The organism is Glaciecola sp. MF2-115, assembly GCF_047250385.1.
Taxonomy (GTDB): domain Bacteria; phylum Pseudomonadota; class Gammaproteobacteria; order Enterobacterales; family Alteromonadaceae; genus Glaciecola.
Genome location: NZ_JBLBVM010000044.1, coordinates 1 through 57,671, shown reverse-complemented (window position 1 = coordinate 57,671; position 57,671 = coordinate 1). Strand labels below are relative to the sequence as shown.

Below are 57,671 nucleotides of genomic sequence, written 5' to 3'. Positions count from 1 at the left end.
TCGATGTAATCTAGGCGGTTTATGATACCGCGTAAGTCACCAACGCCATCGCCGTTTGAATCTTGAAAACTGCGCGGGTAAATCTGATAAACGATCCCTTCTTTCCACCATTCACGCTTTATATTCTTTAATTTCATATTTCTAAACCTCCTGCCCTTGACTGATGCGAGTGTCTTCTTCGGTGTTTATTCTGAGTGCCAAAGCTGCACCAACAAGGAATAGCAAGCCACAAAGAGCGAGTGCATTGCGTGGGTCACCACCTAAGACAGATTCATAAATTAAACCAATACTGAGCATCTCCAATATTTGCGGAAGACAAATCATGGCGTTTAGCAAACCCATGTATATTCCAATTCGCATTACAGGAGCGACATTTGCACACATGATGAAAGGAACGGTGATAACACCCGCCCAACCGATACCCACAAGTACCATACAAGCTAGCGTCATGTATAAGTCACTTGTTAATTGCATTGACAAAAAGCCGAGTCCGCCAATCAATAGGCAAAAAGCGTAAACCTTGCTATCACCAAACTTATGAATTGTCTTAGCGATGAAAAAGGACACTACAAGAGTTGTAATTTGCATAACAGCAAAAGCTTTACCGCCTTGCGCGGTTCCAACTGCAAAGCCTGCTGCATCGGGTGTCGGTGCGTTATAAACGTGATGGGCGATTGAAAGAGAGAGATATTGCCACATTAATGGCAAACCGAACCATGTGACTAACTTCACCCACCATAAAGTACGTAAGGATTTAGGCATGTCCTTCAAAGCTATCCACAAATCGCTTACTACGTGGGTCAGTACTTTCCCTTTATTCTCTGCTTTGAATTCGTCGATATTTTCCGGCGGATATTCTTGCACCTTATTAAAGGACCAAAGTGCTGTTACGATGATAACGACGACACCAATGACAAACGAATATTTTACGATATCTGGAATTTGATTGCCGTCAGTCACTGCCGATACACCAAATGCAATCATAATGACGGGCATTAAACTCGCTAGTATTTGACCACCAGAAATCATGAAGGTCTGCAACGCAAAAGCAAATGGGCGTTGCTTGCGATTTACCATATCACCCACCATCGCTCGGTAAGGTTCCATCGCGGTATTCATTGCTGCATCGAGTATCCAAAATAAGCCAACAACCATCCAAAGTTCGGGCACATATGGCATGAACATGACGGCGACACTGCCGATTAAAGCCCCCCACAAGAAGAAAGGTTTACGACGGCCAAAGCTGGTCCAGGTGCGATCACTAATTGCACCAATTAAAGGTTGAATAAGTAAACCAGTTACCGGGCCCGCAAGCCATAGCATTGGTAATTCATGTTCGGCAGCACCGTGATAAGAAAATATGGGACTTAAGTTTGCTTGCTGCAAACCAAACCCATATTGGATGCCGAAGAAGCCAAAACACATATTCCATACTTGCCAGAATTCTAAAGTAGGTTTTTGTTTATTATTCATTTTTATTTCCATAAAAGGTGTAAACGGTAAATTCGTTTACATATTTAAAGTCTACGTACTAAGCTTAAGCTTTCATAAATTCAAACCGCGATAAGCAATAGGGATCATTAAAAGCCATGCGCTTGTCAAATTTCTGCTATCAGCTTAACAATACTTGTAAATGAAATGTAAGTATTAATGAAATTAATGCAAATTGAAAGAAAAACTTAAACGCTTAAGTTGTAAACCCCTAAGTAAGTCTGTGCAGGTTTATTGGTATTGCGTAGTCAATAATCGGCTGCGTCATAAGCCTAAAGTAAACAAACTTCAAGTTTGTCCTTATATTTTATGTTCGACAAGGCCTAAGATGTTTGCAAGGTATCAATTGAACGGTGTTGGCGAGTCCTTGTTTTTGCTAGAAAAACTTGGGTTTAAGCTCTACTGCAAACACTAAAACCTTCTTAGTGAAAGTATTGATAAACGCAATTTTAAATCGATTAAGTTCGCTTTAATGCTGAGGATTGAATCATTCTGAAAAACATGGCCTCTGTCGTAAAGGCCTTGTTATTATTTGATTGCGTTAGCTTTCTGACTTTCATACAGCTTGCCAAACACAATTAATTTAGAATAATTTCAGTGGCTTTTACAATAAATTAACTATAACGATTAAGAAAAGCTTTTAATTTGTAAATTTGATGTTAATATGAGGGTCGATGTAGTAACTGAAACAGAACACGATGCAATTATTTGCAAATAGAAATTGAAAGATTCGAGCAAATAATTTGTCACAGATTTTTTTGAATACGTATGCAGTTATTGGCTTTCATCGTAATTTATCAGTATTGTAAATTGTTAATTTTTCGTTAATGCTTTTCTGCTAAAAGAGAAAAACAATCGATTTGTTTAACATATCGAAAACACACAAAAGGGTACACACATGGACACAAGAAAAAGCTTTAAGCCAGCCTTGCTATCGTTAGCAGTTGCAGCGGCCATGACTTCAGGTCATGTAATGGCACAACAGGAAGAGTCAGCAAAAACTGATGATTCGATGGTTGAGGTCATTGCAGTAACAGGTATTCGCGGCTCACTAATGAGAGCACAAGCAGTCAAACAAGAATCAACATCTATCGTTGAAGCTATTTCAGCGGAAGATATTGGTAAACTACCAGACTCTTCAATTGCGGAATCTTTGGCTCGCCTTCCTGGCTTAGCTGGTGAACGCGTCGGCGGACGTACATCAGGAATTTCTGTTCGTGGTTTTAAAGAAGATTTCGTTGGTACTTCATTAAATGGAAGAGAATTAATCGGTATCGGTGATAACCGTGGTATCGAGTACGATTTGTATCCTTCGGAAATTATGACTGGTGCAACCATTCATAAATCATCTAATGCAACGCTTATTACTCAAGGTTTAGGTGGTACTGTTGATTTGCAAACAGTTCGCCCACTAGCTGCATCAGAAACACTTACGGTTACGGGTGTTTACGAAGCTCACCAAGCGCCAGCTGATAACCCTGACTTTGATGATAAAGGCTACCGTTATTCATTATCATTTGTTGAGAAGTTCGCAGACGATACGATTGGTCTAGCAGTTGCAATTGCACATACAACAACGCCAAACAACCAGCGTAAATATGGTGTTTGGGGTTACAACACTAATGACGCAGGTCAAATCACTCCTGCTGGTCTTGATACTAACGCTCAGTCAACTGAATTGAAGCGTGACACTGTATCAGCGGTGCTTCAGTATCAGCCAAATGATCGTTTAAACATTATTGCAGATTACCTACAAATTGATTTCGAAGATTCAGGCGTACTTCGCGGTGTGATTGAACCTTTCGCAGTAGGTACTGTTAGCGGTTCAGGCGTGAATACGACTGGTACGCAAATTGAAGCAAACCCTGTTTTACGTACCGATCCACTTAACAAAGACGGTGAATTAACTGCCTTTGGTGTCAACGTAGAATATTACCTAACGGATGACTGGAAAGTTGAAGTTGATTTATCTCGTTCAGAATCAAATAAGTTTGAACAGCGCGCTGAATCTTATGCAGGTTTAGGACGTTCTGGTTCGTTAACGAATGCTGACTTTGGTACTCGTAACTTTGAAATGTCTTCAGAAGGCGTATTCTTTACTGGTTCAAACGGCCTAGGTGCATTCTCTAATCCAGACGAATTACAATTAACTGGCCCACAAGTATGGGGTGGTGGTCTTGCTAACCTATCTGATTTATTCGAAACATCTGTTTTAAAAGCGAATGGCGAACCATTCTCCTACTTAAACGCACAAGACGGTTTCAATAACTTCTTCACTATTGAAGAAGAGCTAACTCAGCTTAAATTTGAAGTGGAAGGTTTAATTGACGACAGTATCGTAACAAAAGTAACTGCTGGTCTTCATTACTCAGACCGTTACAAAGATAAAGAAAACAACGGCTTTTTTGCTACAGCAAATGTTTTCCCAGGTAGCCAGTCTGTCTCTGAATCAGGTGTTCCGATTGCGGGCTTAACTGACCTTACGTGGGCTGGTTTAGGTTATGTGGTTGCATATGACAGCAACGCTCCTTACGAAAATGGTTATTACACGCAAAACAATGGTGGCTTCCTTGAGCCAGACCGTTTTGGTGATACTTATGTTGTTGAAGAAGAAGTGACGACTATTTACGCTAAAGCTGACTTCGAATATGAATTAGGTGATATCGTACTATTCGGTAATGTTGGTGCGCAGTATGTAGATACTGATCAAACATCTGACGGTACGCTAGGTGTCATCGGTTCTAACTTCCGTGTTTGTGATACGGATAGTAACTCTGTTATCGACGAATCTTGTTCTATTACTGACGGCGCAAGCTACTCGCACTTCTTACCAAGCTTAAGTATTAATGCTGAAGTTGTGGAAAATCAATTTGTTCGTTTCGGCGCATCAAAAACGATTTCTCGCGCTCGTTTAGATCAAATGAAAGCTTCTGGTTTTGTTAAGTTCGATTTGAATGACCAATTCATTACTATTCCAAACACACGTGCTGATGTTGAACAGTATGGTACGCCTTGGTCTAAGTCAGCGGGTAACGCTAAATTACGTCCATTAGAATCTAACAACTTTGACCTTTCATTCGAAAGCTACTTTGAAGATGAGGGTTATGTTGCGATTTCTTTGTTCTACAAAGATCTAGTAAACCTTACAAGACAGTCTAACCCACTTATTGATTTCACTAATGATGAAACGAATAATGGCGCGAACTACTTTGTACCAGGTTTCCATGACCGTACTTTGGATGTTGATTTCACAAACTCAGCTACGGGCGAATTCTTCCCTGCAGGTACATTTGTAACACCACCTGATTTTGGTTATTTCTCATTCTTTGAAGATGGTTTAGAAGGTTCTGTACAAGGTGCTGAGTTAACAGCTAACCTGCCTCTAGGTATGTTTGCTGATGAGCTTGAAGGTTTTGGTGTTGTGGCTTCTGCTACATTTATCGATGCTGAAGTTGATGACGGTTCTTCAATTCCTGGTCAGTCTGACGAAATCTACTCATTAGTGACTTACTACGAAAATGAAGGCTTTGAAGTACGTATCGCAATGACTGACCGTTCAGGTTTCACTACTTACGAACGCGCAGGTTCTAACAAAATAGGCGAAGCTGACCGTGACGGTACTCAAGTTGTGGATGCTCAAATTTCTTATGACTTTGAAAATTCAAACATTGAAGCATTACAAGGTTTAAGAATTTCATTGCAAGGTACTAACTTGCTAGATGATGCTGACCAAGTATCGCGTGACGGAAACGGAATTGTGACTACACGTCGTGAATTCGGTCCTTCATACATGCTTAACTTCAACTATTCTTTTTATTAATAGTTAGGTAATCTTTAAAAAACCTCTAATCATTTGATTAGGGGTTTTTTTTAATCAAAAATTTGTCATTTTTACACTCAAAAATTGCGGTAAGGATGGTATATTGAACCAAAACAATTGAGGCAAATTAATGCAGCAGGCTATCAAAAAAGTAGTCATTGCCGGTGGTGGCACAGCAGGCTGGATGACAGCATCTTTACTCAGAAAAGTGCTAGGTAAGCAGGTTGAAGTCGAATTAGTTGAATCTGAAGATATTGGCATAATCGGTGTGGGCGAAGCTACCATTCCGCCGATACAAACCTTCAATCAATTTTTAGGAATTGATGAAAAAGAGTTTCTACGTGAAACCAACGGAACAATTAAACTTGCGATTAAATTTGAAAATTGGCGCGTAAAAGGTGAAAGTTATTTTCACACATTCGGTGCACCCGGTGCGAACCTAGGTTTTTGCAACTTCCAACATTACTTGATGAGAGCTCATCAAAATGGCATGAAGAAATCATTGTGGGATTTTGACCTCAATTATTTATGCTGCAGGGGTGGTGTTTTCAACAAAATTAGCACGCAAAATCCGATGTTTGACATTCCTTACGCTTACCATTTTGATTCTGCGTTATATGGAAAGTATTTGCGAAAGCTCTCAGAAAGTGCTGGCGTGAAACGTACCGAAGGTATCATTGAACACATAAAACAGTGTGAAAAAACAGGCAACATTCTTGGTTTGCAGCTAAAAAACGGTATTCAAATTGAAGGCGATTTGTTTGTTGACTGCACCGGCAGTAGAGCCTTGTTAACGCAAAAAACACTGGGTGTTGAATATGAAGACTGGTCACATTGGTTACCTGCAGATTCAGCTTTAGCCGTACAAACTGATCGCTTTGATAGCACCTTGCCATATACCCGCAGTATTGCACACGACAACGGTTGGCAGTGGCGCATTCCTCTTACTAATCGCAATGGCAATGGGATCGTATACTCATCTAATTATACGGACGATGAGCAAGCACACGATCGCCTAGTCAATAATTTGGATTCTAAAGCCGTTAACGATGTGAGAAAAATATCCTTCAAAACGGGAAGAACAAAACAGCAGTGGCATAAAAACGTTATTGCCATTGGTTTGTCGAGTGGATTTTTAGAGCCTTTGGAGTCAACGAGTATTCACTTAATTCAATCAGCGGTTGTTAGATTGTTAAAGCTGTTTCCTCACAATGGGATTACTCAGTCGGTTATTGATTTGTACAATCAAGAATCTCAAGTTGAATACGAGACAGTGAGAGACTTCATAATTTTGCACTATCACGTTAATGAACGTACTGACTCTGATTTTTGGATCGACATGCGTGAAATGGCTATTCCTGAGCGCTTACAAAATAAAATTGATGTGTTTGCAGCTGTGGGCAATATGTTTAATGATCAGCATGATATTTTCCGTGATGCTTCATGGTTACAAGTGATGCTTGGTCAAGGTATCAATCCGCAAGATTACCACCCAGCTGCAAACGTTCCTTCATTAGAACAGTTAAATGAAACTCTTGATAAAATTGCAGAAGCAAAACAGCAGCCATTGTCGAAAATGCTGCCTCATGATGAATTTTTGAAACATTACTTGGGTGCTTAAGGGATGACGCAAGCCAGCAAAAAAATTAAGAAAATAGTGATAGCCGGAGGAGGCACCGCCGGTTGGATGGCCGCTAGCTTGATGCATCATCGTTGGGCGAGAAAAGGTATTCAGGTTTACTTAGTCGAGTCTCCCGCAATTGGCATTATTGGCGTTGGTGAAGGGTCGACTCCAACACTTAAACGCTTCTTTCAAGATCTAAATATTTCTGAGAGTGAGTGGATGCCAGAGTGCAATGCTACTTACAAAGTGAATATCGAGTTTAGTGGCTGGAGCCCGCATTCAGGCATCAATAGTTATAGTCATCCATTTATTTCACAAGTTGATGTTTTTTCTGAAAAGCACTTTTACATGAACTGTTTAACGCGTCGTCATGGCCTGGATGTGAATACTCGACCAGATGAATTTTTGCTAAATGGTTGGTTAGCAAAACAAGGAAAAAGCCCCATAGCACCCTCTAATTTCCCCTTTGAAGTGGAGTATGGTTATCACTTTGACTCTGCTTTGTTGGGTCACTTTCTTGCGAAACGAGCAGTAAAACTTGGGGTTAAGCATGTTCAAGCTAAGATAGAAAACGTCAATCTACATTCTGAACGTGGAGATATAGATAGTTTGTTGTTAGACAGCGGTGAAATACTCGATGCCGATTTTTTCGTTGACTCTACAGGATTTAATTCATTACTCATGCAAAAGGCATTGAATGTGGGTTTTACGCCCTTCAGCAGCAATCTCTTTAATGATGCCGCAGTGGCGATGCCAAGCGAGTCGATTTCCCCCATGTCACCTCAAACAAAATCTACTGCGCTATCAAATGGCTGGGCATGGCAAATACCACTGACTCATAGAACTGGGAATGGCTACGTTTATTCGTCAAAATACATCGATAAAGAACAAGCAGAATTTGAACTACGTTCTCATTTGGGGCTACTGGACAGTGATGTAGAAGCAAGACATCTAAAAATGAATGTCGGGCAAATAGACAAGCACTGGCACAAGAACTGTTTAGCGATAGGCTTATCACAAGGTTTCATTGAGCCCCTAGAGGCAACGGCGCTACACTTAACGCAAATCTCGATTGAAATGTTCATGGATAGCTTTGAGGAAGGTCAGTTTGGCAGTCAAGGACAAGCACTGTTTAATAAAGAGATGAATGAACGATATGAGCGAGTTCGGGACTATATTGTGGCGCATTATAAATTAAATACGCGCAACGACTCCTCTTATTGGGTAGATAATAGAGAGAATATGAAACTGTCCGAGTCATTACTACAATTATTGACAGTGTGGTACGAAAAAGGCGACTTGCCTCAAGAAATCTATCGTCAAGGTCTGCAAAACCACTTTGGTGTTACATCATGGCATTGCTTGTTAGCAGGTTACGGCGCATTCCCTCGTATCGCTATAAATCAGCCTGGTATCGGCGATAAGTATAAAGAGTTTGAGTTGGAAACTTTTTTTCAGGGCTGCTTATTGAATTTTGATGATAATTGAGTGACATCTACTTACGTCACATTTGCGCAGGCAAATATTTCCCTCAACATGCTCTACAACTGTGCTCACAGTCTAATAAGCGATGAAGATTTATGCTTTTGCAACTATGACGGATCATAAGCAAGAATCTCCAAGATTCCCGCTTTTCAAAGGGAACGCATGCCCATAGTTAACTTTAAAAAAAAGTTAGGTTTTTAAACGATTCACTGTTCAAATCTTGTTTTAGTAAGTAAGCCTTTACTAGCTTGATGATCTCATCTTTCTCATAGGGTTTACCCATAAACGAATCGAATCCAGCATTTTTGTATTTTTCTATATCTTCTGCGAATACGTTTGCAGTAAGGGCAATAATGGGTGTCTCAGGAGACAATTTTTTGATCGCAATACATGCTTGCATACCGTCTAATACTGGCATTTGAATATCTAGCAATATCAGATCAAAGCTCGTTTCAGTTGCACTATCGATTGCCTTCTGGCCATTGTCAACAATCACAATTTGAGCACCCACGTCCGCAAGTATTGTTTCAATTATGATTTGATTTATTTCGTTATCTTCCGCGACTAAAATAGAAAATTTGGATAAATCGGCGGTCGTTTCAACTAACTCAATATCTGAAGATGCACTATCATCCACAGGCTCTAAAGGTAGAAAAATTTCAAAAGTAGTGCCATGATTTAATTCGCTTTTTACTTCAATTGTTCCTCCCATCAGATCTATTAATGACTTAGATATGGCCATTCCCAAGCCAGAGCCTCCGAATTTCCGGGTAATACTCTTATCTGCCTGCTCGAAGCGATTAAACAAAACTTCCAAACCGGATTTTTCCATCCCAATACCGGTATCAATAACACTAAATTTTAATCCTCGAGAGTTGTTCTCTTCGGCAATGATCGTGACGCTACCCTGTTCAGTGAATTTGATTGCGTTAGATATTAAATTAGTGAGTATTTGTTTTATTCTTAAATCATCACCAACCCATGATGTGTGTTGTAAGTGATTTTCTAAATTTAATTGTATGCCTTTTGACTCGGCGCTGTGATCAAATTCTTGATGCAAAGCGCTCAGCAGTTCATCGAGTCGAAATGAATGGGTCGATAAATGTATTTTGCCTGCTTCTACTCTTGAAATATCTAAAATATCGTTAACGAGAAGTGATAGGGACTTCATCGAACGCAGCGCAATGTTTACTATTGAGGCCAGTTCAGCATTTAAGGTTTTACCCTCTAAAATTTGCAGTGCGCCTTGCACGCCGTTCAATGGAGTACGTATTTCGTGGCTCATATTGGCTAGGAATTGTGATTTTGCCAATGTGGCTTGCTCGGCTTTTACTTTCTCTTCTTTGATTATCTGTTCATAAGCTAGTTGTTCTGTTAAATCATAAGCGATACCTAAATAACCAATAATATTTTGATGCTCATCATACAAACCGCTTACGCTTAATTTAACTCTGATATGTTTTCCGTAACGATGAACATAGGTCCAAGTACTTTCTTCTTTACCAAATAAATTGGCTTTGTATGTAAATACGCCAAAACCCGGTTCAATTTTCTCATGCATTTCTTTTGATAACTCTTCTGCACGCTTTACCATTTCATCATCAACATGAAATTTCCTTGGTGTTTCCTTGCCAATCAAATCGCTAGCTTTGTAACCAAGAAGGTTTTCTGCTGCAGGGTTGAACATTGTTATCAGCCCATCTACATCTGTGGCGATAATGGCGTAAGTAGAACTTTGTAATATCGCCTTTTGAAAACTGGCTGACTTTTCTATTTCTGTAGTACGAGATTTTACCAATGATTCGAGTCGTCGATTGGTTTCAGTAAGAGCTTGTTCTTTTGCAATAGCAAGTTCTGCAACATGTATTTTAGAGTCGAATCTTTTGAGGATGACGAGCAGGATTGTGAAAAGTGTTATCGCCACTAAAAAAGTCAGAATAATAAACTTCAAAAAAGTGCCAAAAGGAGGCTGCTTAATACTGTTTACAAACGCAGGGCTTGTATGAGCCTCAAAGCGCCAGCTTTTTCCAAATACCGGCACATCAATATGATAATTGTATGAACCCGTTTGCCGTCTTATTTCTTCAGATTGATAGAAAAGTGAGTCGCCTGCTGCAGTTCGATTAGAAATGGAAAGAATTAAGTTGTCATCGATTGTATCTATCGAGTCAATGACTTCATCTATGACGATAGGTGCATATGACCAACCCCAAGTGTTCTCTAGAGTTGGTGCCACGGTCTCACTCTCTGAATAGGCAAGTAATATTAAAAAGCCTTGTTTTATGCTTTGATCAGCCTGTACAAGAGTGATGGGGGACGTAATCGTGATTTCACTTCTTGATGCAGATTCAATTGCTGCCGCTCGTCTCGACTGTTCAGAGCCAATATTTAAGCCAATCGCGGACGCGTTTTTACTTTCAGGCAGGATGTCACGAATAATAAATAATCTTTCAGGTTCTTCGTTGAGGTGTTTAACATTAAAAGCACTATCAGGCCGCATCTCCCTATTTTTTGCTATAAACGAATCGAGTTCATCAGCATCGATGTTTTGAATGACGCCAAAACCATGTACGCCAGGGAATTCAGTTTGAAAATCGCGACTTCTTGCAAATGATTGCATTACTTGATAATCGAAATTTTCTTTGCCTACTGTGCTAATGAGGGAGTCTATGCTTCGCAGGCCGTAGGAATAAAACGTTAGGCGTTCAGTTACTTTTAATTCAAATTTCTCAACCGCAGCTTTCAAAGCTAAATCGACTTTTTTACTGTCTTCAGACCGCTGAGTAATTTCAGCATTGATACTTAAGCCTAAACCAATTAACAGAATGATAGCTGGCAATATAAATAATCGCTTAGCAATACTCTTATTTGCATTAGAAGTAATGGACTGCCTAATCATGGGTTATCTTCCAAAGATTATCTTATTAACTTTAATTTGTGCGATACGTACGATATCACCTATGGCAATCATTTGGGACTTGTTTTGAGTCCGAATTATTGCGGGCAACTATTACGAATGACTAATCTTGTCGCTAATTTAAGATGCTGCGTCTCGGCATCATCTTTGATTGAATCTAATAGCATTCTTGCAGCCACACGCCCTTTCTCAATACTTTGTTGGCAAATAGTTGTAATGCCCGGTTCGCTTCTAGAGGCTTCAGGAATATCATCAAATCCCGTAATTTGAACATCTTCAGGAACGCGCAAGCCAAGCGACTTTGCCACCTTAACTGCGGACAATGCAATAATATCACTCATACACAATAAGACGCTTGGTCGGTCTGAGGTCATAAGTGCTTCGCGTGCTGCAATTTCTGCATAGTGATGGTTATTGATTGGAATATTCCACACTTTCTCTGCCGTAATCTCTACATTATGTGAAGAAGCAGCTTCGAGATAGCCGTTTAATCTAAGTTGCGAAAGTTGACGAAGTGGATTGTTAAAATCATCTTCTGTGAGACGGCAAACGCGAGGTATTTCGATGAGTTTTAAACCTAAAATAGAAGTATTGAGTGAATCGTCGTCTTCTTGAAGCTTTTGTTTGCTGATGGAGTTAGTGAAGGCGTGCTCAGCGATAGCATAAGCCCCAGATTGATTATCAATATTGACCGAACTGAAGTTACTAGCTTGATAATCAACTATTACGATAGGTTTGCCAATTCTTTGGATTTGCTCCATGGTTTTTGTAGGAATTGTGCCGTAAACAATCAAACCGTCCGGCAATGATTCTGCGCTGCTTTGTTCCGCTGTATGCACGTCGCTAGATAGTAAAAGCATTTGTTTTTGATTTTCCACGAGCACTTCAGCTATACCCTGCAGCAACTGACTCGCTACAGGATCTGAGAAGGAGTAACTGAGTGAGTCAGAAAGCATGACTCCGATAATGCCTGAGGCGCCCATTCTGAGTGAACGAGCTGCTAAATTAGGGCCGTGGTACCCGAGTTTAGCCGATTCCGTCATGATCCGTTCACGTAATTTTTCTGATAGTTGGTCAGGTCGATTAAATGCGTTTGAAACTGTTGCTATAGAGACACCTAAGTGCTTCGCCACTTCAGTTAAATTCAATTTCTTCTTCATTTATTAGGTTGCTTATATAGATTATTAGCATTTGGGCGCTAGTCTAAATCATTGCTAGCGCATAGTCGCTTAAAATTTTAATGGGAACTTAAATTAAGACTAAAAACCTTAAAGCTTTCATAAAAAATTTAAGTATGGATTGCTTAAAAGCTTAGTTTACATTTTGCCGTTTTGACGAAAGGCGCTATTTCACACAAATAGCGCCTTTCAAGTTGCTGCTGTCTATGCGACAGCAAGGGACACAACCTAGTTACTCAATTAGCAAGGCTAACGCGCCTAAAAGGCCAGAGTGCAAACCTAAGCCTGGGGGAGTGATTATTTGCTTCAGGCCTTGCTTGTAGGGAAATACGATATAGTTTTTTAAAGATTGCTCAGCATAGTCGATCGTTTTTTCTAGAAGACCAGTTTTGGCCATAACACCACCGCCAAGTACGATACTTTGTGGACTAAATGACACCATCAAGTTGTGACAAAAGTTGCCGAGTACTTTTGCTTCGATGTCCCAAGCAGGATGATCATCGCCGAGTTCAGGCCCAGGTTGCTGCCAAATTTCGGACATAGCTTTTCCTGAAGCAAGCCCTTCAACGCAGTTACCATGGAAAGGACACACCCCTTTAATTTCTGGAACGCCAGATATCAACATGTGCCCGAGTTCCGGATGCACCAGACCTTTCAAAGTCTGCCCGTTAATAACCACACCACCGCCAACGCCAGTGCCAACGGTCACATAAATGTTAACGTTCGTGCTCTGACTTGCGCCCCACTTGTATTCGGCTAGCGCAGCGGCATTCACATCGGTATCGATAGCTACAGAGCATGACAATGCGTTTTCTAATTGTGTTTTTATATCTACATTCGACCATTTGGGTTTCGGTGTTGAGGTAATTGAACCGAAGCTGGCGGAATTTGAATTTAAATCTAAAGGGCCGAAACAGGCTAAACCGAGTTGTGAGAAATCAAAACCGGCTTTGCGTTGTTGTTCGAAGTACTTAACAACCTGGGAAATGGTCTCTTCAGGCGTAGTTGTTGCGAACCGCTCTTCATTGATGATCTGACGATTCTCATTCGCAATGGCGCAGTTAAATTTTGTGCCGCCTGCTTCTATTAAGGCATAGTACTTCATCCAATATGACTCCTTAATCTTACTAACTAGAATACTTTTAGAATGCTGTATGGTTTACGTTTAGTGAATTTTATTGGATGATCTTTCAATCAAGTTATAAAAGCTAAAACGATTAAGTTGAAAAGTATCACGTTCATATTTTAATGTAAATACCTTGTTAAATTTACTTGATAATCTGCATTCAAAGCATTATATTTGGACTTTATACAAAAACTTAAACGTTTAACTTGTTTTAAGTGTGTTGAACTTGAATGGCGAAAATACGTGGGTTCTTTTTGATGGATATAAGCTACGAAAGCAGTAAGACCTTAAACCGGTTGCTTCAGACTACTGATCTGACGCATATGTCGAAGACAGACTATGCGACATTTACTGAGCGTTTGGGAAATAACTTCCCCGATCTTTTTGAGTTGCTACACGCAGTTTATGGAACGCAATATGATTTCCATTTCCACCTTCAACAACTCATCATCATTCTATCAAAAGGTCTTTCTGATCGTAAAGCGGCACTGAAAAAGAAAGACAAGCAACGGCTCAAAAATCCTAGGTGGTATTCCGATGAAAATATGCTTGGAATGGCGTGTTACGTCGATTTGTTTGCAGGCGACTTGCAAGCACTTCAAGAAAAAATACCTTACTTAGAATCACTTGGTGTTACTTACATTCATTTAATGCCTCTATATAAATCGCCAGAAGGTGACAGTGATGGTGGTTATGCTGTTTCCGATTATCGAGCAGTTAACCCAAAGTTAGGTAACATGAAAGATTTAAGGGCCTTAGCTTCAGCCCTTTCTGCTAAGGGAATAAATCTTGTGCTTGATTTTGTTTTCAACCACACCTCAGATGAGCATCAGTGGGCTGAATATGCAAAAAGCGGCGACAAGGAATTCCAAAATTACTATTGGATGTTCGACAACAAAGATATTCCTAATCAATACGAACAAAATTTAAGAGAGATATTTCCACAAGTCCGTCGTGGTAACTTTACTTTCAACAACGATGCTCAAAAATGGGTTTGGACAACTTTTAATAGTTTCCAGTGGGACCTCAACTACTCAAACCCTGCGGTTTTTAATGCCATTACTGATGAAATGCTATTTTTAGCCAACGTAGGTTGTGATGCTTTACGTTTAGATGCTTTGGCATTTATCTGGAAAGAAATGGGAACTAATTGTGAAAATCAACCCAAAGCACATGCGCTAATACAAGCTTTCAATCGTTGTTTGAAAATAGTCTCTCCATCTGTTGTGTTTAAGTCGGAAGCCATTGTCCACCCTGACGAAGTACTCAAATATATTGATAAAGACGAGTGTGAACTTTCTTACAATCCATTGCTCATGGCCTTAATTTGGAACAGCCTAGCTACTCGTAAAACGAAGTTACTTACTCGTTCCATGCAGAAAAGTTTTAGTATCCCTAGCGAATGTGAATGGGTGAATTACGCTCGCTGCCACGACGACATTGGTTGGACCTTCGATGATGATGTTGCGTCAAGCTTAGGCATCAATAGTCATGATCATCGTCATTTCTTAAATCAATTTTACACAGGTCGATTTGAAGGAAGTTTTGCTAAAGGCGTCGCTTTCGCTGAAAACCCTGTGACCGGAGATTGCCGAGTTTGCGGTTCTTTAGCTTCGCTTGCGGGGCTTGAAAAAGCCTTGGAAGAAAATGATCATCAGCTTATCGACAATGCAATAAAGCGTATCTTACTCATTCACTCGATTATTTTAAGTATTGGTGGCGTGCCATTGCTCTACTCAGGTGACGAGTTGGGACTATTAAACGACTACAGTTATGAATCAGTAAAAAGTCAGGCGCATGACGGCAGATGGGTGCATCGAATAGGGATTGATGACAAAGACATCATACTTAGTGAGGATCCTTCTAGTCATTTCTACAAGATCTCATCTGGTTTAGCGCATATGATAAACCTTAGAAAGCAGTACCCGGTTTTTGGAGAGGCTCTCACTGAGATTATAGAGCTAGGGAATGAACATGTTTTTGCATATAAAAGAATATTGGCAGGACATGCTAATAAGCCGGATAGTCGACTTTTCGTAGTATGTAATTTTAGTGAAGAAAAACAGAGCATCGACACAAGTCGCTTTTTTCACACTACATGCACCGATTTAATATCTAACGAAACAATTCAATCAGGCACTAAGCAAATGTTGCTCAAACCTTATCAGGTGTTGTGGTTGCTCAGGAATTGAATTAGCAATGAAGTGGTATAACTAACATAAGTGCCTAACGTAGCTTAATTTATTACGTTCTCCCTCATACATTTATTCCAAAGCGATGTTTCTACATTATTAGGAGAACTCTTCGCGATTGGTTGCACAAACTCAAGTTCAATCTTTGCAGCTTCACCTGATAATTTTAAACGCTCAATTGAGGCTTGAAGCTTTTTAACTAGGCTGTCATCTACGGAAGGGTGCAAGGCTAAATGATTTCCAAGTAAATAACTCGTATCAATTGCAGCAACGGGAACGACATCGTCTAATGTGAGATTTGCAATAGCCAATCGCACTTTGATGCCAGTGGCAGAATCGATGATGAGGTCGACTCTTCCGGCTGCGAACGGGCGCATATTACTGCCCTTTCCTTTATAGCGTTTCAAGTTTTTACCTTCAACAAAGCCTAGCTCATCCAAAGTTTCCTTATATGCAGTAGTCGCATCGGCACCTCCTCCCAATACGTAATTTTTCGCAGATTCTAAGTTCGGAATGTGGATATCGGTTCGACTAGCGAGTTTGAAAATACAGTTTTGACTCATGATAAATGGGCCGACCCAGCTGAACCACTTTTCTCTTTCTGGTATTCTGGCAGTGGAGACAAGTCCTGTATTGGGCCCATTTCTTGCCATGCGCATTGCTCTATTCCAAGGCAAAATTTGAAATTCACATTCAATGCCAACTTCCTCGCAAGCTGCTTGCACTAATTTAATATTGATGCCGGTTATTTTGCCATCTTGCGAGAAATTATAGGGGGGGAACTCCTCGGTATAGATTACCAAGGACTGCTCATTTGCATATAAGCAAAATGGAAATAGAAATAAACACAACGCTCGTAACAACAAACTTTCGCCCTCGTTTTAAATGCGAAGTTCAGTAGCTCTGCACTTCATAAGATCTGCGCGTTCTTAGCTTTGCACATTCTTAGCTCTGCAGGATGCTACGTTGAATTATAGTCGGCAAATGTAGCACGGGCAAGAAACGTGGGCAACGTTGCTAATAGAACTTACGGTTTGAACACACCAATGACACTCTCGGTGCTTCTTGTTACTGCGGTGACGGTCGCGTCTGTTTGCGTATCGGTATAATCACATTTTACACATGCGAGCTTCTCGACATTATTTTCAAAAAATAACATCAGTGAATCTTGGTTTTTACATTGTGGGCAAACTGCGCCAGCGATAAATCTTTTACGGTTTTTGTTACTCATAACCCTAACTAGTTTTAATGTGTTTGGCTCATTATACGCGCATGACTTAAGAACAGGACAAAAATTTATTTCATTCCTATTATCGGTAAAAACTCAAGCTTGCTAATTCGGCGACTTTATTGTGCTTTTGACCCAGACTGTTGAGTGTTATCCTATGCCAAGAAGCCTTCCTGCAAAACTCGTTAAGAAGCCAATACTAAACAATGATTCAAATACAAAATTTGTCGCTGCAACGCGGCGTAAAAGAACTGATCAAACAAGCCAATATTGAGATCTATCCCGGTCATAAAGTAGGGGTCATTGGTGCTAATGGTTGCGGTAAGTCAACGCTGTTTGGTTTGCTGCGCGGCGAGTTGCAAGCAGATATGGGAGATTGTTTAGTACCAAAAGGCTGGCATATTGTGTCAGTGGCACAAGAAACTCCCGGAACCGAACGATGTGCCATTGATTATGCTATTGACGGCGATACAAGGCTGCGACAATTACAAGCCGAACTGGAGGACGCTGAGCAAGCCCATGATGGCGATAAAATAGGACATCTGCACGATTTACTTGCGCAAATTGGCGCCTACGATGTAGAAGCTAGAGCTGCAACAATTCTCTCTGGCTTAGGCTTTAAGAACGAACAACTTAGTTTACCCGTGAGTAGCTTTTCCGGTGGTTGGAGAATGCGCTTAAACTTAGCTCAAGCACTGTTGTGTGATTCCGACTTGTTACTGCTTGATGAGCCAACTAACCACCTTGATTTAGACGCAGTAATTTGGCTGGAAAGTTGGATACAGCGCTATAAAGGCACTCTACTACTAATTTCTCATGACAAATCGTTCATTGATGCCTGCGTAAATAACATTGTGAGTTTTGAGCAGCAAAATTTAGTGAGTTATTCTGGCAACTACTCCAGTTATGAACGTCAACGTGCTGAACGAATGCGTTTGCAAGCAAGCGAATATGAAAAGCAAGAGCGCAAAAAAGCCCATTTGAATTCCTTCATCACGCGATTTAAGGCAAAAGCGAGTAAGGCGAAACAAGCTCAAAGCCGCGTTAAACAACTTGAAAAAATGCAGGATATTTTGCCGGTTCATCAGGCGTCTGCATTTCAGTTTTCTTTTAAACCGCCTGAAAAGCTACCGAACCCTTTAGTTCGTATGGATGAAGTGCAGGTGGGGTACGCCGATACCATCATTTTGAAGCAAGTTAAAATGAATCTTGTGCCTGGCAGCCGAATTGGTTTGTTAGGCAAAAATGGTGCGGGTAAGTCTACTTTCATTAAGTTACTTGCCGAGGAGCTAACGCCTTTGCGCGGTGAATATGCCACTTCGGCTGGGCTGACAATTGGTTATTTCGCCCAGCACCAAGTGGAGCTATTGCATTTACAAAGCTCGGCCTTCGATCATATTTTCAGATTAGATAAAACCCAAACTGAACAACAAATTCGAGATTATTTGGGCGGGTTCGGTTTTCATGGTGATGAAGCTTTAAAACCAGTCGCACCAATGTCTGGTGGTGAAAAGGCAAGGTTAGTGCTGGCATTAGTCGTGTTCCAAAAACCTAATTTGTTACTGCTGGATGAACCGACTAACCACTTAGACATGGAAATGCGCCATGCTTTAACTTTTGCCTTGCAAGCCTTCGAAGGCGCGATGGTATTAGTTTCGCATGACCGTTTTTTACTCTCTTCAGTGTGTGATGAGTTTTACTTAGTCGATGCCGGAGGCGTAAACGCTTTTGATGGCGATCTTGATGATTATAAAAAATGGCTGTTTAGCAGTGCGAGCAATAAATCCTCTGATGATCCTGGTACTAATTCAGAAAGTGTTACTTCTGCACAAAAGCCTGGTAGTGATATTGATAAGAAAGCGCGCAAACGAATGGAAGCTGAATTTCGCCAATCAACTAAGCAATTTCGCGATATCGTTAGTAAAGAAGAAAAGCGTATGGAAAGGTGCAATGAGCAACTCGCGAAGCTCGAAAGCGAATTAAGTGATACAACATTGTACGAAGCAGAGAACAAAAAAAGGCTAACTGAAGTACTAAATAGTCAAGCAAGTTATAAAGCAGAGTTAGAAGAAGCTGAAATGTTATGGCTGGATGCGCAGGAACAATTAGAAGTAGCCATGGCTGAGTTCGAAAAGAGCCTATCGCAGTAATGGACAGCACAAGGCAAACAAAGATTTCAGCTCCTTTATTTTGGGCGTATTCTTTGGAAAAATATTCACTTGATGAGGTGAAGACTGCTTGTCTTAAATTACAAGACGACCATGCATATAACGTGAATTTACTTTTATTTTGCATGCTGTGTGATTCACATGGAGCAAACCTAAGTAAAGAACAGTTGGCGAGCATTCGACAAGATATTTTGTTATCAGATGAAACATTGTTGGAACACAGAGTAAAGCGCAAAAAGGCGAAACCACTTGCTGACTCTCCAAACTCGCAGACGAATGACGAACTTTATCATCGACTTTTGCAGGAAGAGTTAACACTTGAAGCTGCTCAACAAGAGCTCATAATCGCATCGTTTATGAAACGCTTAGATGCAAGTGAGCAAATTGAAGTTATGAATAACGAGGTCGGTATCTCGCAACAAAGTGACGCGTCAATAATCACGCAACAAGGCGGTGCGTCGTCATTAATGCAATCAGATGGATCGTCGGCACTTAAGCTGTATTTTGAATTAATGATAACAAGTGAGCAAGCTAGCAGTGCGTTCAAAGAACAACAAGAAAAGTTTATTAGGGTATTAGGGAAGCATGTTTAAAAGCACATTCGGTAAAGTCGTTCCATCTAAATTTCAAGCACCAAGCTGGGCTCGAAACGCACACGTCCAAACCATTTTTCCTCGATACTTAATTAAAAAGCCTGAACTGAATACCGCAAATGAGCGAATTGCTACGCCTGACGGAGACTTCCTAGATATTGCTTGGTGTTTACCTGAGCAGACGCCACCCAACAAAGCGAAAGGCGTCGTTGTTGTCTTTCATGGCCTTGAAGGCTCAGTAAATTCTCATTATGCAAGACACCTTATGAAGCGCTTAAGCAACGACGGTTTCATTGTTGCTTTGATGCATTTTAGAGGCTGCAGTCATGAGCTAAATTTAACACCTCGCGCATATCATTCAGGTGAAACTGCTGACCCAATGCAGACGATTGAGCATGTGAAAGCACGCTATCCGAGTTTACCGGTATTCGCGGTTGGCTATTCATTAGGCGGTAATATGCTGCTTAAACTTTTGAGTGACACCGCAGGGCAAAAGATCCTTTGCGCCGCAGTCTCTGTTTCTGCACCTATATTATTGGCCGAATGCGCATTGAGAATGCAGCGCGGCTTCTCGCGTTTGTATCAGTATTACTTGCTGAAAAGCATGAAAAATAACTTAGTGAATAAGATGAAGCGTATTGATATGCGCCACTTGTTGGGTATTGATGAGCGTGAGGCGAAGGCGATAGCCACATTCAGAGAGTTTGACCAAAAAGTAACATCACAACTTCACGGTTTTGATGGTGCTGATGACTACTATTCACAATGCAGTGCAATGCCGATGATTAAAAATATTACAACGAACACTTTGATTTTGCATGCCAAAGATGACCCTTTTATGACTGAAGCCGTGGTGCCGAGCGATCTTCAATTATCAAGCTCAGTGGCTTATGAATTGAGCGAAAATGGCGGACATGTCGGCTTTTTACAAGGCACGCCTTTTGCCCCTAAACTTTGGCTACAGGATCGTATAGCCCATTTTATGATTGAGCAGCATCAAAGGTTTTTGTCTACAAATAATAAGCAAGCGGAGCTGAGCATATGATTATTCCTTTAGAATCCATAGATGAAGAAACACTGCAGAATTTAGTAGAAAGCTTCGTTTTGCGGGAAGGAACGGATTACGGTGAAGTTGAAATTAGTCTTCAGGAAAAAGTCGATCAAATTATTGAACAACTAAGAGCCGGTGACATTGTTATCGAATATTCAGAAGAGCATGAAAGTATCAATATTATCCAAAAGCCCTAAAGGCTTGCATATCAATTTAAAATAGCATCAAATACTTGGAAAGCTACTTAGCTTGTTCAAACATTAATAATAAAAATTAAAAGGATTTAGTTTGCGCTTACTACCGTCTTTCTTCAAATTCATCTGTTGTTTTACTGCTTTCTCTGCAACTCTTACTGCGACTCTTACCGCAACTCTCTCTTTCAGTCTGTTAACTGCGTTTTCCGTAAATGCATCGGATTCTGAAAAAGTAAATATTCAAGCTAAAGCAGCTTGGGTCATTGAGCGCGATGTAAGCCCAATCAATAATGCTGACGAAAAAGATGTGCGTGGCGGCGTCTTTTACCGACTCATCGACAATCAATTAAAAGTGGATGCCAATGGAAAGCGCGCACGATTCACTCGCTATGTAGAGGAAATCGTGAATGAAACGGGGCTTACTGACAGCTCTCAAATTAATATTAGTTTCGACCCTGAATACCAAGAAGTCATTTTTCACTCACTGACAATAGTTCGTGATGGACAGCGTTTTGATCGCACATCAAGTGCAAAGATGTCGATATTGAATCGCGAGACGGAGCTCAAGAGTCAGATTTATAATGGCAAACTCACACTCAACATCCTCATTAATGATTTACGTATTGGCGATACCATTGATTATAGCTATACACGTTACGGAGCAAATCCGGTTTATCAAAATATATTCTCCTATGCGAAGCGGGTGAGTTGGTCTACGCCAGTTCACGAACAACATATAAGAGTATTATGGGGCAAAGCAAAACCATTATTGATCACCAAACGCAATGTTGATCCAGTAATCAATGAACAAAGCGTAGAGGGTTTTACTGAGTATAGCCTGCGTATTGATAAGCAAGTGGCTATAGATGAACCATCAGAAACGCCTGATTGGTATGACCCCTACGGCATTGTTTATTTTAGCGAAACTGAAAATTGGCAACAGGTAATAGATTGGGCTATGCCAATGTATGAGCTCACCTCAACTGCCGATAGCGTGAAACAAATTGCCGATGAAATAATGCGAAAAAATAGCTCGAAGTCAGCTCAGATTGCGGCCGCGCTAAAATACACCCAAGAATCTATTCGTTATGTTGGTCTTGAAATGGGGCTAAACTCCCACATGCCAACTCCGCCTGAGCAAACCATCGATTTGGCTTATGGCGATTGCAAGGATAAAACACTACTGCTGATAGCCATCCTGAAGGCGATGGGGATTGAAGCCCACCCTGCTTTAGTCAATACAGAAATTACTAAGTTAGTGAAAGAGCTCCCGCCACGAGTAAATGCATTCGACCACGTCATTGTGACCTTAATTCATGAAGATAAGCGTTATTGGTTAGACCCGACCTTAAACAAACAAGAGGGTGAGTTAGCACATATTTATCAACCAAATTATGCTTATGCTTTAATTTTGGATTCCGAGCAGGAAGCACTCACTCGAATGGAAACTGAGGTTGATCAGTCGTCATTGCATATTACCGAGCGTTACATAATTCCTAAATACACACCACAAGAAGTGAGTTTTGATGTCACCACTGTATACAAGGGAGATGAGGCCAGAACTAAGCAAAAGCGAATTCTTAAAGATGGTTTGCAGGAAATTTCTAAAAATTATGAAGTGTATTACCAAAGCACTTTCCCATCGCTAGAAGCTGTTTCAGAGATGTCAGTGGCAAATGATGAGAATAAAGGCATCCTCACAGCAACAGAGAGATACCGCATCACCGATTTTTGGGAAGAGGAAGAGCATTTCGAGGCTGACTTTTATCCAAATGAAATTCGCTCAGCTGTATTCAAACCGAGTCAAGTTAAGCGCGATGCGCCTTTGGAATTTAGTTATCCAAACAATATTAAGTTTGATCTGATTTTGGAGTTTAAAAGCGACTCTTGGGAATTCGACGATGCAGATTTTACTGAAGACAATGACTTCTTCGTTTTCACCAAAACCGAGCGCTTTGCTGATGATATTTTAACTGTAAGCTACGACTACAAAGCCAAGGTTGACCATATTGCTCAAGATAGAATTGAAGAATACCTAGAAGCTAGAGAGCGTATGCGCGATGAAGCTTATTTAGGCATTATCAAGTACCGTATTAATGAGCAAAGCGAAGAAGCCGTTGTCGATACAGAAGACGATGACTTGGTTGATAAAGTGCTTTGGAGTTTCGGTGGTTTCTACGCACTATCACTTATTTTTATTTTTGTTGCTTGGCGAATTGAGTCTAGTAAGCGCCCTGATTTTGAGGGGACACATTTCTATCCGATCAACTTGTCGAAATTTATTATTCTAAGTGTGTTTACAATGGGTATCTTCCCTAGCTATTGGACATATAGAACTTGGAAGGCAATTAAAGCGAAAGAAGATAGTGATATTATGCCTATTGCTCGCGGTATTTTTACTATTATTTGGTTCTATCCTTTATTCAACAAACTAAAAGCAGACAGTATTGAGCGCTTTGAAAGAAACCGAGTATTGCCCACATGGATGGCTGTTATCTTTGCTCTCCTCCTAATTGCATCGACAATTTTCTCTAGCTACGATGATGGCCTATTTGGCACCTTCCAATTCTTGATTGTTTCTTTATTGTTTATTCCATTTGTTCAGTATATTAACCGACTCAATATCCATGACACCAGGGCACAAAAATACAACTCAAAGTGGCGTATTAGGCATGTACTGCTTGTGATAATTATTGCGCCTATTTTAATTTTAGCAGCCGTCGCTAGTTCTGGCGTTTTGCCTAGCGATGAAGTCGTTTCTGAAAACAAGCTTATGAATTGGGATAAGAAGTTCCTGTATCGTAAAAGAGTTCTGCCGCCCACTGAAGAGATTATTTATTTCTATAGTGATGCTTCCCTGAGTATTAGAGAAGATGGCAATGGATTCACGAAAAATCGCGTGTTCTCATTTTGGGTAGATGAAAATGACAAGTTCTCATTACAAAGCGCAAGCTTCGATGAGGTAAAGAGCATTGACGTTGAATACAATGAAAAGGAAGAAGGTAACAGCTTCATAACCATTACACGGCATGATGATACCGACTTCCTATTATATGTTTCGAACGTTAATGGTGGTGATGAACGATTTGCTAAAAAGTTATTAGCTACTTGGGAGCAGCAAAAGTAGCGCTGAAACTCAAAGGAACAGTTTTCGATATACTTTGCAGCATTGCTACTTTTTGTAATGCTGCAATACCTTCATCAAGATCAAAATCACTGGCGTTTAAGATAGTCGACCTAACGGTAGTAGCGTTGATACTGCCATTATTCAAGCCAGTTAAAATAATATCAAAAGACACAGTGGCTGTTTTACCAGCAATCATCATGTCGCCTGAAACAGTCGTTCGTTTCATTTCACCAGCACTTAGCTTGCTTAAGTCACTTGGGATCATGGCAGTGAATTTGGCTGTACTGAAATTTGCCATATCAAAAAGCATTTTTTGCATACGTTCATTTCTAATAGGGATGTTTGTATTTAATGACGCTATGTCGATAGTGATTACCAACTCACCATTGTCACTTATTTGCCCTGAGAAATTATCAAAGCTGTGTTGCTCGGAGATGTGCTGGTTTTTTGTGGAAATAAAATTAATTGATGATTGAGACTTATCTAGGGTGAGAGCAGCGTGACTGCTGAAGCTAAACATAACGAATGTTAATACGGTGAAAATACTCACTGTTTTTGATCTAGCCGTTTTCAGGTTCGATATTTGTTTCATAAACATAAAGGTGCCTCTGCTTTTATTAGTTTTTTGATCTTAATTATACAGGGCAAATAAGAAAATAGTTTTAATTAAGCCAAAAAATGCAGGTGTTAAACCTGCTTTCTTTTGTTAGCAACCTTTATCCTACTGCTGACCAAGGCGAAAGGTTGTCAATGTAACTGCAAAGGCTGTAAAAAATAAACCCTTGCTCGCTAACATATTAATTTGCAGATGATTGCTGGCTACTTTTGTGTGCTTCTGCTGTACTAATAAAGCGTGTTAACAAGGCGGGCAATAAAGTTAAATCGGTGACTAAGGCAACTATCATTGCCAGTGCTGTTAGCAAACCAAATAACACGCTGGGTACGAAGTCTGAAAATGACAATAGAGCAAAACCAACACAGATGATCAGCGTGGTGAATAGCATTGCGTATCCGACGCTAAAATAGGCTTTTTTAACGGCAAACTCTGGAGTCGCATCACCATGCAAATAGTGGTGTACAAAATGAATAGTATCATCCACTGCTATACCCATCGCAATGGCTGCTATGGTAATGGTCATTAAGTCTAATGGGATATTGGCAAAACCCATCGTCGCTAAAATAATTAAGGTACAAATCACGTTTGGTACCAGAGCAACTACGGCCACTGATAAGCGTTTAAACAATATCCACATTACTAATAAAAGGGCCACATAAACGATGCCTAAGGTTAGAATTTGTGAGTTAAATAAGCGCTGCAATATATCCTGATATAGCACAAATAAATTACTCAGTTGATATTGGTCCTCTTCAATACCATTTGCTTTGAGGTCGGCACGGATGCTTTCTAAATACTCTTTGCGATTAAAGCCTTCTGTGCTGTCTTTAACTCGGCTACTTAAACGCAGTTGTTGGTGCTCTTCTGAAAAATAACTACCAATTAAGCTCTCTCTTAAGTTATCGTCAACCAATCGATAAATGGCAGTCAGTTCGTACTCTGTCAGAGGCTGGCCCTGGTTCAATTTCATAGCTAATTCAGTAAAATTGATTACTGAGGTAGCATTACCACTGGCAGGATATTGTTCAAGTATGGTTTGCGCTACTTGCAGTTGTTGAACAGCTTTGGCACTTATGGCTAAGTCTTTTTTCCGAAATTCGGGAGGGACATCAATAATAATGTCAAACGGTGTTGAGCCACCAAACTGTTGGTCAATAAAAGTTAACTCTTGGTGAGCTTTGGTATCTTCAGCAAAATAGTTGAGAAAGCTATTTTCGACGCTGAGTCTAAATAGCCCTATAACGGCAACAAAGGTCAGAACAGCAAACACGCCGATCACTTTACCTGAATTATTCAAAGTGCGATTCGACACCCATTTGAGAAACTGTTGGCTAAATTTGCCGGGTTCCGCTTTTTGGCTGCGCTTGAACAAACATAATAAGGCCGGCAAAAATATCAGTGAAAGGCAAATTGAAACAAACATAGCAATGATCATCATCCAACCAAAACTCACAACTGGTTGTATACCGCTAAATATCAACGATCCAAAACCAACCGATGTAGTAATACCAGCGTAAAAACAAGGCTTAACTTTGTCACGCAAGGTTTGGCTGACCAGCTGTTCCTGAGTAGCATCAGGATCATCATTGGCTAGCTGACGATATTGCACAATAAGATGTACGCAAATGGCTAAGGTTAGAATTAATTGTAAGGCGATAAAATTTGATGAAATTACGGTGGTTCGCAAATCAAAAATGCCAAATAACCCCATAGTCATTATCACGCTGGTTGCGCAACAAACGATAGGAATAATCACCCAACGCCAACTTCTGAATAGAACAAACAACATCACACAAATAGCCAAGCCAATTGCACTACCAAATAATTTTAAATCGGCGCGGATAATATTAATTAGTTGATGACCTAAGACGTAAGAGCCACCTAAATAGATATTGGCATTCTCTTTGACCGAATCAGCATATTCATAGATCTGCTCTATTTCTCGTTCACGCTCTTTGTTTAGCTTTTGTTTAATGGGGTCGGCTTGAGCTTTTAATTGCTCAACTTTTTCTTCATCTTGGTCGGTAAAACTGCCGCTTAAGCGTTTTTTATCCAATTCAATAATTTGCGACTCGATTCTGCTTAACTGTGCATCAGACTTAAACACAATTTGTATGGAAGTCGCTGACATTTTTTGATTAACCAGCAGGTCTGTAAATATAGGATGTTGATCAAAGATCTTACGCATTGTTTGATCATCATATTGTTTAGTTTGCCAGGTCCATTCTTTTGGATCCAAATTTGGATCGAGCTGATTCATTTGGCTCAACAAGGGCACGTTTAGTATATGCATGACCGATCTTACCCTAGGCAGCGTTTTTAATTTCTCACTCAGGCTTTGTATGTCCTTATAGCTTGCTTCACTGAAAACATCGTGCTGTTTGGGTTCGTAAGCCAGTAAGATAAACTCGTTAGGTGAAAACCTTTGATTCAATATTTGGCTTTGAATGTAGAGTTTGTTGTCTTTTGTTAGAAGCGTTTCCGCTGAGGCATCAATTTTAAAATACTGTACAAACCAAGCTAAACAAAGAGTTAACAACAGCACAGTTATTACGGTTAGCAGAGGTGCCTTGGCTTGCCAAACTGGGCGTTGTTCAGTCATTTAGCTTACTCTGCTGCTCTTCGCCTGATTCAGACTCAGGTTGTTGTGGCTGTTCTAAATATTCTTTATTCCTCAGTACCGATTGCATATACATGTTGCGGAAAAACACATAAGGATCGTCACTTTCTTTATACAGGGTCTCATAACTTTTTACCCTTGGTGAAAACTCATGAAAGCCATCGTAAGTTTGAATATACAAAGTTTGAGGTTGCTCACTAACAAAAGTCACAGGTGCAAAGGTGGTTTCGGTAAACGTAGATAGACCATTTCTAAGGTCACTTTGCCCTAAGATGGGAATGACAATAAAAGCACCTGGGCTAACATCCCAACTCGTGAGAGTATCATTTAAGGTAGTTTTTTGAACTTCAATATCGAACCATTCTGTGGCTGGGTCAAACAGACCTAGAATACCAATAGTACTATTAATGAAAAACCGACCTAAACTCGTGCCGCTTTTACTAGCGTCGGCTTGTAAAAGATGATTAATTGAATTTAAAGGCTCGCGCAAATTACTAAAAAACTGACTCACCGCCACTTCTGCCGGATCGGGCATAATCGTGGTATAACCCTTTGCAAGGGGGTTGAGCACCCAAGTATAAAAGACATGATTGAACGCAAATATAGGGCGATTGATGGATTCTAAAGGATCGTCGATTTGTTCAGTAGAATATCCCACAACAGTCGGTGCAATAGCGACAATGCCATTTGTCGTTTTTACTTCAATGGATCCTTCAGTTTCAGCTGTCGCTTGTTTTTGCTCTACACCAGTTTGAAACAGTTGACTCTGGCGTTGCTCAAGTTCAGCTTTGCTGACACAACCCATGAGTAAAGTTAATAAAACTAAGCATGCTGGAGTGGACCATTTAACGCGCTTAGAATCCATTGACTACTCCTTTAATGTCGTTTCTTGCGAAAACTATTAGCCAGTCCTATTGCCTTGCATTCAGAACCGGGATTGTTTGTATCGGCTTTTCCATAGCAATCGGTATGCTAGTGGAAACCTTAACTTCCAGTTTATAAATTTGTAATTAACGCCAGGATAAGCTGGTGGGTGAAATGTATATTAAGTGTACAGCAAGAATTGACCAAATGCCTTGCTTGTTTTGATTGAGCTCATAAGTGGCAATAGCCGAACTATGCGCCCTAACTGCTGCTCCTGAAATACAGCTTGGTAAGTTAGATGCGTCAAGTGAGGCATGGTAGTGATAAACACCATTTGGATAATCAGCCGTTACGCTGGTATGTCCGTTGCACACATCTAAATCAGTCGGCACTACAGCATTTCCTGATATAAAGTCTTGGTATGCATATATTGAGCGACACTTGTTCCTATATTCTATAGCAAAAAATGGTCTATAAGGGTACGTGCAGAGCCGTTTCCGAGTCATTAATGTGCGTTCGAAATCAGCCTATAGAGATACTCCAAGATTCAAATTAGCTGACTAGAAGTAATGAAAATTCGACTTTAAGGTAAGTTAGTAAGCTTTGTGACCTCAGTTCCACTTGCTATAGTCTAGGACTTAGCTAGTAGACGATTTACGGTTTGCAGGCTCGAAGTAATGAACGCAAGATAAATTTACTGCAAATAGTTAGGGAAGCAAACCGCTAGTGTTGCTCGTTGGCGAAATTACGGTGTATGTTCAATCAGATAAGATACATGTTAAATAGCTAATAATTTTCACAATTGAAAAAAAAGCTCTATACTTAGTTTGTCTTTGTATTTTGCATTGATTAAATATTAACAATTTGAACCTCTGTTGAGTTTTAAAGTCGTATAAACGATTTAATTAACAGCAAACTATTTTAAGGTGAATTCATCAGCGTGTTTAATCGCTTCATTAGTATCACAATGATTATCTTCATGCTCGTTGCGCAAGCAGGGGAAGCCTTTGCTGTTTCTTCAATGCCTTGTTTTGGTAGCGAAAGTAGCATGAGTATGATGATGAGTGATCTTGATGAGTCGGATAGCGAAGCAATGATGGATCATGAATGTTGTCAGCAAGAATGTGATTGTCCTGTCGCTTTGCTTTCATTAGCTGTTCTTATAGAGCTTAATGTTCAAACCATTCAGCGCAATGCACACACACAACAAATTGATGTAAATAGTCGCTTGCTTCATACCTTCATCCCACAACATAAACGCCCCCCAATATCTCTTTTTAACTTAGCAGCCTAGATCTGTCTGAACGTTACTGAAGCCCAGAGCTTCATAACTATTTTTGGATGACAGAAACGGCAAGCAATTCGATAGTAAACACCGAATAACGAGTTATAGCGTTAACGCTATGTTTAAAAAAAGAGTCAAAAATGAAATGTTCAAACATGGGTTTTGTGCCCTTATTTAACTTTAGAGATGCCGCCTTTAAAGCTGGCATTGCGGCTGTCATATTGTTCAGCAGTGCAATCTTTAGCGTTGTTGTGAGCGCGAATGAGCAAGGCCTTAGTTTGCCAGAAGCCTTGTCTATTGCCGTTAAAAATGATCCGTGGTTGACGCGCAGTGAGTTACGTCAACAAGCGATGTTAGATAGCAGTGAAGCTGTTGATACTTTGCCGAACCCAGTTGTTTCGATTGGCTTGGCAAATTTACCGACCGATGGTTTTGCCTATGACCAAGAGCCTATGACTCAACTAAAGGCCGGTGTATCGCAGCAGTTTCCTCGTGGCGAAAGCCTTGGCATGCAACGCAAACAACTCCAAGAATTAGCACAACAGCACCCCTTGTTGCGTCAGGATCGAATGGCTCGAAGCAAGGTGGCGGTATCTTCACTGTGGCTTGAGGTGTATCGTTCGCAGCAAGTCGTTTTGTTAATAGAAAATGATAGAGCGTTGTTTCAACAGCTTGCCGATATTGTCGAAGCGAGCTATTCATCCGCAGTTGGTACCGTTCGTCAGCAAGACATTGTGCGCGCACAACTGGAGCTTACTCGCCTCGAAGACCGATTAAACACGCTCATGTCCCAGAAAGAGCAGGCAGGCAGTCAACTGCTTGAGTGGCTTAGCAATGGTAACGATTGGCACGCAGTAACGAGCAACTTTGCTCAACACAAAAAAGTATCAACCAAACTACCGAACATCGAAAAATTACCATCATTTGCCATTCAAGCGTTGATGAAGGCAGAACAGAATAAGCTTGCCGAATTATTAAAGGCTCACCCTGCAATACTCGCTATTGAGCAACGCATTAACGCCGGCGAAACAGGTATCGACCTAGCCAAGCAAGCTTATAAACCTCAATGGGGCGTAAATGCGAGTTACGCCCACCGAGCAGACGACCAATTAGGTCGCAGCCGCGCCGACTTTCTTTCTCTGGGTGTCACATTCGATTTGCCCATATTTACACAAGGTGCCCAGGACAAAAGAGTTTCCGCTGCGGTTCAAGAAGCGGAAGCAATCAAAACAGACAAATTGCTAGCGCTAAGAAGTTTGATTTCGCAATTGCAATCTAGTTGGGACCGATACCAAAGGCTGCTCAAGCGCCAAGAGTTGTATGCAAATCACATTCTCATTCAAACCAGAGAGCAAGCAGAAACATCACTTACGGCTTATACCAATGATGACGGTGATTTTTCAGATGTAGTGCGTGCTCGTATTGATGATTTAAATGCACGTATTGATGTGTTGAACATTGAAGTTGATTTGCTTAAGGCGAAAGTTGAGCTTAATTATTTCTTCACCAACGACTATCGCGCAGAGCAGCAAAACCCAGAAAAGAAGAAATTAGGACAGAAAAAATTAGAACAGCATTCAATGAATGAGCAAGCATTAAACGAAGTAAAAGTAGGAGAGCAGTAATGAGCAATACAAACGATACAAGTAAAAAATATGCCCTTAAAGATGTATTGCTTGCGACCGGCTTGGCAGTAGGCGTTACTTTACTGATCGTGGCGTTGAAGTTTATGGATACTGAAGGTGACGAGACTCATGAGCCGTCGGCCAGTAAAGAAAAAGAACCCTTGTATTGGGTTGCTCCTATGGACCCAAATTTTCGCAAGGACAAACCCGGCTTATCTCCAATGGGCATGGATCTAGTACCAGTATATGCCGATGATGCCAATAGTGAAGACAGCCCGGGCACAGTTAAAATTAATCCAAATGTTGTGAATAATTTAGGCGTAAGAACTGCATTGGCCGAACGCAGAACACTCGATACGACAATAAACACCGTAGGTTACGTACAATATAGCGAAGACACTTTGGTTCATGTTCATCCTAGAGTGGAAGGTTGGGTTGAAGTGTTAAACGTAAAGTCGGCAGGCGAATATGTTGAAAAAGGCGACGCGCTTTATGCTTTATATTCACCTGAATTGGTTAATGCACAGGAAGAGTTTTTACTGGCGCTTAAACGTCAAAACAGCAATTTGATGTCCGCTGCGCGCTCTCGATTACAAGCTTTGCAAATGCCTGAAAAGGCGATTAAGCAACTAGTTGCATCAGGAAAAGTACAACAAACAGTTGTATTTACAGCGCCACAAACAGGCTTTATCGACAACTTGAATATTCGTGAAGGTTTCTACGTAAAGCCAGGCATGACCTTAATGTCTATAGCGGGTTTGAATGAAGTATGGGTAGATGCTGAAGTGTTTGAGCGACAATCAAATCTAGTGAAATTAGATTTACCTGTAACAATGACAATGGCTTATCTGCCGGGTAAAACGTGGGAAGGAAAAGTGGATTACATCTACCCAACGCTGGATGCTAACACTCGTACCTTAAGGCTAAGATTAAAATTCAATAACGAAGGGTACTTCTTAAAGCCGAATATGTTCGCACAAATCAGTATTTTCACTCAACTCTCTTCTATGAATGAGCCTAATGTTGCGGTGCCTTCAGAGGCGGTTATTCGCACTGGATCTCAAAATCGTGTTGTTCTCGCGCTTGGAGAAGGTAAGTTTAAATCCGTTGAAGTTAGCATTGGAAATGTGGTTGAAACGGAAGCAGGAAGCTTTACCGAAATCCTAGCTGGTTTGATGAACGGGGACAAAGTGGTCACCTCAGCTCAATTTTTACTGGATTCTGAAAGTAGCATTAGCTCAGACTTTACGCGCATCGGAGGTGAACTGCCTTCATCGGATGCAATGTCAGACGATGATGGTTTGGATATGGATATGGATATGGATATGGATATGGACGACACGGATGATATGTCCTCTATGCATGGTGGCGGTATGAGTATGGGATCAATGAGCGAGCCTACATGGGTAGAAGCAACCGTTGATGAAGCCATGCCAGATGAGCGAATGGTTCGCCTCACACATGGTGATATTGACGACTGGGGAATGCCGGGCATGACCATGAACTTCACAGTTGCTGAAAGTGTGGATTTTGCAAAGCTTAAAGTAGGCACAAGTTTGCAAGTTAAAATAAGTAAACCAGATAAAGGTATGTTCGAAGTAATAGGTGTGAAGCCATGATAGCAGCGATTATTAGATGGTCGGTCTTCAACCGATTCTTTGTGCTTCTTTGCACTTTCATTGTCATTGGCGGCGGTTTAATTACACTCAAAAACACGCCAGTGGATGCCTTACCCGATTTATCTGATGTACAGGTGATCATTAAAACAAGCTATCCAGGACAAGCGCCACAAGTTGTGGAAGACCAAGTTACCTATCCGCTCACTACCGCGATGCTATCTGTGCCGGGCGCTAAAACCGTGAGAGGCTTTTCGTTTTTTGGTGATTCCTATGTGTATGTCATTTTCGATGATGCTACTGATTTATATTGGGCAAGAAGCCGAGTTCTTGAGTATTTATCGCAAGTAACTCCAAATCTTCCTGACAGTGCCAAGCCTCAATTAGGGCCCGATGCAACGGGTGTGGGCTGGGTCTATATCTATGCTCTGGCTGACAAAACTGGCCAACACGATATTAGCGAATTGCGAAGCCTCCAGGATTGGTTCTTAAAGTATGAACTACAAACCGTCGCAGGTGTGTCTGAAGTCGCTACAGCCGGTGGTATGGTAAAGCAGTATCAAGTCAAAATTGATCCCGACAAATTGCGTGCTTATGGGATCCCATTGTCACATGTGCAAATGGCGATTAAGCAGGGTAATCAGGAAATAGGCGCTTCAGTTGTCGAGCTTGCAGAAGCAGAATATATGGTTCGCACAACGGGATATATTGAAAACAAGCAAGATATCGAGAACATTCCCCTAGGCAAAAGTACTAACGATAATGGCGTCACGATATTAATCAAAGACATTGCTGAAGTAGTCGTTGGCCCACAAATGCGTCGTGGCGTGACGGATCTTAATGGTGAAGGGGAAACGGTCGGCGGTATTGTTGTGATGCGCTTTGGCGAGAATGCACAGCAAACCATCGATGCAGTGAAGCTCAAACTAGAAGAGCTCAAGAAAGGGCTTCCTGACGGGGTAGAAATTATTCCTGTCTATGATCGTTCCGCATTAATTGAGCGCGCTGTGGACAACTTAAGCATGAAGCTTCTGGAAGAGTTTATTGTCGTTGCCTTGGTGTGCGTGGCCTTTCTCTTCCATTTGCGTTCATCACTGGTCGCCATCATCACGCTGCCGGTGGGTATCCTAGTTGCCTTTATCATCATGTATATGCAAGGCATTAACGCAAATATCATGTCTTTAGGTGGCATTGCTATCGCGATTGGCGCTATGGTGGATGGTGCGATAGTGATGATAGAAAACATGCACAAACACATCGAAAAAACGCCTCTAACCAAGGAAAACAGATGGCAGATAGTTATAGATTCGGCGAGTGAAGTCGGGCCCGCCTTGTTTTCTAGCCTGCTGATCATTACTGTCAGTTTTCTACCTGTGTTTACCTTAGAGGCGCAAGAAGGACGTATGTTCTCTCCCTTGGCTTATACCAAAACATACGCCATGGCTGCCGCCGCAATATTAGCGATCACCTTAGTTCCGGTGCTGATGGGTTATTTTATTCGCGGAAAAATTCTAGCTGAACATAAAAACCCCGTTAATCGTTTTCTGTCATGGTTGTATTTACCGGCTTTAAAAACGCTTATGAGCTTCCCTAAAACGACGTTGCTTGCCGCTTTGATTATATTGGTAGTGGGGTTTTGGCCAGTGAGCAAAATAGGCAGTGAGTTTATTCCGCCTTTAGATGAGGGCGATTTGATGTACATGCCCACAACCTATGCAGGCGTATCAGTTGGCAAAGCCAGAGAGATATTGCAGCAAACCAACAAGCTCATCTATACCATCCCAGAAGTAGAAACGGTCTTCGGAAAAGTTGGCCGCGCTGATACTGCAACCGACCCTGCTCCTCTAACGATGATTGAAAGCTTTATTCAACTGAAGCCAAAAGAGCAATGGCGTACCGGACTGAGCACTGAGGATTTAATAGCAGAGTTCGATAGTCTGTTGGATATCCCGGGCTTAACCAATGCTTGGGTCATGCCGATTAAAACCCGTATTGATATGCTAGCTACCGGTATTAAAACGCCAGTAGGCATCAAAATTGGTGGGCGTGATTTAAATGAGATCCAACAAATTGGCCAGCAGATTGAAAAAATACTTAGCAAGGTTGAAGGAACTGCCTCAGTTTATTCTGAGCGAGTGGCTGGCGGCCGCTACATCAAAGTAGATATTCAACGCGAAAAAGCTGCGCGATATGGTTTAAACATAGCAGATGTGCAGTCAATCATTGCGAGTGCAGTGGGCGGCATGAATGTGACACAAAGCGTTGAAGGGCTCGAACGCTACCCTGTAAATATTCGCTATCCACAATCTTATCGTTCTTCGCCTGAAGCTTTGGAATTGTTGCCTATTGTTACTCCGCAAGGCAAGCGTATCGCACTCGCAGATGTGGCGAATGTGTTTATCGAGGACGGTCCTCCTGGGATTAAAAGTGAAAATGCACGGCCTAATGGTTGGGTCTTCATTGATATAGAGAATATTGACTTGGGAAGCTATGTTGCGAAGGCGCAGGCAGCAGTCAACGAGCAGCTTGACTTACCAGCGGGTTATTCGATTACCTGGTCTGGACAATATGAGTACATGTTAAGGGCCCAAGAAAAGCTGACATATGTCTTGCCCTTAACCTTGATGATTATCATTGTCTTGTTGTATTTAAACTTCAAAAACATCACTGAGGTTGTCATGATCATGGGGACGCTTCCCTTAGCAATGGTGGGTAGCATTTGGTTGATATATTGGGAAGGATTTAACTTTTCAGTGGCTGTAGGTGTCGGCTTTATCGCGCTAGCAGGAGTCGCAGTTGAAATTGGGGTGATCATGTTGGTTTACCTGAATCAAGCATTCAATAGCATGCTAGCGGACTGCAAAGAGAGAGGAATAGATCCTACGGCGGATAAGCTGTTCTCAGCAGTATTGAACGGTGCAGCGCTTAGAGTGCGCCCTGTGATGATGACAGCGGCGACCATCATCATTGGTTTGTTACCTATTCTGTATGGAGTAGGAACTGGCTCTGAAGTGATGAGCAGAATTGCAGCGCCAATGGTTGGCGGTATGGTAAGTGTATTGCTTTTAACCTTGCTAATCCTGCCTGTGATCTATTTAATATGGAAACGAATGCAGTTAAGGAAGCAGTTTGGTGGTTTTTAAATGGTAGCCTTATTTCGCCGATACCACCGATGGCTTATGGTGTTTGTTGGTTTACAGTTTCTTATATGGTCGCTCAGTGGTTTGTACATGGTGCTAGTGGATATTCATAGCATTCATGGTGAAGACATATTGAGCACCAAGAAACCGACTTTTTCCGCCAATCAAGCCAATCAATCTAACGATGCGATTGGCTATGATATTAATGAATTACTCTCTAATTATCCTGAAGCGAAAAACGTTACTTTAGGGTGGCTAGGTGATCAGGTTGTGTATCGATTTCAGTTAAATGGGCCCAAGTTAATTGATGCTAACACGGGGAAAGCCATTGAAAAAATCACTGAAAATTTGGCCGCTCACATTGCCCTCACCAGTTTAGCTGAAGCAAGAGAAATTGCCGACATAGAACTCATTACAAAAAACCCTCCGAGTGAGATAGGTTCGCGCGCTTTACCATTATGGCGAGTGGAATTTGTTGGCGTAAATTCGCCTACTTTATATATCAGCAATTCAACTGGTAAAGTCCTTACCGTTAGGCAAAATACTTGGCGTGCTTTCGATTTGTTCTGGCGCCTTCATATTATGGATTACTATGAAGGTGAAGATATCAATAATCTACTTTTGAATATCTTCAGCGTTAGTGGCTTGTTGGCTGCGTTGTCTGGTCTTGTGCTACTTGCTTTTCGCCTTTTTAAGAATGATGTTACAGAGGCTGGGATATGAGTTTCAAGCAAATTCATAAATGGGTTTCACTTGTTGTTTTTGCACAATTGCTGATATGGCTTGCGACTGGATTTTTGCTGGGGAAGGTCGATTCAAATACTGCTGGTGGAAGGGATACCTTACTTCATCAAAGTTCTAAATCGATGGCTCATTTTTATGAACAGGTCGATGTGCAGGAGAATGAACAAGAAAGTGAACAGATAAATGAGGAGAACAACAAACTCCCCCAGCCATTCGTCAGCATGAATAGCCTGCTAAAAGATTTCCCATCTGCGACGCAAGTAAGGCTAACTTATTTGTTAAACCATCCTGTTTACGAGATAAAATTAGCTGCAGGAGCACATGCCTTTGAAGCTTCTGATTACAGGCTAGTTGATGCGCTTAGTGGTGAACTGATCGATTTGAGTAACCCTAAATTGGCATCAAAGAATGAGGATTTAATTTACGCCTTGGCCTTTCAATCACATAAAGAATATGTGGCAAGGTTGTCAAATAAATCACCGGACGAAGTTCTTGGCGTAGCATTAAATGGACTATCATGGTCTAACGACGAAAACTCACTAACTCAGTTCAAATCTAAAGAGAGTGCCCAACTGCTTCACCCACCTATCGAAGACTTAGCCAGAGAACGCAATGCTGTTTGGCAGGTTAATTTAAATGACCCAGAGCAAACCAGTATTTATATAAGAGCGCAAACAGGGCAGGTAATTGCGCATGTTAATGAAGTCACAAGGTGGCGTGATTTGTTGTTAATGCTGCACTTTATGGATTATACGCAGGAAGGCAACTTCAATAATTGGTTCATTAAAATTTTCGCGCTACTCACACTTTTGTTAGCAGGTACAGGAGTCTGGTGCTTAGGTCGTTTATTCAAGGATGGTCAGCTTAAAATTACTTGGTTTACAGGTGATAAACATTTTGTGATTCAAGTAGCACAAACTAAAGGAGCAAAAAATGCTGAATCGGTTTCGATAAAGGCTCATCCGAACTCAACCGTTCTTGCTGGTTTACTCGATAATGATATTGATATTCAGGCGATATGTGGCGGAGGAGGCGAGTGTGGAACATGCAAATTTAAAGGCAGTACTGATATACCAATAACGCAAGCAGACCGCAAACATATTAAAGACTCTGACTTGGATTTTGGATATCGCTTAGCTTGTCAGCATCACCTAAAAGAGGTGGATTGTATAAGTTTGCATAGCTTATTTTAGAATTGTAAGAACCGTTTTCCTTGCTACAGCATCGTCATCCTTGCTACAGCATCGTCATCCTTGCTACAGCATCGTCATCCTTGCGCAGGCAAGGAACTCCCACCATTTTTTTCAAACTTAAAAACATACTCTTAACTTTGAGTAAACGACATAAGATCCTCGCCTTCGCGAGGAAGACGGGCTTTTAAAACCTCGCCTTCGCGAGGAAGACGGGCTTATAGAACCTCGCCTTCGCACGGAAGACGCGAGCTTTTAGATCCTCGTCTTCGCAAGGAAGATGGGGTCTCTGAGCCCCGTGCTTTCGTGAATGATTTACTTTTTACGTGCTGAAAGTGTCAAACCGATGATACCCAAAGCAAAAAGGGCTATGAATGAAGGCTCTGGAACAGCTCTAGCATTAGCGCTGATAGAGTATTCTCTTCTCTGTCCTGATGCCATCACAACAGTGTCACCCACGTTAACACTCCCAGTAGGGCTAGTACTTTCATATTTCCAATTCACTTGATCACTGCTGTTAGCATCGTATTCAAAAACACCTTTGTCACCACCAAACCACCAGCCAACAAAATCGCCGGCTTGTGCTTGAATTTGATTGCCATTAGCAATTGCTAAATTGACTAAGCCAAAGGTGCCTGCACCGCTACTAAACATGTTCTCAGCAATCAACATAAATTCATTTGCGTTTGATGTTGCACGATATATTTGAAGTGCAAAAGCGGCGTTCTCTCTACCTTGCCTAACCCATATATCCCACGATTCAATGACAGAATCTTCTGTAAACATCAATGTTGTGTCTACAAAGTTGATATATGTAGCTCCGTCAACGCTAACTCTATCAATTACATCGTTACCGATAATTGATGACTGTGCCTGACTACTAATCAACAGCATTAAAATAACTAATATTTTGTTTCTCATGGTCTGAGTACTACCTTTTGTAATTATAGAAAGCGCTATATAGCGCCCGTTGTCTATTCAATTTAACCTAAATGCAAAAAGTAGACCTTTAATTGAATTAATAATTATTTCAGATGCTTAGAGTTTTTGTGTGTTTGTTTTTAAGGCGTTTAACTGTGTTTGAATATTATGTGTAAAAATAGCTGACACTTGGTTGTTTGTATTTTATACAGTTTTCTTTCAACCCTTCTAATTGTTTTGGAGATTCCTGCCTTCGCAGGAACGACGGGATATTCCTAGGAATGACGGGGTATTCGCAGGAACGACGGGATATTCCTAGGAATGACCGGGTATTCGGAGGAGCGACGATGTATAAATCTGCTTTTTGTTTTGGAGGTTCCTGCCTTCGCAGGAATGACGGTATGTTGCAGGAATGACGGTATGTTGCAGGAATGACGGTATGTCGTAGGAATGACGGTATGTTGCAGGAATGACGGTATGTTGCAGGAATGACGGTATGTTGCAGGAACGACGGTATGTCGTAGGAACGACGGGGGATAAAGCGCTATTTATAACAAATAACACTTTCCCAATTAACGCGTTGATCGCCAAGTACAACGAAATCTGGGTTTTCAACAGAGTCGCGTTGGTTATAACTGAGTTCGTCGAAAGTGGCAGCAACAATTCTTCCGCCGGCTTCGTTAATGATACATTGAGATGCGCCCGTATCCCACTCACCCGTAATACCTAAGCGCATGAACACATCCGCTTTTCCTTCGGCAATAAAGCAGGCCTTTAAGGAGCAACTGCCGGCAGGAAGTGTTTGATATACGCGTTGATCTGACATTCTGTCGAAGACTCTTTCACGAGATTGTCTGCGGCTAATAGCGATCATAATGACGTCTTCGGCGGGTGCTTTAAATTGTCTAACGTTGATCTTTTTGGTTTCGACACTGCAACGCTTATAGGCACCTTGATCTTTACTTGCAAAGTATAAAGTCTCGCCAGCTGGCCAATAAATAACACCTATGACCGGTTCGTTGTTTTCAATTAGGGCAATGTTAACGGCAAAATCACCAGAACGGGCGATGAATTCCTGCGTACCGTCAATGGGATCGATTAGCCAATATCGCGTCCATTTTGAACGCTCTGCAAGCGGCAGTTGAGGCGTTTCTTCCGACATGATTGGAATGTCGGGCGTTTGTTCTTGTAGCATATTCATGATGATATCGTTTGCTCGATAATCTGCGCTCGTTACCGGCGATTCATCTTCTTTTTCGTAAGCCTCAAATGTGCCTTTGTCATAAATTTCTAAGACTTCTTTACCTGCTGTACAGGCGGCTTCTTTGGCTATATCTAATAACTCTGCAATGGAATGGTGCACTTATGTATTTTCCTTCTTCCACTTTTGTAATAAGAGTAATGCAGCAACGCATCGAGCTTCAACAAAATCCTCTCTTGCTAGCAGTTCGTCGACATTCGCTATAGGCCATTCAATTACCTCCAATGGCTCTGGTTCATCTCCCTCGAGCGATTGGTGTGACAAACCTTCAGCGATCAAAATATGCATTTTCGCATCAAAAAATGTAGGGGCCATATGCACGGTGTGCAGCGGGTGAAGTTGGCTTGCTATATAACCAACCTCTTCCTGCAATTCTCGATTAGCTGCTTGCTCAGGACTCTCACCTGGGTCAATTAAACCTTTGGGGAATCCGAGTTGATAGGAGTGCGTTCCGCAAGCATATTCGCGAATAAGTAACATAGTGTCAGCATCTTTCAATGGCACAATCATGACTGCGCCTCGGCCTGAACCTGCCATTCTTTCGAATTCTCGGGTGGCACCATTACTAAATTCAAGATCAAGTTTTTCGATTTTGAAAAATTTTGATTTAGCCACAATTTCCGAATTATGGACGATGGGCAACACTTTGTTATTGTCTATTTTACTCATTCCTGATTCACGTTAAACTGTGGCGTCTTTAATTGCTTTATAAGCTTACATTATCACAAGGAAATTCGCTTGGCACTCTTACCTTGGCATAACATTGAAACTGTTTTATTGGATATGGACGGGACACTTCTCGATTTGCATTTCGATAATCAATTTTGGCTAGAACATATTCCACAAAAGCTTGCGGAAAAAGAAGGTAAAAACATTGAGCTATGTCGGCAAGAAATGCGTGAATCCTACGCTAAAGTTGAAGGCCAGATTGAGTGGTATTGTCTTGATTATTGGACTGAACAACTTGGCCTCGATATTGTGGAAGCCAAACAAGAAATTGCGCATCTAATCAGTTTACGACCCGATACCATTCCATTTTTAGATGCTTTGAAAGCAAAAAATAAGAAAGTGGTTCTAGTGACGAACGCTCACCCTGGAAGCTTGTCCTTAAAAGTTGAGAAGACCCAATTAGATACACATATTGATGAGCTAATATCGACTCACCAATTTGGCGTCACCAAGGAGTCACAATTACTTTGGGAAAGGTTACAAGCGCACTTGCAGTTTGACCCTGCTAAAACTTTATTTGTGGATGATAGCCAAGCGATCCTAGATGCGGCAAAAACCTATGGAATTGGCTATACATTGGGTATCACTAATCCGGATAGCAAAAAGCCTGAAAACAAGTTGCATGGACATATTACGACGAATGATTATTTGTCGTTTTTAGATGATATTTGTTAGTTGCGCAATATTAAATTCCTTTAAAAAACGAGCAACGTAGCCGAATGAAACGTCGTTCAAAATTAGTCGAATCAAAAATTACATAAAAATATTCGGATAAAAAGCAGATTGAAAATAGCCAAATGAAAATAATTGTAGCGTCTAAAAATCCAGTCAAAATCGATGCAGCTCGAACTAGTTTCGCGAGCGCTTTTCCCGCTGAAACATTAGAAGTAGTGGCGGTAGACGCGCCGTCCTTAGTGAGTGAGCAACCTATGAGTGCCACCGAAACTCGTGATGGTGCGGTGAATCGAGTGAAATATTGCCAACAACGTCATACGGCAGATTATTATGTGAGTTACGAAGGTGGGGTTGATGTTCTAGACGAAATCCCAAGCACTTACGCCGTAGTATGTATTGCCAACAAAGATCGACTCCAGACCGGACGAACGGCGTCACTCCCATTACCTAATCAAATTTATCAAAAGCTAAAGGCTGGCGGCGAACTTGGTCCAGCGATGGACGAGATGTTTAATACTGTCAATATAAAGCAAAAAGGCGGAGCGATAGGACAGCTAAGTAATGGCTTGGAAACTCGCAAAAGCATCTACGTAAGCGCTACACTTCTTAGCCTTAGTGTGTTTTTCTACCCAAATTTATACGATTAGTACTCTAAATTCGCTCTTGAGTATTTGTTCCTTCCAGAGTTTTTAGCTTCAAATAAGGCACCATCAGCGGCTTGAAATAAAGCCAGTGGCTCATCTTCAGCTTTAGGTGATGATGTGGCGACTCCAACACTAATCGTCACACGGTCATGATTTGGTGCACCTTGATTAGCAATATTTAAATGAGAGACAGTTTGTATTAGGTCTCTCGCTTTAGCCTCCGCGCCCATTGCATCACAATCGCACAATATAAGTACGAATTCTTCACCACCAATTCGAGCGAACAGGTCACCGGGTCTGCGACTCAATGAATGCAAATTGTGCGCAATCTTTATTAAACAATCATCACCCACATTGTGTCCATAAAAATCATTAAACTGCTTAAAAAAATCGATATCGATTAGCAACATGGAAATTGGTTGGGCGTAACGAATACTTCGCGACCACTCTCTTTGCAATGTTTCATTATACTTCCGTCGATTTGCGACTTGTGTCAGCGGGTCGGTGTAAGCCAATGACTCTAATAAGTATCCCTGTCTTTTTAGTTTGAGGTGAGTTGAAATTCGTGCCTTCATTTCTGGGATAAGGACAGGCTTTGTAATGTAGTCGACGCATCCGAGTGCGAAGCCTTGCACTTTGCTATCAATATCGTCGACGCCACTAGCAAAGATAACAGGAATGTGAGAGGTCAGTTCATCGGTTTTTAGCAATCGACAAATTTCAAAGCCACCAAGGTCGGGCATAACAACGTCGAGAATAATGAGATCTGGTTGAGGTATTCTTCGCGCGAAACTGATAGCCTCATTGCCCGACCTTGCGAACTGACAATGATATTCTTTGCTTAAGCCATGCAAATAAAAGCGAAGTTGAGTGGGATCGTCATCCACGACGAGCAAGCGAGATTTTTTAGAATCTATTGAATCAATAGTGTAGTTGGTTGCGACTTGTCTTAAATGCATACACGGTTTCCCACTAATACATATACTTTCGTCTAATGTGACTACCAAAATAGTACAAAAAACACACAACTTAAAGTCTTATTTGATAAATTTGCTCAAATTCTTAATTGAAAGTGTAAAGGTATAGTCTAGCAAACTTATAAATTGATGTTTCGATAGCCCTGGCTGTCAGCTGCGCCAAAGAAATTAGCACTCTGATGAACTTCTTTTGGTAAGTCACTAGCCGGTTTGAAGCGACCATTTATTTTGTACTTACCGGCAACCGATAATAATACTTTTGCATCAAGATTTAGCTTGTTATCAGGCAGTATTTGAATCGAAAACTGTTCACCCTCACAGGCCAAATTAGCATCAAAATTACCGAAATCAATTACGCCAGTTGGCCCACTTACGGTGCCTTTTAGCCAACTCCCTTTTCCTGCTAGATTGATGCAGGCATTGTTAAATTCGAAATCTTGGATATCAACTCTGAAACGGCCATCTGCTGTTACAGGCACAGGCATGGGTACTTGAGCCATGACACTGCGTGCGGGCAAGAATAGTTTTAATTCTTGTGCGCTTATATTCTGCACATTAAACAAAGAAGCACTAATGTTGCCTTTCACATATGTTTGCTGCGTATCTCTAATTTTCCCGCCGTTAAGATCGATACTTGCTTTACCTAATAGCAATGACCATGGCGATAATTCCCAGCGCAAATTATTGATAGCAATGCCTTGAGCAATCACCTTATCAACTCTTCCAGACCATAATGTACCTTCAACACTGCCAATACTTACGGGTAATTTGGGGTTATTTTTCTGCACAAACGCCAGAACATGTGCCGCTGGAATATAAGCAACGAGCAATATTAAATAAGTAAAAATAGCCAGTACGACCCATTTCCAAGGCTTCATCTTTAACATATTAACGCTTTCCTAGTTGCAATCGACGAACCTGCACGTAGCCTGCATTGTTCGTTTCGGTAATATCAGATTGAATGACAATAACGCCTCTGCGCTCAAGTTGATCTAACCACGTGATAAGGTCAGAAAAAAGAACTTCGTCCACAGTTATTTGTAAGTTGTCGCCAACAGGCTGCATACGGGCAACTTGAATATTGCTGCTACGAGTAGTTTGATTGACCAATTGTGTGAGTGAACCATTGAATGTGGCGCCAGAAGCGGAACGGCGCAAAGTAGCGGCTCTGCTAGCTTGATCTTCAACCCAAACGGCGAATGCGGTTTGGTTTTCAAGCAATGTTTGTTGGCGCGCTAAGGTGTTATTTAGAGGCGCCCATAATGCGAAATAGAAAATCATGATGACGGATACGATACCGACCACGCTCACCATTTTTTGTTCGCGTTCTGACAACGCGTAAAACCATCCAAAATACTTTTTCATACTAACCTTTTTATGATTAATTAGGACGAATAGCTGTTCGTCCTTGTTAGCAAAGACTTGATAACCAGCCCGTGCTAACTCATTCTTGCTAACTAGCCCTTGATAACAACTGTCCCGATCACCTGATCGCCTTGGTTATTGATAGCGCCTTGGTCTACTTCAAAACCTAGTGCTTGGACTTCGCGTCTGAATTTTTCTAAAGATTCAAAATTACTGGCAACCGATTGCATACGCAATTCTGTGCGACTTGCATCGTAACGAATGGATTGCGGAGTGACGCCTGTGTTTGCAAAAGAGGGGCTCATTTGCGTTAGCATCACAATCATCGAAATACCACCACCGCCTTGTTCAAGACGCGCCATTTCTTTTTTGATCGCCGCTTCTTTGTTTCTCGATTTAGGCAAGTTTGGGAAGCCTTTCTTAATGCTTGCTTGTAACCTTGATTCAACACTCTGACGCTGGCTTTTAATCGAGTTTAACTCAAGCGTTTTACCCACTAGGTTAACGCAAAGTGCGATAGCGGCAAGTACCGCTGCTAGGCGCCATTTGTCCCACTGGGCATTAGTTTTGCGTTTAACAACGAATTCACCCTGGAGCAGATTAAACTTGGCATCAAGTGCACCATCTAACAATAACTGCATTGGCAGCTTATCGTAGTTTTGTGACAAATTAGGCTGATTGCTTTGTTCTTCTGATGCTGTGACTTCTTCGCTATCATCTTGTTGCTTCTTGACTAGCGCTTCTAAATAATCACTGTGCTGAAGCTCTGAATAAACAGTTACCGACAAAGGCTTTGCATTGAGTTGTTTTTCAAGCAAGGGATACGCCCAGCTTTGTTCACCTTGGAAACCAGCCCATTCGTCTGCGCGGACAATAAGTGGAGCGTGTTCTGAGTTGCCCATACTGAGTAAACTAATATTATTATCTGAGTATGGCAAAGCTAGAACGTCGGGAACCAACAAATCGCAGTACAAATTAGCTTGTTTTAGGGCTTCTTGCCAAAAAAGTAATTTTTCGCGAGTGACAATGGCAACCTGTTGGCTGTCTCCGATGCGTTTACCAAAAGCAAAAAATGATTTGCTAATATCTGAGGCAAGTTCGTCCTCAAGCATAAAAGGAATCGCGTTTAAGACTTTACGGTTCGCTTTCAGTGGCAGTTGCACGGTTTTAAGCACAACATCACAACTTGGCACAATACCTACTACAAGAGCATTGGGAGCGCGCTCTTTTAGCTGATCCAAAGCATTCATATCAGGTAGTTCACCCGAAGCAATGATTTCTTTCTCTGTGTCAGACCATACTAGCCAATGAACAGGGTCTTGCGGGTTTGAACCCAACCTTATCGCTAGTTTTTCCATTAATTAATGCCTCCGAATTCTCTACTGATCACACTCACGCTTCCATCATCACCATCGAGCTTAAAAATACTGGTCATTCTAAAACTCGCATTATTGTAACGGGTTTTGGTGCGTAGCATGAAATAATTTGTTTTTAATATGAACCACTTCTTTTGTGCCGCACTAAGATTCAATGCAACGATGTTAGGTTCGGAAAAAAAGTCACTCGTGTTAGCAAAACCATCTACCGGTCGAGATGCAATAATGCGCTTTACATCCTCTAGATCTAAATTCAACATGGCGGCAATAACATGCGCACTTTCTTCTTTTACCGTGTTGATATTCACTTCCATTGCGTTAAAAGTTTGATCAGGAATAACACAAACATGAGGTAGCAGATTACTCAGGTAAGTCGTTTCGATACCATTAATTAATCTTATTTCCGATTTGTTAGTCATGTATGCATTCGCTGCAACATAGGGGATTCGTAAAGATTCATAGTCTGAATCTTCTGCACCATAGCCGGTAATGTCGTCGTCAGGATCAAGCCAATCTATGAGTGAATCACGCACTGTTTCAGCAGTATAGGAGTCAATATTGTCACTGCTTAAGCGCATTAAGTTGAAGAATGCTTGAGCAGCATCTTTTGGTGCTGCATTGGGGGTGCCAGGACTTGGTGGAGGAGGCGGATCGGGATTTGGATCTGGATCAGGATCCGGCTCCCCAGCCACTGGGCCTAATGTATTCAAGTTAAAACAAGACTGCAGGTCAATTAACTCTGCTTGAATGCCGCCACTATCAATTGGGTATTCAAAGACTTGAGCCCACGGCTGACCCAAGTTCATATTGTCTGGAGATAATGACTTCAATTCATTTAAGGATTTTTTCGCGAACTCTTCAGCACCGATGGCATACCAATAAGCTTGATTGTTATCTTTAATATTCACGGTTCTAGCAACGTTGAGCTGCATTCTAGCCATCATTTCGGTGGCGATGATGCTCACAATGGCTACGATCAATAGGATAACTAACAGGGCAACGCCACGCTGTTTATTGAATGAAGTATGGAAGCTATTCATCGTCTCACCTTAAATTCACGACGAATTTCACCATACAGGTTTGATTTGATGATAATAGCCACGGCAATTGGTAGCTCTTCAATTGGTTCGGCTTCTTTCCATTCAAACTTCTTGCTATCGAACTTCTCTAAAAATTCAAAACGAACAGACTCAATGTTTTCAAGCAGCACTCGCATTTTCGGTTCATGGCCGATGGCGTTGTCTACATAAGTTGAATATAAGCGCTGTAATTGATTATCTTGAGTGCGATAAGCTACCGACTGCAATGTGCTTCGGCGTAAGGTGAGCTGTGGGTTATGCCAGCCAGAGCGAACAAAGCTTAAACCATAGCTATCACTTTCAAATGCGTAATTATCGGCAAAGACCAAGGTGTCAGTGACTTCGCCATCAACGCGGGTTTTGCGGGGTACCATTTGTAAAAAATCGCGCTCGATAATCAGCATAGCACGCTGCATGTCTTGTAGTGATTGCATGCGCTCTTCGGATAAATCATTTTTATCGGAGATAGCACTCAGCATTGCCACTGAGCCTACTGCTATAAGAGCAAAAATAGCCATCGCCACCATAATCTCAATCAAAGTGAAACCAGACTGATAGGGCTTTTTGTTTAGCTGCTGTAGTCTACTCATTAGACTTCGCTACATAGGTTGTTACAGAGGTAATCGTACCCTCATATTCGGGATCAGTGCCTACAGTGATGATGATCGCTTTTAAGCTTTCATCAGTCGTGGCTTGTACTTCTTGTTGCCAATACCAAGTGCGATCTAGCATTTCTACACTGCCGCGTTCGTTGTTCTTGGGAGGCCATGTTTTTTCGGCTAGCAATGTAGCCTGTGTTAATTGATTGTTTGCTACCCAAGTAGCAAATGTAATTTCTTCTAGCTTGCCCACCGAATTAATGTGTTCGGTGGTGGTTTTGATAATAGCAGCACCCGCGACGGCAAAGATAAACATCGCCACCATGATTTCAAGCAGGGTAAAGCCTGCCTGATTATGCTTTTGCTTGCTTAGTATATGGATATTCATAAAAGAATATCCTCAGGTGCAATGCGTTCTATAGGCGTGACTTCTTTGGCGCGCAAGGTGAAGGTGATGGGTTGTTCGGAGCTGAACTCATCTTCGTAGGTAATGGTCAATTCAAAGGGGGTGATGTCGCCACTAGACAGTAAAAATATTTGTGGTGGAGGTGGAGGGATATCCTCTTCATTACCTATCTCGACACCTTCGTTACTAATGCTGAGCTCTTCGTCAAATAGGTCACGATCAAACAATTGTTCTTCTTGTTCCCAAGGTAAATCGTCTAAGTTTAGTTGCAGGGTCATAAACTCAGGGAGTTGATAGGAGGCAAATAATTTTTGGTCTGCCATTTCTATCCATTGGTCTTCATCATCGAGGAAAACATAAGTGTAAGTGTTTTCCTTTTCATCGATACGAATGCCCAGTTGAACCTGATTCAACACTGCATAATCACTTGCCATATCGAACACGACTTGAAAGCGCTTGGCTTGTTCGTCAACCTTGTCACGATTGTTAGCGCCAATGGCAGTATAAGACACCACTGAGATCATCAAGCCGATAAGTGCAATAACGAGCATTATTTCGATTAGTGTAAAACCTGCTTGTTGCTTACGCACTTTCATCCTCTCTTTTGATTGGAACGCTCTTTTCGCAAAGAGTGAATTTCTCAGTTTTCTCTACTGAAGGTATTCGTTAATATTCCAAGTACCGATATCATCGTCTGTACCTTCTTCCATATCAGGACCAAATGAATAGATATCGATAGTGTCGATTTCGCCTGGGCTCAACAACTGATATGGGTTACCCCAAGGATCAAGTGGTAAACGCTTGATAAAACCTTCCGTTGGGTAGTTTCTTGGGATCGGCTCAATAGTAGGTGAAGATACAAGCGCTTCTAAACCCTGTTCTGTCGTTGGAAAGCGGTTAGTACGAAGCTTATACATCTCTAACTGGCCTTCTAAAGTTTGTATATCAACTGCCGCCTTTTTGATTTGTGCTGTACCTTGATTCTCAAAAATTTGCGGTGCAACAAACGCCGCCATCATGCCTATGATAAATAACACGACCATAATTTCGATTAAGCTGAAACCGAGTTGCTTTTTACCCATTTTGTTTTGATTGCTCATAAATAATTACCTCTTAGACTAAACTGTTCAATGCCAGTATCGGCATTAATATTGCCAATACTATGAATAATACAACCCCTGCCATACTTACAATCAGCACAGGTTCAAATATTTTAAGAGAGATGCTCACGGTGGATTCAAACTCCCTATCTTGGTTGTCGGCTGCGCGCGCCAACATTTGTTGTAATTCGCCAGAACGCTCACCCGACGCAATCATATGCATCATCATTGGTGGAAACATTTTGGTTTTTTCCAAGGCGTTTTTTAAACTCGAGCCTTCTTTTACCTTTGATGCTGCTTCTTTGACCGCTTCTCTTAGATGAAGGTTCTCTAAAACATTGCCAGCAATGCGCATTGATTCTAATAAAGGCACGGCGCTGGCGGTTAAAATACTCAAAGTACGTGCGAATCGAGCTGTGTTTGTGCTCCTCGTTAAGCGGCCGACGAAGGGCATCCTTAATAGCTTTTTATGATATTTCAATCGCATACGCGGAATTGCCAATAAGCGAGCGATTAAAAACACTAATATAGCTAAGACTATTGCGGCATAAAACCCGTAGTCTTGAACACCATTACTGATGGCAATGAGAATTTTCGTGATAGTGGGTAAGTCTTGCCCCATCTGATCAAACTGGCCAACAATTGTTGGCACCACTTTAACTAAGAGCATGATTACGACACTAATTGCGACTACCATCATGATGAGAGGATAAACTAAAGCCTGAATGATCTGGTTACGTGTCTTTTCTCGGTTTTCAGTGTAGTCAGCAAGACGATTCAACACCGTGTCCAAATGCCCAGATTTCTCACCCGCGGCAACCATAGCGCGAAATAGATTATCAAACACATAAGGGAATTCGGAAAGCGCTTCTGCAAATCCATGACCTTCAACCACTTTACTGCGCACAGCCATCATCATGTTCTTATGGCGTGGTTTTTCACACTGTTCCGCGACAGCTAACAAAGCTTCTTCAATTGGCAGCGCCGACTCTATTAGGGTTGCCATTTGGCGAGTTAAAAGAGCGAGTTCACCCGCAGAAATCTTGGCTTTAAACAGAGAAAATGAGGCTTGGCTTTTTTTCTCTTGCTCGGCAACTTGTTCTACTTCAAGCGGAATAAATCCCTGCTCACGTATTTGCTGACGTATTTGGCGGGCGTTATCACCTTCCAATACACCATTTTTGGATTTTCCATTGGCATCCATGGCCTTGTATGCAAAGGCTGCCATATTATTCTTCTCTGGTGACTCGTAATACTTCTTCTAAGGAAGTCACGCCTTGCAGCACTTTATCGCAGCCGTCTTGGCGTATAGAAGGTGTCGTTTTACGCACATATCTTTCAATCGCTTGTTCGCCTTTGCCTTCGTGCATCATTTCACGAATGTGCTCATCAACGATAAGTTGCTCATGAATACCCGTTCTGCCGCGATAACCTGTGTGGTTACATGCAGTGCAGCCTACTGGGCCGTAAATAACGACTTGCTCGCCTTCAGAGATACTTAATGTTTCACGCTCAGCGGCGCTAGGCTCGTGAGGCTTTTTACAATCTTTACACAATGTTCGTACTAAGCGTTGCGATAATACAGACAATAAACTACTCGATAGCAAAAAGGGTTCAATACCCATATCTTCCAATCGCGTAATTGCGCCTGCTGCTGTATTCGTGTGTAAGGTCGATAATACTAAGTGACCGGTTAAACTCGCTTGCACGGCAATTTGTGCTGTTTCGATATCACGAATTTCACCTACCATGACCACGTCTGGATCTTGACGAAGAATGGCGCGAAGGCCTCTCGCGAAGGTCATATCAACTCGCGGATTCACTTGGGTTTGCCCTATACCTTCTAAATCGAATTCGATAGGATCTTCAACGGTAAGGATATTGCGGTCTTTTGAGTTTATTTCACTTAGGCCAGCGTACAAAGTGGTACTTTTACCCGAACCTGTTGGCCCAGTTACTAGCATAATGCCGTGTGGTTTGCGGATGAGGCTTGAGAAATGATTGCGATTGTCTAGGGTCATGCCTAAGTCTTTCAAATCTAAGCGCGCATTGTTCTTATCGAGTAGACGCAAAACAACACGTTCGCCATGACTTGATGGCATTGTCGAAACACGCACATCAACCGCACGCCCTGCAATACGTAGGCTAATTCGGCCATCTTGCGGCACACGTTTTTCAGCAATATCCATTTTTGACATTACTTTAATACGCGAAACTAACATTGATGACATCTTGCGGTTAGGACGCAAAATTTCACGTAATACACCGTCGACACGGAAGCGCACGACCAATTGATTCTCGAAGGTTTCGATATGAATATCAGACGCGCCTTCTTTAATTGCTTCACCTAACATAGCGTTGATAAGGCGAATAATAGGGGCGTCGCCTTCGCTTTCGAGTAAGTCTTCAGTATCAGGTAGGTCTTCAGCTAATGAGAGTAGATCACTTTCATTACCTAAATCTTCCATCAATTGTTTAGCGGCACTTGAGTCACGTTGAAAGCTGTTAGTGAGCAGTTCTTCAAAGCGGTTTTCAGCAATTTCTTCAAGTACGAATGATTGATCTAGGAAACGACGCACCTCAGCAAAAACCGATAATTGAGTGCTCGGCGTGTGATACACCTTTACGGGATCATGCGCCGACTCCACCAAAACTTTGCAGCGTTTGGCGTAACTAAACGGCAACTGTAAATCAGCTAAAGGCTCAGCTTCTTCTGGCTGTCCATCGGTGACCTCGTCGGTAACGAGAGCCTCGGTTTCCTCTAAGCTGAGATCGTTATTAAGTTCTGACATTACTAATCGTTGCCTTCTTTCGCTTTCTTCTCTTTCTCAAGCAAGTACTCGTCAAAAGACGGCGGCAAAATCATTGCATCATTCCATTCTGGCAATGAAGGACCTTCGGTAAATGGCATTAATGGCACACCTTCCGACTGACGTTTTAATTGCTGAGCGCGAATATAGTTGTATTTACGTAAGCTAATTTTGTTTGAAGTAATGCCATCACGAATAATCGTTGGGCGAATGAAGACCATCAAATTACGCTTACGTTTACTTACCGTTGTAGATTTGAACAAGTGACCAATGAACGGGATATCACCTAAAATTGGCACCTTAGACACACTTTCTTGCACGTCTTCATCTATTAAGCCGCCCAATACGATGGTGCCGCCATCATCGACAATAACCGTTGTTTTGATTTCACGTTTGTTAATTGAAATATCAACAGATGTAGCGCCGGATACGCTCGATACTTCCTGTTCAATTTGTAACTGAATAGCGTCGCCTTCGTTAATTTGAGGCGTCACTTTAAGCTTTATACCCACATCTTGACGTTCAACTTGTTGGAAAGGATTACCATTGTTAGAGCCGGTAGTTGAACCCGTAATAATTGGTACTTCTTGACCGACAATAAAGAAGGCTTCTTCGTTGTCCATAGTGGTTAAGTGCGGCGTTGCTAGAATATTTGAATTTGTGTCGGTACTGACTGCTTGAACAACGGCGCCCCAACCATTTTTGATAACACCTGCAATTAGGCCGTTTGCGGAACCTAGTAATGCAGCTAAAGGTGTTAAATTACCTTCATTCGTTGTAGTAGTAGCAACGGTTTCGCCATTCGCTGTAGTCGTAAACCCTTTCACTTCTGTATCTTCAGCTTCACGTAATGCGACGCCAAGAGAACCAACACCAATCACACCGTTCGTAAATTGTGTACCACCACCTTCTTCAGATACCCACTGCACACCTAAGGTAGTGCCATCGCCTTCGAAGACTTCAACGATAATCGCTTCAACTTGTACTTGAGCACGACGCACATCGAGTTGACGAATAACTTCTTCTAAGGAGCGCATCATATCTGGCTCGGCAGTGATAACTAACGAGTTTGAATCTTCGTGAGAGTCGATGCTGACATCGCGATTGCCGCTGCCGCTTCTGCGCTGGTTACTACTTGCGCCACCTTGACTTTCAGCCTGTATACCAGCGCTGACGCCCTGTAATACTTTGACTAAGTCTTCTGCTTTCGCATAGTTGAGGTTGATGACTCGCGTGTTACCGTTTGTTTCTAACTCTTGATCCATACGAGTAATTAAGTTGATCAAACGCTGACGTGCTTTCACGTCGCCACTGACGATAATGCTGTTTGTGCGGTCATCCGCCACCACGCGTGGTTCCGATTTACCTGCACCTGCCGCTGTTTTACCTTGAGATTTATTGATGCTTTCGATGATTCGCACCATTTCAGTCGCTGAAGCGTGCTTTAATTTGATGACTTCTACTTCTTCATCACCCGCTCTATCAACGCTTTCAATAATTTTAACTAAACGGTTCACTACCGCTGCACGACCTGTCAGCATCATGACGTTTGAAGGATCGTGGCTTACCACGTTACCACCGCCAGCTTGGTCGTTTAATTGACGAAGAATAGGTGCCAATTCACGCACTGGCACGTTATATACAGGCAGAACGCGCGTGATCATTTCATCGCCGTTAAGCATATCGCCATCAACAACTGGAATATTCGACGTTTTGGCGTCTTTTGAACGAACGACTTTCAAAATACCGCTAGGCATCTCAACAACGGCAAAGTCATATACTTGCAACACGTTTAAGAAAAATTGGTAATACTGGTCTTCGGTAAGTAGGTCGTAACTACGAACGGTAATTTTACCGCGCACATTAGGATCGACAATAATAGTGCGTTCCAAATTTTTACCAACAATGTTGATGAACTCAGTAATTTCGGTATTTTTAAAGTTAGGGCTATATTCCGTTGCATACGCTCCAGCTGTCGCAAATAACGTAGCAGCGATACCAGCGGCAATTGCGCTTGTTTTTAAAAATTGACGAATACTTGTGATTCTTTGGCTGTCCAGCCTCATAATACGACCCTTTTATTTATTCTTCAGACGACGGAATGTCGATATCTAATGACAAAGCCTCATCGCCCCGTAGCACTTCAAGTTGCAGTGATTGTGCTTCTCTAAGAACGGTTATTGCTTCTAATGATTGTGATGGATCAGATAAATCTAAGCCATTAATTGCGGTAACTATATCGCCAGAGCGAAGGCCAACAGCATGGAAGAAATCGGCTTGTTTGCCTGGTGAAACTTGGTAGCCAATTAATTCCCCATTTGGAACGTGGGGTTTAATTGCAATAAAATCGGTGAAACTGGTCGGTGATTGACTAATTTGTTCACGCATCTCTCTTGCACTCTCTGAAGCGTCTTCTTCATATGAGGCATCTTCTTCATCAGTGTCAGGCATCCGGAATTCGACTGGGCCTTGTGGTGTTTCAAATTCTTCGGCTTCTCGGCGTGCATCTTGACGAGCTTGTTGTTCACGACTTTGATTTGCTTCATCAAAATCGATACCGTCTAGCATTAAGGTTTCGCGGCTTAGCCTGTTTTTGATGATTACACGATCAACGTATAGCTCATCCAAAGTCGCGTTTGTGCCATCTATTTTATCACCCACGCCATAAGTATTTTGTCTGCCATTGTTTTCTACTATAGCCGCCCCCACCTTAGGGTCATTGCTAGAAACAACGCCCGTTAGCGTTAGGTTTAATTTGGTCTCAGGTGCATCTGTTACTTCAGTGATAGTTACCGGTGCTGGCTTTGCCTCGGGATTACCAAATAGGTTAAGTTTAGTAAGAGGTGTTATATCTAAACGAGAGGTCGAGCTAATAGCTTGCGCGCTAACATTATTTGCCTGAGTGCTTTGCGTTGTTTCAGGTTGCGGTATAAGTCGCCATGTGAGTTCGGCAGCATATGCAAGCAAATACAAGGAGAGCAACACAACAATCAGTAGAATGATTTTGTTCTGATGCTGGCTGTAAATTCTTGCCGCAGGTTGCAATGATAAATTAGTGACTGTCATTTTCTCGTTATTATTAATATTATGAACTTTATCGATGCCCATCATATCTAGTCATAGAGATGTGAACAATAGCAAAGCGCGTAAGTGTTCGATTTTTTATAATTAATAGGTATTGTTTTACAACTAAAAGACCATGAAAAAACAAAAAAGTGCAAATTCAAGCAAAAGAAATGCCAATCAAAGCCATTCTTCCTCTAAGAATAATGGAAAGAATCAAGATGCCAATGATGTAAGAATTGACAAATGGTTGTGGGCTGCACGCTTTTGTAAGACACGAGCGATTGCACGAGAGTTGGTGCAATCCGGAAAGGTTCAGTATAATAAGCAGCGCTCAAAACCGAGCAAAGTGGTCGAAATAGGAGCCACCATCCAAGTTCCAGCAGGCTTTGATTTTAAAACCGTTATTGTCAAAGAAGTAATAGGCCAGCGCAGAGGCGCACCTCAAGCACAGTTAATGTATGAAGAGACCGAAGAAAGTATCGCACTTCGAGAAAAAAATGCAGCGGCAAGGAAGTTGAGTATATTTCATAGCCCAAGACCAGAAAGTCGACCTGACAAAAAGCAGCGTAGACAAATTATTCGTTTTAAACATCAGTAGATAATTGATTAACGGCAAGTTGATCAGTTAATTAATTACACAGAAGAAGAGATTTATGACAGTTGAGCATGACCAGTTAGATAGATTTTTATTTGAAGGGCGCAATGTGCGTGGCGAACTCGTTAAATTAAGAGATAGTTACCAAGGCATTTTGGATTCGTATAAATATCCACCAATTATCCAAGATTTACTTGGTGAGTTAATGGCCGCTGCGAGTTTACTTACCGCAACACTGAAGTTTGAAGGTGAAGTTTCATTACAAATTCAGAGTGAAGGCTTGGTTAAATATGTGGTGATTAACGGCACGCATGATCAAAAATTGCGTGGTGTTGCGCGCTGGAATGAGCAATTTAAACTTCCTCAGAGTTTCGCTGAGTTATTTAAGAAAGGTTATTTAGCCATCACCCTCGCTCCATTTGAAGGCGAACGCTATCAAGGGATCGTCGCTCTAGATAAGCCGACTTTGGCTGAATGCTTAGAAGATTACTTCTTACAATCAGAACAGTTGCTCACTAAGGTGATTTTACAAACTCAGCGCAATGAAGATGGTGCGTGTGCAGGTGGCATGTTGCTACAAGTGGTGCCGGAAAGCAGTGAGACTTCACAAGCCGGCGAAAACTTGGATTTCGAACATTTAGGTGCATTGATGAATACGCTTAAGAGTGAAGAGTTATTTAGCTTACCTACAGAGGAAGTGCTACACCGTTTGTATCATGAAGAAAAAGTTCGTTTGTTTGATGCGCAAGATGTTACCTTCCATTGCGACTGTTCAAAGCAGCGCAGCTCTGTCGCTTTACAAAATGTGGCGAAAGAAGATTTACTTAAAATTGTGGCTGAAGAAGGTGCCGTTGTCATGAACTGTCAATTCTGCCATCAAGAGTATCGCTTTGATGCAATAGATGTTGAAAACGTGCATGCGGATAACGTCGCAGTCGATGATGAGAACAAGCACTAGGCTTTTTAAGCTTAAGAACTTGATTTGTTATTAAGGATGAACACTGACTGGCTGACTTAAAGCCGTCAATTTAATTAGGAGAAGGCTTATCGCTGCTTCAAGTTTACTGACACTATTGGACGACATTGCTACGGTCCTAGACGACGTTGCCATATTGTCCAAGGTGGCCGCAAAAAAAACAGCGGGTGTGCTAGGTGATGATTTAGCATTAAACGCTGAACAAGTATCGGGAGTGAGAGCTGAACGTGAGTTACCAGTAGTTTGGGCAGTGGCTAAGGGTTCGTTTCTTAACAAATTGATTTTAGTCCCAAGTGCATTGTTGATCAGTTATTTCGCCCCTTGGTTGGTGATGTATCTTCTAATCATTGGTGGTCTGTATTTGTGTTTTGAAGGCGTTGAAAAGTTACTTCACAAGTTTATGGCAAACAAAGCTGAGGAAGACGCCGCTCATACTGAAAAGCTCAAAGCGCTAGCGGATCCAACGGTCAATTTGGCTGAGCTTGAAAAAGGTAAAATTAAAGGGGCTATACGCACTGATTTTGTTCTCAGCGCCGAGATCATCGTGATTATTTTGGGAACAGTACAAGCTGAATCCTATACAACTCAAATTACCGTATTGTCCTTAATGAGCATTGCATTTACCGTGGGTGTTTACGGTTTTGTTGCCTTGATAGTCAAAATTGACGATTTAGGTTTATATCTTTTGCGTAAGTCAGTGAGTGGTAGTTTCGATAAAATACAACGCTTAGCGGGACGCGCTCTATTGCGCTTTGCGCCGATCCTAATGAAAACACTCACGATTGTAGGAACAGCTGCTATGTTCCTAGTTGGTGGCGGCATCATCGCACATGGCGTGCCATTCCTGCATCATTTTGTAGAGCATTATGTTGATGTCGTATCTGTATTGCCAACATTTGGCACAATAGTGGGCTCAATCACGGGCATTATTTTGAATGGCCTTATTGGCATAGCGTCAGGCTTGGTTGTTTTGCTTGCTTTTATGGGAGTGAAAAAGCTGAGATCCCTGCCTTCGCAGGGATGACGTTAAAAAAAAATCGTCATCCCCGCGCAGGCGTAATGCTGATCGGTTAAGCTTCGATCACTAAGTTTTAGTCAATTCAAACTTATGTTGACTATGATATTAATGAGATCAAACTAGTGCTTTCAAATTTTCATAAAGAAAAAGATGTTAGCACAACAACTCTACGACCTTTTT

At 41.6% G+C, this 57,671-nt stretch carries 47 protein-coding genes (1 of these 47 running past the window's edge); 20 read left to right on the top strand and 27 right to left on the bottom strand.

Annotation, left to right across the window (positions count from 1 at the left end; translation table 11 throughout):
- A protein-coding gene (locus ACKLNX_RS05720) for a glycoside hydrolase family 13 protein (RefSeq protein WP_411695276.1) crosses the window boundary here: on the bottom strand, positions 1–137 show its beginning. The gene continues 1,558 nt to the left of window position 1, outside the view; only the first 137 of its 1,695 coding nucleotides appear in the window; it begins with the start codon at positions 135–137; the stop codon falls past the left edge of the window.
- Positions 138–141: 4 nt separating this feature from the next.
- On the bottom strand, positions 142–1,473 hold the full coding sequence (locus ACKLNX_RS05715) for an MFS transporter (protein WP_411695275.1): 1,332 nt from the start codon (positions 1,471–1,473) through the stop codon (positions 142–144).
- Between the two features lie 916 nt (positions 1,474–2,389).
- On the opposite strand from ACKLNX_RS05715, the gene ACKLNX_RS05710 reads away from it, so the two are divergent.
- The 3 genes from ACKLNX_RS05710 (at position 2,390) to ACKLNX_RS05700 (ending at position 8,423) form a co-directional block, all read left to right on the top strand.
- Positions 2,390–5,311: a TonB-dependent receptor gene (locus ACKLNX_RS05710; RefSeq protein ID WP_412971594.1), complete on the top strand. Its 2,922-nt coding sequence runs from the start codon at positions 2,390–2,392 to the stop codon at positions 5,309–5,311.
- A 130-nt stretch (positions 5,312–5,441) separates the two neighbouring features.
- Complete coding sequence (locus tag ACKLNX_RS05705) at positions 5,442–6,932, top strand: tryptophan halogenase family protein (protein WP_412971593.1); 1,491 nt, start codon at positions 5,442–5,444, stop codon at positions 6,930–6,932.
- A 3-nt stretch (positions 6,933–6,935) separates the two neighbouring features.
- On the top strand, positions 6,936–8,423 hold the full coding sequence (locus tag ACKLNX_RS05700; RefSeq protein ID WP_412971592.1) for a tryptophan halogenase family protein: 1,488 nt from the start codon (positions 6,936–6,938) through the stop codon (positions 8,421–8,423).
- A gap of 175 nt (positions 8,424–8,598) precedes the next feature.
- Here ACKLNX_RS05700 and ACKLNX_RS05695 read toward each other — a convergent pair whose 3' ends face one another.
- From ACKLNX_RS05695 to ACKLNX_RS05685, 3 genes are all read right to left on the bottom strand, one after another.
- Positions 8,599–11,319 (bottom strand): CHASE domain-containing protein, encoded by a 2,721-nt coding sequence (locus tag ACKLNX_RS05695; RefSeq protein WP_412971591.1) that lies wholly within the window; start codon positions 11,317–11,319, stop codon positions 8,599–8,601.
- A 95-nt stretch (positions 11,320–11,414) separates the two neighbouring features.
- Complete coding sequence (locus tag ACKLNX_RS05690) at positions 11,415–12,497, bottom strand: LacI family DNA-binding transcriptional regulator (RefSeq protein ID WP_412971590.1); 1,083 nt, start codon at positions 12,495–12,497, stop codon at positions 11,415–11,417.
- A 250-nt stretch (positions 12,498–12,747) separates the two neighbouring features.
- A complete protein-coding gene (locus ACKLNX_RS05685) occupies positions 12,748–13,620 on the bottom strand; it encodes an ROK family protein (protein WP_412971589.1) in 873 nt (290 codons plus the stop codon).
- A gap of 278 nt (positions 13,621–13,898) precedes the next feature.
- Between ACKLNX_RS05685 and ACKLNX_RS05680 the strand changes: the two genes are divergently transcribed.
- Positions 13,899–15,833, top strand: coding sequence for an alpha-amylase family glycosyl hydrolase (locus ACKLNX_RS05680; protein ID WP_412971639.1), 1,935 nt, complete (start codon positions 13,899–13,901; stop codon positions 15,831–15,833).
- 44 nt (positions 15,834–15,877) lie between these two features.
- Here ACKLNX_RS05680 and ACKLNX_RS05675 read toward each other — a convergent pair whose 3' ends face one another.
- Positions 15,878–16,636 carry a substrate-binding periplasmic protein gene (locus tag ACKLNX_RS05675; RefSeq protein WP_411695268.1) on the bottom strand — a complete coding sequence of 253 codons (759 nt, stop codon included), beginning with the start codon at positions 16,634–16,636 and terminating at the stop codon, positions 15,878–15,880.
- A gap of 224 nt (positions 16,637–16,860) precedes the next feature.
- Positions 16,861–17,064, bottom strand: a complete 204-nt coding sequence (locus tag ACKLNX_RS05670) for a YheV family putative zinc ribbon protein (RefSeq protein WP_411695267.1) — start codon at positions 17,062–17,064, stop codon at positions 16,861–16,863.
- A 203-nt stretch (positions 17,065–17,267) separates the two neighbouring features.
- Here ACKLNX_RS05670 and ACKLNX_RS05665 point away from each other — a divergent pair, with 203 nt between their 5' ends.
- From ACKLNX_RS05665 to ACKLNX_RS05645, 5 genes are all read left to right on the top strand, one after another.
- Positions 17,268–19,211 (top strand): ATP-binding cassette domain-containing protein, encoded by a 1,944-nt coding sequence (locus tag ACKLNX_RS05665; RefSeq protein WP_411695266.1) that lies wholly within the window; start codon positions 17,268–17,270, stop codon positions 19,209–19,211.
- Positions 19,211–19,822 (top strand): TIGR02444 family protein, encoded by a 612-nt coding sequence (locus ACKLNX_RS05660; RefSeq protein ID WP_412971588.1) that lies wholly within the window; start codon positions 19,211–19,213, stop codon positions 19,820–19,822. Before ACKLNX_RS05665 ends, ACKLNX_RS05660 begins: the two co-directional genes overlap by 1 nt.
- On the top strand, positions 19,815–20,867 hold the full coding sequence (locus ACKLNX_RS05655; RefSeq protein WP_412971587.1) for a hydrolase: 1,053 nt from the start codon (positions 19,815–19,817) through the stop codon (positions 20,865–20,867). Before ACKLNX_RS05660 ends, ACKLNX_RS05655 begins: the two co-directional genes overlap by 8 nt.
- Positions 20,864–21,070: a YheU family protein gene (locus ACKLNX_RS05650; RefSeq protein ID WP_412971586.1), complete on the top strand. Its 207-nt coding sequence runs from the start codon at positions 20,864–20,866 to the stop codon at positions 21,068–21,070. The genes ACKLNX_RS05655 and ACKLNX_RS05650 overlap by 4 nt, the downstream gene beginning before the upstream one ends.
- Positions 21,071–21,161: 91 nt before the next feature.
- Entirely contained in the window at positions 21,162–24,194 is a 3,033-nt protein-coding gene (locus tag ACKLNX_RS05645) for a DUF3857 domain-containing protein (protein ID WP_412971585.1), read from the top strand.
- Here ACKLNX_RS05645 and ACKLNX_RS05640 read toward each other — a convergent pair.
- The 4 genes from ACKLNX_RS05640 to ACKLNX_RS05625 all read right to left on the bottom strand — a co-directional run bounded on the left by ACKLNX_RS05640 (position 24,172) and on the right by ACKLNX_RS05625 (position 28,686).
- Positions 24,172–24,786 carry a YceI family protein gene (locus tag ACKLNX_RS05640; protein WP_412971584.1) on the bottom strand — a complete coding sequence of 205 codons (615 nt, stop codon included), beginning with the start codon at positions 24,784–24,786 and terminating at the stop codon, positions 24,172–24,174. The two genes, ACKLNX_RS05645 and ACKLNX_RS05640, sit on opposite strands and share 23 nt — an antisense overlap.
- Before the next feature lie 205 nt (positions 24,787–24,991).
- Positions 24,992–27,412, bottom strand: coding sequence for an efflux RND transporter permease subunit (locus ACKLNX_RS05635; protein WP_412971583.1), 2,421 nt, complete (start codon positions 27,410–27,412; stop codon positions 24,992–24,994).
- Entirely contained in the window at positions 27,405–28,295 is an 891-nt protein-coding gene (locus ACKLNX_RS05630) for a VacJ family lipoprotein (protein WP_412971582.1), read from the bottom strand. Before ACKLNX_RS05630 ends, ACKLNX_RS05635 begins: the two co-directional genes overlap by 8 nt.
- A gap of 145 nt (positions 28,296–28,440) precedes the next feature.
- Positions 28,441–28,686: a YHYH protein gene (locus ACKLNX_RS05625; RefSeq protein WP_412971581.1), complete on the bottom strand. Its 246-nt coding sequence runs from the start codon at positions 28,684–28,686 to the stop codon at positions 28,441–28,443.
- Between the two features lie 548 nt (positions 28,687–29,234).
- Between ACKLNX_RS05625 and ACKLNX_RS05620 the strand changes: the two genes are divergently transcribed.
- The 6 genes from ACKLNX_RS05620 (at position 29,235) to ACKLNX_RS05595 (ending at position 37,897) form a co-directional block, all read left to right on the top strand.
- Positions 29,235–29,588, top strand: coding sequence for a hypothetical protein (locus ACKLNX_RS05620; RefSeq protein WP_412971580.1), 354 nt, complete (start codon positions 29,235–29,237; stop codon positions 29,586–29,588).
- Between the two features lie 131 nt (positions 29,589–29,719).
- Complete coding sequence (locus ACKLNX_RS05615) at positions 29,720–31,204, top strand: TolC family protein (protein ID WP_412971579.1); 1,485 nt, start codon at positions 29,720–29,722, stop codon at positions 31,202–31,204.
- Entirely contained in the window at positions 31,204–32,823 is a 1,620-nt protein-coding gene (locus tag ACKLNX_RS05610) for an efflux RND transporter periplasmic adaptor subunit (RefSeq protein WP_412971578.1), read from the top strand. The genes ACKLNX_RS05615 and ACKLNX_RS05610 overlap by 1 nt, the downstream gene beginning before the upstream one ends.
- A complete protein-coding gene (locus ACKLNX_RS05605; RefSeq protein ID WP_412971577.1) occupies positions 32,820–35,963 on the top strand; it encodes an efflux RND transporter permease subunit in 3,144 nt (1,047 codons plus the stop codon). Before ACKLNX_RS05610 ends, ACKLNX_RS05605 begins: the two co-directional genes overlap by 4 nt.
- On the top strand, positions 35,964–36,683 hold the full coding sequence (locus ACKLNX_RS05600; protein WP_412971576.1) for a PepSY domain-containing protein: 720 nt from the start codon (positions 35,964–35,966) through the stop codon (positions 36,681–36,683).
- The gene (locus ACKLNX_RS05595; protein WP_412971575.1) at positions 36,680–37,897 is read left to right on the top strand and encodes a 2Fe-2S iron-sulfur cluster-binding protein; all 1,218 of its coding nucleotides are present in this window, start codon (positions 36,680–36,682) and stop codon (positions 37,895–37,897) included. Before ACKLNX_RS05600 ends, ACKLNX_RS05595 begins: the two co-directional genes overlap by 4 nt.
- 312 nt (positions 37,898–38,209) lie before the next feature.
- Here ACKLNX_RS05595 and ACKLNX_RS05590 read toward each other — a convergent pair whose 3' ends face one another.
- The 3 genes from ACKLNX_RS05590 to nudE all read right to left on the bottom strand — a co-directional run bounded on the left by ACKLNX_RS05590 (position 38,210) and on the right by nudE (position 40,745).
- On the bottom strand, positions 38,210–38,815 hold the full coding sequence (locus tag ACKLNX_RS05590) for a PEP-CTERM sorting domain-containing protein (protein ID WP_412971574.1): 606 nt from the start codon (positions 38,813–38,815) through the stop codon (positions 38,210–38,212).
- 544 nt (positions 38,816–39,359) lie between these two features.
- A complete protein-coding gene (cysQ, locus tag ACKLNX_RS05585) occupies positions 39,360–40,178 on the bottom strand; it encodes a 3'(2'),5'-bisphosphate nucleotidase CysQ (RefSeq protein WP_412971573.1) in 819 nt (272 codons plus the stop codon).
- Positions 40,179–40,745, bottom strand: a complete 567-nt coding sequence (nudE, locus tag ACKLNX_RS05580; RefSeq protein ID WP_412971572.1) for an ADP compounds hydrolase NudE — start codon at positions 40,743–40,745, stop codon at positions 40,179–40,181. It lies immediately after the preceding gene.
- A gap of 69 nt (positions 40,746–40,814) precedes the next feature.
- Between nudE and yrfG the strand changes: the two genes are divergently transcribed.
- Positions 40,815–41,480, top strand: coding sequence for a GMP/IMP nucleotidase (gene yrfG, locus ACKLNX_RS05575; RefSeq protein WP_412971571.1), 666 nt, complete (start codon positions 40,815–40,817; stop codon positions 41,478–41,480).
- 122 nt (positions 41,481–41,602) lie between these two features.
- Positions 41,603–42,127 carry an inosine/xanthosine triphosphatase gene (yjjX, locus tag ACKLNX_RS05570; protein ID WP_412971570.1) on the top strand — a complete coding sequence of 175 codons (525 nt, stop codon included), beginning with the start codon at positions 41,603–41,605 and terminating at the stop codon, positions 42,125–42,127.
- Here yjjX and ACKLNX_RS05565 read toward each other — a convergent pair.
- From ACKLNX_RS05565 to gspC, 13 genes are all read right to left on the bottom strand, one after another.
- Positions 42,124–43,083: a diguanylate cyclase domain-containing protein gene (locus ACKLNX_RS05565; protein WP_412971569.1), complete on the bottom strand. Its 960-nt coding sequence runs from the start codon at positions 43,081–43,083 to the stop codon at positions 42,124–42,126. The two genes, yjjX and ACKLNX_RS05565, sit on opposite strands and share 4 nt — an antisense overlap.
- A gap of 137 nt (positions 43,084–43,220) precedes the next feature.
- Entirely contained in the window at positions 43,221–43,988 is a 768-nt protein-coding gene (locus ACKLNX_RS05560) for a type II secretion system protein N (RefSeq protein ID WP_412971568.1), read from the bottom strand.
- 1 nt (position 43,989) lies between these two features.
- Positions 43,990–44,466: a type II secretion system protein GspM gene (gene gspM / locus ACKLNX_RS05555; protein WP_412971567.1), complete on the bottom strand. Its 477-nt coding sequence runs from the start codon at positions 44,464–44,466 to the stop codon at positions 43,990–43,992.
- A gap of 92 nt (positions 44,467–44,558) precedes the next feature.
- A complete protein-coding gene (gene gspL, locus ACKLNX_RS05550) occupies positions 44,559–45,824 on the bottom strand; it encodes a type II secretion system protein GspL (RefSeq protein ID WP_412971566.1) in 1,266 nt (421 codons plus the stop codon).
- On the bottom strand, positions 45,824–46,882 hold the full coding sequence (gene gspK / locus ACKLNX_RS05545) for a type II secretion system minor pseudopilin GspK (protein ID WP_412971565.1): 1,059 nt from the start codon (positions 46,880–46,882) through the stop codon (positions 45,824–45,826). The genes gspL and gspK overlap by 1 nt, the downstream gene beginning before the upstream one ends.
- Positions 46,879–47,511, bottom strand: a complete 633-nt coding sequence (gspJ, locus tag ACKLNX_RS05540; RefSeq protein WP_412971564.1) for a type II secretion system minor pseudopilin GspJ — start codon at positions 47,509–47,511, stop codon at positions 46,879–46,881. Before gspJ ends, gspK begins: the two co-directional genes overlap by 4 nt.
- Positions 47,504–47,908, bottom strand: coding sequence for a type II secretion system minor pseudopilin GspI (gene gspI / locus ACKLNX_RS05535; protein ID WP_412971563.1), 405 nt, complete (start codon positions 47,906–47,908; stop codon positions 47,504–47,506). The genes gspJ and gspI overlap by 8 nt, the downstream gene beginning before the upstream one ends.
- A complete protein-coding gene (gspH, locus tag ACKLNX_RS05530) occupies positions 47,905–48,522 on the bottom strand; it encodes a type II secretion system minor pseudopilin GspH (protein ID WP_412971562.1) in 618 nt (205 codons plus the stop codon). Before gspH ends, gspI begins: the two co-directional genes overlap by 4 nt.
- Before the next feature lie 54 nt (positions 48,523–48,576).
- Positions 48,577–49,026 (bottom strand): type II secretion system major pseudopilin GspG, encoded by a 450-nt coding sequence (gene gspG, locus ACKLNX_RS05525; RefSeq protein WP_411695722.1) that lies wholly within the window; start codon positions 49,024–49,026, stop codon positions 48,577–48,579.
- 13 nt (positions 49,027–49,039) lie between these two features.
- The gene (gene gspF / locus ACKLNX_RS05520) at positions 49,040–50,254 is read right to left on the bottom strand and encodes a type II secretion system inner membrane protein GspF (RefSeq protein ID WP_411695721.1); all 1,215 of its coding nucleotides are present in this window, start codon (positions 50,252–50,254) and stop codon (positions 49,040–49,042) included.
- 1 nt (position 50,255) lies between these two features.
- Positions 50,256–51,818: a type II secretion system ATPase GspE gene (gene gspE, locus ACKLNX_RS05515; RefSeq protein ID WP_412971561.1), complete on the bottom strand. Its 1,563-nt coding sequence runs from the start codon at positions 51,816–51,818 to the stop codon at positions 50,256–50,258.
- Between the two features lie 2 nt (positions 51,819–51,820).
- Positions 51,821–53,902, bottom strand: coding sequence for a type II secretion system secretin GspD (gene gspD, locus ACKLNX_RS05510; protein ID WP_412971560.1), 2,082 nt, complete (start codon positions 53,900–53,902; stop codon positions 51,821–51,823).
- Between the two features lie 16 nt (positions 53,903–53,918).
- The gene (gene gspC / locus ACKLNX_RS05505; protein ID WP_412971559.1) at positions 53,919–54,947 is read right to left on the bottom strand and encodes a type II secretion system protein GspC; all 1,029 of its coding nucleotides are present in this window, start codon (positions 54,945–54,947) and stop codon (positions 53,919–53,921) included.
- 88 nt (positions 54,948–55,035) lie between these two features.
- On the opposite strand from gspC, the gene hslR reads away from it, so the two are divergent.
- The 3 genes from hslR (at position 55,036) to ACKLNX_RS05490 (ending at position 57,497) form a co-directional block, all read left to right on the top strand.
- The gene (hslR, locus tag ACKLNX_RS05500) at positions 55,036–55,500 is read left to right on the top strand and encodes a ribosome-associated heat shock protein Hsp15 (protein ID WP_412971558.1); all 465 of its coding nucleotides are present in this window, start codon (positions 55,036–55,038) and stop codon (positions 55,498–55,500) included.
- Positions 55,501–55,555: 55 nt separating this feature from the next.
- Positions 55,556–56,455: an Hsp33 family molecular chaperone HslO gene (gene hslO, locus ACKLNX_RS05495; RefSeq protein ID WP_412971557.1), complete on the top strand. Its 900-nt coding sequence runs from the start codon at positions 55,556–55,558 to the stop codon at positions 56,453–56,455.
- A gap of 88 nt (positions 56,456–56,543) precedes the next feature.
- Positions 56,544–57,497, top strand: a complete 954-nt coding sequence (locus ACKLNX_RS05490) for a DUF808 domain-containing protein (protein WP_412971638.1) — start codon at positions 56,544–56,546, stop codon at positions 57,495–57,497.
- Positions 57,498–57,671: the final 174 nt, after the last annotated feature.

Excerpts from the sequence above, each read along its gene's own strand:
- ACKLNX_RS05715 (WP_411695275.1), bottom strand. The coding sequence starts at position 1,473 with ATGAATAATAAACAAAAACCTACTTTAGAATTCTGGCAAGTATGGAAT.
- ACKLNX_RS05710 (WP_412971594.1), top strand. The coding sequence starts at position 2,390 with ATGGACACAAGAAAAAGCTTTAAGCCAGCCTTGCTATCGTTAGCAGTT.
- ACKLNX_RS05705 (WP_412971593.1), top strand. The coding sequence starts at position 5,442 with ATGCAGCAGGCTATCAAAAAAGTAGTCATTGCCGGTGGTGGCACAGCA.
- ACKLNX_RS05700 (WP_412971592.1), top strand. The coding sequence starts at position 6,936 with ATGACGCAAGCCAGCAAAAAAATTAAGAAAATAGTGATAGCCGGAGGA.
- ACKLNX_RS05695 (WP_412971591.1), bottom strand. The coding sequence starts at position 11,319 with ATGATTAGGCAGTCCATTACTTCTAATGCAAATAAGAGTATTGCTAAG.
- ACKLNX_RS05690 (WP_412971590.1), bottom strand. The coding sequence starts at position 12,497 with ATGAAGAAGAAATTGAATTTAACTGAAGTGGCGAAGCACTTAGGTGTC.
- ACKLNX_RS05685 (WP_412971589.1), bottom strand. The coding sequence starts at position 13,620 with ATGAAGTACTATGCCTTAATAGAAGCAGGCGGCACAAAATTTAACTGC.
- ACKLNX_RS05680 (WP_412971639.1), top strand. The coding sequence starts at position 13,899 with ATGGATATAAGCTACGAAAGCAGTAAGACCTTAAACCGGTTGCTTCAG.
- ACKLNX_RS05670 (WP_411695267.1), bottom strand. The coding sequence starts at position 17,064 with ATGAGTAACAAAAACCGTAAAAGATTTATCGCTGGCGCAGTTTGCCCA.
- ACKLNX_RS05665 (WP_411695266.1), top strand. The coding sequence starts at position 17,268 with ATGATTCAAATACAAAATTTGTCGCTGCAACGCGGCGTAAAAGAACTG.
- ACKLNX_RS05660 (WP_412971588.1), top strand. The coding sequence starts at position 19,211 with ATGGACAGCACAAGGCAAACAAAGATTTCAGCTCCTTTATTTTGGGCG.
- ACKLNX_RS05655 (WP_412971587.1), top strand. The coding sequence starts at position 19,815 with ATGTTTAAAAGCACATTCGGTAAAGTCGTTCCATCTAAATTTCAAGCA.
- ACKLNX_RS05650 (WP_412971586.1), top strand. The coding sequence starts at position 20,864 with ATGATTATTCCTTTAGAATCCATAGATGAAGAAACACTGCAGAATTTA.
- ACKLNX_RS05640 (WP_412971584.1), bottom strand. The coding sequence starts at position 24,786 with ATGAAACAAATATCGAACCTGAAAACGGCTAGATCAAAAACAGTGAGT.
- ACKLNX_RS05635 (WP_412971583.1), bottom strand. The coding sequence starts at position 27,412 with ATGACTGAACAACGCCCAGTTTGGCAAGCCAAGGCACCTCTGCTAACC.
- ACKLNX_RS05630 (WP_412971582.1), bottom strand. The coding sequence starts at position 28,295 with ATGGATTCTAAGCGCGTTAAATGGTCCACTCCAGCATGCTTAGTTTTA.
- ACKLNX_RS05615 (WP_412971579.1), top strand. The coding sequence starts at position 29,720 with ATGAAATGTTCAAACATGGGTTTTGTGCCCTTATTTAACTTTAGAGAT.
- ACKLNX_RS05610 (WP_412971578.1), top strand. The coding sequence starts at position 31,204 with ATGAGCAATACAAACGATACAAGTAAAAAATATGCCCTTAAAGATGTA.
- ACKLNX_RS05605 (WP_412971577.1), top strand. The coding sequence starts at position 32,820 with ATGATAGCAGCGATTATTAGATGGTCGGTCTTCAACCGATTCTTTGTG.
- ACKLNX_RS05600 (WP_412971576.1), top strand. The coding sequence starts at position 35,964 with ATGGTAGCCTTATTTCGCCGATACCACCGATGGCTTATGGTGTTTGTT.
- ACKLNX_RS05595 (WP_412971575.1), top strand. The coding sequence starts at position 36,680 with ATGAGTTTCAAGCAAATTCATAAATGGGTTTCACTTGTTGTTTTTGCA.
- ACKLNX_RS05590 (WP_412971574.1), bottom strand. The coding sequence starts at position 38,815 with ATGAGAAACAAAATATTAGTTATTTTAATGCTGTTGATTAGTAGTCAG.
- nudE (WP_412971572.1), bottom strand. The coding sequence starts at position 40,745 with ATGAGTAAAATAGACAATAACAAAGTGTTGCCCATCGTCCATAATTCG.
- yjjX (WP_412971570.1), top strand. The coding sequence starts at position 41,603 with ATGAAAATAATTGTAGCGTCTAAAAATCCAGTCAAAATCGATGCAGCT.
- ACKLNX_RS05565 (WP_412971569.1), bottom strand. The coding sequence starts at position 43,083 with ATGCATTTAAGACAAGTCGCAACCAACTACACTATTGATTCAATAGAT.
- ACKLNX_RS05560 (WP_412971568.1), bottom strand. The coding sequence starts at position 43,988 with ATGTTAAAGATGAAGCCTTGGAAATGGGTCGTACTGGCTATTTTTACT.
- gspM (WP_412971567.1), bottom strand. The coding sequence starts at position 44,466 with ATGAAAAAGTATTTTGGATGGTTTTACGCGTTGTCAGAACGCGAACAA.
- gspL (WP_412971566.1), bottom strand. The coding sequence starts at position 45,824 with ATGGAAAAACTAGCGATAAGGTTGGGTTCAAACCCGCAAGACCCTGTT.
- gspK (WP_412971565.1), bottom strand. The coding sequence starts at position 46,882 with ATGAATAGCTTCCATACTTCATTCAATAAACAGCGTGGCGTTGCCCTG.
- gspJ (WP_412971564.1), bottom strand. The coding sequence starts at position 47,511 with ATGAGTAGACTACAGCAGCTAAACAAAAAGCCCTATCAGTCTGGTTTC.
- gspI (WP_412971563.1), bottom strand. The coding sequence starts at position 47,908 with ATGAATATCCATATACTAAGCAAGCAAAAGCATAATCAGGCAGGCTTT.
- gspH (WP_412971562.1), bottom strand. The coding sequence starts at position 48,522 with ATGAAAGTGCGTAAGCAACAAGCAGGTTTTACACTAATCGAAATAATG.
- gspG (WP_411695722.1), bottom strand. The coding sequence starts at position 49,026 with ATGAGCAATCAAAACAAAATGGGTAAAAAGCAACTCGGTTTCAGCTTA.
- gspF (WP_411695721.1), bottom strand. The coding sequence starts at position 50,254 with ATGGCAGCCTTTGCATACAAGGCCATGGATGCCAATGGAAAATCCAAA.
- gspE (WP_412971561.1), bottom strand. The coding sequence starts at position 51,818 with ATGTCAGAACTTAATAACGATCTCAGCTTAGAGGAAACCGAGGCTCTC.
- gspD (WP_412971560.1), bottom strand. The coding sequence starts at position 53,902 with ATGAGGCTGGACAGCCAAAGAATCACAAGTATTCGTCAATTTTTAAAA.
- gspC (WP_412971559.1), bottom strand. The coding sequence starts at position 54,947 with ATGATGGGCATCGATAAAGTTCATAATATTAATAATAACGAGAAAATG.
- hslR (WP_412971558.1), top strand. The coding sequence starts at position 55,036 with ATGAAAAAACAAAAAAGTGCAAATTCAAGCAAAAGAAATGCCAATCAA.
- hslO (WP_412971557.1), top strand. The coding sequence starts at position 55,556 with ATGACAGTTGAGCATGACCAGTTAGATAGATTTTTATTTGAAGGGCGC.